Here is a 53,468-nt window from a genome sequence, read left to right on the forward strand (position 1 = left end):
CCACCCCAGCGCCACGCTGGAGCCGGAGCTGCGGCCGCTGCTGGAGTTGCGCCAGGACGGGCCCACCCTGCCCCGCCAGCCCGGCTCGCTGCTGCGCTGGCAGTGAGCTGGGCTGGCGGGGCCGCACCGACCGGCGCTTGGCACTGATCGGCTCTTGCTACTGATCGCCGGTTGGAACCGCCCAATCCGTCCAGGTCGTTGGCCGGCGGACGGGCCGATCCGGCCACAGGCATTCAGGCCAGGATCGTCACCTTGTTGATCTTGGTGCCCTTGCGGATGGCGAGCACCACATCCAGATTCCCTGCCTGGCCAAACACGGTGTGAACCCCGTCGAGGTGCGGCTGGGCATCGTGGCACAGGAAAAACTGGCTGCCGCCGGTGTTCTTGCCGGCGTGGGCCATCGAAAGGGTGCCGGCCTGGTGCTTGCGGCTGTTGATCTCACAGGGGATCTTGTAGCCAGGGCCACCGGTGCCGGGGGCGCCGGCTGCGCCGGGTCTGGTGTTGGGGCAGCCGCCCTGAGCCATGAAACCATCGATGACGCGATGGAAGGCCAGGCCGTCATAGAAACCGGCTTCGGCCAGCTTCACGAAGTTGGCCACCGTTGCGGGGGCATCGGCGTCGAACAGCTCGAGTTCCACGATGCCGGCATCGGTCTCCATCTGGGCTTTGGTCACGGCAGGCTCGGGAAAAACGGACTTTATCCACTCTCAGGTAGAACAGTGCCCCACCCTCCGCTCGGGGATTCCCCCTCACCCCTGACGTCATGAGTGCCACCGCTCCCGCTCCCAACGGCTCCGGTCACGACCTGGGCGGTGCCCGGCTCGGCATCCTCGGCGGCAGTGGCCTCTACGCCATGGAGGGCCTGGAGGATGTGCGGGAACTCTCGCTCGACACCCCATTCGGAGCCCCTTCCGACAGCCTGCGGCTGGGCCGGCTCGGCGGCCTTGAGGTGGTGTTCCTGGCGCGCCACGGTCGCCATCACAGCCTCACCCCCACCGAGGTGCCCTACCGGGCCAACATCTGGGCCCTGCGTTCGCTCGGCGTGCGCTGGATTCTCTCCTGCTCGGCTGTCGGGTCACTGCAGGAGCCGCTGCGCCCGCTCGACATGCTGGTGCCGGATCAGTTCATCGATCGCACCCACCAACGACCGCTGAGCTTCTTCGGCAACGGCGCCGTGGCCCACGTGGGCATCGCCGATCCTTTCTGCCCCAGCCTCAGCCGCCTGCTGGCCGATGTGGCCGACAGCCTCATGCCGGCCGGCCGCCAGTTGCACCGCAGCGGCACCTACCTCTGCATGGAAGGCCCCGCCTTCTCCACCCGCGCTGAATCCAACCTCTACCGCAGCTGGGGCTGCTCGGTGATTGGCATGACGAACCACAGCGAGGCCCGCCTGGCGCGGGAGGCGGAGATCGCCTACGCCACCCTGGCCATGGTCACCGATTACGACTGCTGGCACAGCGACCATGCCTCGGTGAGCGTGGAGCTGGTGATCCAGAACCTGCACGCCAATGCACAGCTAGCGCAGCAGGTGGTGAAGGTGGCGGCCGAGCGCATCGCCGCACAACGGCCCGCCAGCAGCGCCCACAGCGCCCTGCGCAATGCCCTGATGACGCCGAAGGAGCGGGTGCCGGCCGAAACGCGCGAAAAGCTTGACCTGTTCACCGCTCCCTACTGGGGCCCCTTCGTGCCTGACGAAGCTGCCGCCTGATCAGCCTGCCCTCCAAGGGGCGCCCCGGGCACTCAGTGGCTGAGCTGGGCGCCAAGGGCGGCCAGAGCAGGCCGCAGGTGACCGCCGGCCGCATCGAGCGCCGCCGCCGCCGCTGCGGCATCCAGATCGGTGACCGCCATGAGCAGGGCCCGCTTAACGGATCCGCCCGCTGCCTCGAGCAACTGGATGCCGCGCGGTCGCTCCACCCCGGCCAGATCCCGCAGGATGCGCAGGGCCCGGTCTTCCAGCTTGCTGTTGGTGACCGCCACATCCACCATGCGGTTGCCGTGCACCTTGCCCAGCTTCACCATCACGCCGGTGGAGAGGATGTTGAGGGCCATCTTGGTGGCGGTGCCGGCCTTGAGCCGGGTGGAGCCGGTCACCAGTTCAGGGCCGGTGAGCAGGCGGATGTCGATGTCGCAGGGCATCGGCGCCTGGGAGGTGGGCACACAGGCCATGCCGATCGTGAGGGCGCCGAGACGGCGCGCATGCAGGAGAGCGCCATGCACGTAGGGGGTGGTGCCCCCCGCGGCGATTCCCACAAGCGCGTCGTCGCTGCAGAAACCGCGGGCTTCCAGGTCGGTCTGCCCGGCTTCGGCGCGGTCTTCCAGTCCTTCGGAGCTGCGCAGCAGGGCCGGCGCCCCCCCGGCGAGCACCCCTTGCACGAGCTCGGGCGGGCTGCAGAAGGTGGGAGGGCACTCGGCGGCATCCAGCACACCCAGGCGGCCGGAGGTGCCGGCACCGAGGTAGAAGAGCCTGCCACCTGCGCGCAGCCGGGCCACGATCGCGTCAACGGCGGCACTGAGCGCCGGTGCCGCTGCGGCCACCGCCAGCTGGGAGCAGCGCTCCTCTTCGCAGAACAGTTCAACAATGGCGCGGGTTTCCAGCTGATCCAGCGCACTGCTGGCGGGGTTCGGCTGTTCGGTGAGCAGGTGACCGCGGTCACCGGCGGCCACGCCGAAGGCTGAGGACTGGCTCATAGCAAGCCTTCAAGCCGGCGCCGAAAGGCTTCCAGTTCATCGCTGGCCGCTGAGGCCTCGGCTTCGGGCACGCCGTCGTCGGTGGAGACCAGGCCGGCGGTGGTTTCTGCCGCACCGCTTGCTGCAGTGCTGGTCCCGCTGGCCTCCTCGTTCCAGTTGCTCACATCCATGTTGCGTTCCGGGGGCGAGATCCACAGCCGCTCCTCCGGCGACTGGGGCAGGAAGCCCGTGGGCACGAAGCGTGCCTCGTAGCCAGCCTGGGCGCAGAACAGCTCCATCTCCTCCCGCTCCAGCGCCTCTACCGAAGGCAGCGGGAAATCCTGGGCTTCCAGCAAGCCCGCGTAGCGCTCGGCGTCGTCGGGGTCTTCGAACAGCAGCACCACCGTGTGGCCGCCGAGTTCAAGCGAATGGATGCCTTCGTTGTCTGTGCCGGCGTCAAACAGCAACACATGGACCGTCATGGAGCGCTCCAACGCCATGGGGTCAGTGTCTCACCCCGCGCCAGTGGTCAGCTCAGGCACCGGTCAGCCGGCTTCTGCTTCCGCTTCGGCCTGCTCGGCCAGTTGCTCCAATCGCCGGTAGAGCGCTGCCTCGGCGTCATTGAGCTGCTCCGGCACGACGATCCGAATCTCCACCAGCTGGTCGCCACGCTGGCCACGGTGGGCGAGCCCCCTGCCCCGCAGCCGCAGCAGACGTCCGCTGGAGGATCCAGGCGGCACGGTGAGCTGCACATCGCCCTGCAGGGTGGGCACCACGGCGCGGCAGCCGAGCGCGGCGGCGGGAGGGAAGAGATCCAGGGTGTAGAGCACGCGCAGGCCATCGATGCGCAGACCCTCAGGCGTGCATACCCGCAGTTGGATGAAATGGTCGGCCCCTCCGGGCGCCACCCCGGCCAGCCGCAGGCGCCAGCCGTCCCCGGCCAGCGGCGGGGTCCAGAGCTCCACAACGGTGCCGTCGGGCAGGGACAGTTCCAGTCGTTCCCCGGCCAGTGACTGCTCCGGGGTGAGCTCCACGGTGGTTTCCAGATCAGCGCTGGCCTGCACCGGCGGCGGAGACGCTGGCGCCTGGGTCACCCGCCCGCCGCCATGTTCGCGGCTGCGCCCGGCCGGCGCTGAAGCAGGCGCCGCGGTCGGTTCCGGCGGCTCCTCGTCAGCGAGGTCGGTCGGGCCGTCCTCAGGCTCGTCGTCGTCGTCGCTGGCAGCCGTTGTGGTGCGACCGAACAGGGCCTCCAGGTACTCCTCAAATGCTGGGAAGCCACTGGCGAAGCGATCACGGCTGCCGCTCTGCGCCCCGCCGGCTTCCTGCCCCCGTTCCCAGGCCTGGCGACGCTTGGGGTCACTGAGCACCGCGTAGGCCTCATTGACTCGCTTGAAGCGTTCCTCGGCTACGGGATCGTTGCCATTGAGGTCGGGGTGCCAGCGGCGCGCCTGCTGGCGGAACGCCCGCTTGAGGGCAGCGGCGTCCGCACCGGGTTCAAGCCCCAGGGTCGCCCAGTAATCAATGGCCGCCGGGGGGGAGGCGCTGCGGGTCACCGAGGTCAGTCCTCCGACCAGGGGTCGTCGGCGGCCGCTCTGACGCGGCGGGGCGGCGGTGCCGACGGATCCTCATCGCCGGAGGGGCGGTAGCGGTTGTCATCGGCGAAGCTCTGGCGACCGCGACTGGAGAGGTTGCGAGGGCTGGCGTCGTCAGCTGCTTCGCCATCCACGTCTCTGTAGCGGGGCGTGCCGTAGCTGGTGGTGGGATAAGTGGAGGTGCCATAGCTGGGGGGGCTGAAGCTCGGCGGCTTGTAGGTCGGCGAGCCGTAGCTGGGTGGCCCATAGTCAGTTGGGCCATAGGCCGCCGGAGCGTCGTAGGCGCTGCGGTTCAGCGGTGCGGAGTCCCAGGTCTCACGGCGCGGGCGATCGCGGCCGCCCGGGCGGTCCCAGTCGTCATCGTCGTCGGCGAACAGATCATCCTTGAGGGAGCCGAGCGTGTTCTTGAGGCCTTGCAGCGGCCCGGCCTCGCTCTTGCGTTCACTCACCAGCCGCCGGTTGAGCCCATAGAGGGCCTCCTGCAGCTGGCTCACGGCCAGATCCAGTTCCACCGGATCGTCGCCACCCACCAGCATCTGCACATCGCGGAGCGCCATCTCCACCGATCGCTGCTGCCGCTCCGCCCCATAGGGCCCCAGCTCCAGCGCCGCATCGCGCAGCCGGCGCTCGGCCTGGGCCACCAGCGTCTGGGCGCGGTTGCGGCGGTCCACCTCGGCCCGCTTGCGCCGGTCTTCCACCGCCTTGCGTTCCGCCTCCTCCAGCAGGGCGTTGATCTCGTCCTCGCTGAGGTTCGAGCCCCCCTGGATGCTGACGCTCTGCTGCCGGCCGGTGGTGCGGTCGGTGGCCGACACCTGCAGCAGCCCGTTGGCATCGATGTCGAAGGACACCTGCACCTGAGGCACACCACGGGGAGCGGGAGGGATGCCGGAGAGGCGGAAGCGGCCCAGTGATTTGTTGTCGGCCGCCATCTGCCTCTCGCCCTGCACCACGTGCACCTCCACCGCCGACTGGTTGGCCTCCGACGTGCTGAACACGTCGGAGCGGCGCACCGGGATCGCGGTGTTGCGCGGAATCAGCACCTTCATCACACCGCCGATCGTTTCCAGTCCCAGCGAGAGGGGGGTGACGTCATTGAGCATCAGGTCGCGCAGTTCACCGGTGAGGATGCCGGCCTGCACAGCCGCGCCGATGGCGACCACCTCATCGGGATTCACCGACTGGCAGGGCTCGCGCGGGATGAGGGTGCGCACCATGTCCTGCACCATCGGCATGCGGGTGGAGCCGCCCACCAGCACCACATCGTCGATCTCTTCGGCGGCCATGCCCGCATCCCGCAGGGCGCGCTGCACCGGCCGCAGCAGTCGGTCGAGCAGATCGGGGCAAAGCGCTTCGAACTGGCGGCGCTCCAGCACCACCTCGATGTGCAGTGGTCCTTCCGGACCGGTGGCGATGAACGGCAGGGACACCGGGGTGCTCGCCACCCCGGAGAGCTCCTGCTTCGCCTTCTCGGCCGCCTCGGTGAGGCGCTGCAGTGCCTGTCTGTCGCGGCGCAGGTCGATGCCGTTGCTGCTCAGGAAGCCGTCGGCGAGCCAGTCGACGATGCGGCGGTCCCAGTCGTTGCCGCCCAGCTGAGTGTCGCCGCTCGTGGATTTGACGTCGAAGACGCCATTGGCGATGCGCAGCAGTGAGACGTCAAAGGTTCCGCCGCCGAGGTCGAACACCAGCACCCGCTTCACCAGGCTGCGATCGAAGCCATAGGCCAGGGCCGCCGCCGTGGGCTCATTGAGAATGCGCTCCACCGTGAGCCCCGCCAGGCGGCCGGCGTCGCGGGTGGCCTGCCGCTGGGCATCGTTGAAATAAGCAGGAACGGTGATCACCGCCGCTTCCACCGGTTCGCCGAGATAGGTGGCGGCATCGTCCACCAGCTTGCGCAGGATGCAGGCCAGCAGCTCTTCGGGCGCGTATTCCCGCTCGGTGGCAGGGCAGACAGCCCGCACGTTGCCCTGGTCGTTGGCACGCACGGTGTAGGGCACGGCCAGGCTGTCGTCGTCGAGCTCGTCCCAGCTGCGGCCCACGAAACGCTTCAGGTTGGCGAAGGTGTTGCGGGGATTCAGCACCAGCTGGCGCCGGGCCGGTTGGCCCACCAGCAGCTCCTGGTCACGGTTGAAGCCCACCACCGATGGGGTGGTGCGTGTGCCCTCGGCATTGGCGATCACCTGGGGACGGCCGCCCTCCAGAACCGCCACCACCGAGTTGGTGGTGCCCAGATCGATGCCGACGATCCGACCCATTGAGCCTCAAACTGAAGGACCAAACTACCGGCTTCCCTGTCGGGCGGCCGCTGCAACGCCTCCCGCTGGCCAGGTTCAAGAGTGGGTCTCAGCCCAGGACCCCGAACCTCTCCAACCCCGCTGAAGGCCCACGGCCAGGCCCATCTGGGGTTGTCGTTAACGCCCTCTTAGTGGAATTCAAGCAGTGGTCGGCACTAGTTTTTGAGTGGACGCTGAACCATTGAGTTGAACCGACCGTCCTCCCGCGCCCACGATCAATGACATCTGCGCCCCACAAAGATCAATTCACGTTGCGGCGCAGGCCAGCGTCAGATCGCCTGATCGACAGTGGTTTTCGCAACCTCACGATCGTACTTGCCTCCTTTGTTGCGATTACCCTGCTGGCGATTTTCGTCACTGTTTTCCAGGGTGCTAGGGAGGCGATGCATGAGTTTGGCCTCTCTTTCCTGACCACCTCCAGCTGGAACCCCGTTGACAACGAATACGGGGCGTTCACGGCCATTTATGGCACTTTGGTGTCTTCGATCATGGCGCTGGTGATTGCCGTCCCGCTCGGGATCGGTACCGCCATCTTCATCACTGAAAATCTCATTCCCCTGCGCTGGCGCGAGGTGATCGGGGTGATGGTGGAGCTGCTCGCCGCCATTCCCTCGGTGGTGCTGGGCTTGTGGGCCATCTTCGTGATGGAGCCGTTCGTGCGGCCCTTTCTGCAATTCATTTACGACACGCTTGGCTGGCTGCCGATCTTCAACTCTCCGCCCCAGGGGCCGGGCATGGCGCCGGCGATCATCATTCTGGTGGTGATGATTCTGCCGATCATCACGTCCATTTCAAGGGACGCCCTCAACCAGGTTCCCACGGAACTGCGCCAGGGAGCCTATGGGGTGGGCAGCACAAGGTGGGTGGCGATTCTCAACGTCATCCTTCCGGCCGCAGTGTCTTCGATCATGGGCGGGATCATGTTCGCGCTCGGACGGGCCATGGGCGAAACCATGGCCGTCACCATGATCATCGGCAACTCGAACAATTTCAGTTTTTCCTTGCTGGCACCTGGCAACACAATCGCTTCGATGCTGGCCAACCAGTTTGGCGAAGCCGATGGGGTGCAGGTTTCGGCGCTTCTCTACGCCGCTTTGATTCTGATGGTGCTCACCTTGACGGTGAACATCATTGCGCAGTGGATCATCAAGAAACTCAGCCTTAAATACTGAATCCCATGACCACCGCCTTTCCTGCAGCTTCAAAGTCGCTTCGCTTCAACCCCTCCCTGAAGCGCAACCGGCTGGATCAATCTTTGACAGCCCTGGCTGGCTTGTTCAGCACTATTGCGGTGCTGCCCCTGGTGCTCGTTCTCCTCTATGTGTTGCTTCAGGGTGGACGCCTGATCAGCATCAGCCTGTTCACCCAGTTGCCGCCGGCACCGGGTCTGGAAGGAGGCGGCATCGGTAACGCCCTGATCGGCACCGTCACGGTGACGTTCATTGCCTCGCTGATCGCCATCCCGGTGGGTGTGGGTGGAGGGGTGTTCCTGGCCGAATACTCCAAGGGAGGCTGGTTTGCGCAGTTCATTCGCGTCGGCAACGACATTCTTGCCGGTGTTCCTTCGATCATCGCTGGTGTGTTCGTGTATGGCGCGATCGTGGCAACGCGGATCTTCTTCGGTCAGTCGTATTCAGCGGCGGCCGGCGGTATCGCTCTGGCGGTGCTGATGTTGCCGACGGTGATCAAAACCACCGATGAGGGTCTCAAGCTGGTTCCTCGCGAGCTCACATGGGGGGCCATCGGCGTGGGCGCCTCCAAGTTCGTGACCGTCACCCGCATCACGCTGCCCAGTGCCTTCACGCCGATTGCCACCGGGGTGGTTCTGGCAATCGCCAGGGCGGCCGGTGAAACCGCACCGCTGATCTTCACAGCCCTCTTCTCTCCCTTCTGGCCGGAGGGCCTCTTCAACCCGATCGCCACCATGTCGGTGTTGATCTTCAACTTTGCGATCATGCCGTTCGAGGCTCAGAACGAACTGGCCTGGGCCGCTTCGTTCGTGCTTGTGGTGATGATCCTCGCGGCGAATCTCTTTGCCCGCTGGCTGCGCCGCTTCGCCTCCAAGTAAGACGGCAAGGCCCCTTCCCCAACCTCACTTCGCCTTCGATCCCACCTCCACCTGAATCCCATGACCTCGACCCTGCAAGCGACACCGGCCCCCAGCACCTGTCTGGCCCTTGAGGACGTCACGATCAGCTACGGCAGCTTCGAGGCGGTGCGGAACGTTCACATGGAGATTCCCGCTGGCAAGGTCACGGCCTTCATCGGACCCTCGGGTTGCGGCAAGTCCACCGTGTTGCGAGCCCTCAACCGCATGAACGATCTGATCGAGGGCTGTACGTTAAAGGGCCGGGTGGTGTTCGACTCCCAGGACATCTATGCCAAGGAGGTGGATCCGGTGGAAGTGAGGCGGCGCATCGGCATGGTGTTCCAGAAGCCGAACCCCTTCCCCAAATCGATCTACGAAAACATCGCCTTCGGTGCCCGGATTAACGGCTACAAGGGCGACATGGATGAGCTGGTGGAGCGCTCCCTGCGCAAGGCCTTCATCTGGGATGAAACCAAGGACAAGCTCAAGGAGAGCGGCAATGCCCTTTCCGGCGGTCAGCAGCAGCGTCTGTGCATCGCGCGCGCGATTGCGGTGGAGCCTGAGGTGATCCTGATGGACGAACCCTGCTCAGCCCTTGACCCGATCTCCACCTTGAAGATCGAGGAGTTGATGCACGAACTCAAGAAGTCCTTTTCGATCGTGATCGTTACCCACAACATGCAGCAGGCGGTTCGGGTCTCTGATCAGACCGCCTTCTTCAATGCAGAAGCCGTGGAAGGCGGCAGCGGCAAGGTGGGCTATCTGGTGGAGTTCAACGACACCGAGCGCATCTTCAACGCTCCGGTGCAACAGGCCACCCAGGACTATGTGACCGGCCGTTTCGGCTGATCAACACCCGGCTTCACTCCCTTGGTCTGCTGCCTGCACAGGCAGATTCACTCCCTTGGTTCGCGGCCTAGCCGGTCGCGAACTGATCGGTGATTTTCATTTGAAATGAATGGTCTGGTTCAAGCAGCGCCTGATCAGTTGTGCGCCGCTGGGCCTCTCCCCGCAGCAACAAAAAAAGACCGGCGCTAAGGCCGGTCTTGGTGAATCTGGACGGAGAGGGAGGGATTCGAACCCTCGATAGAGTTGCCCCTATACAGCATTTCCAGTGCTGCGCCTTCGACCACTCGGCCACCTCTCCAGCGGCTGTCATGGGGCAGGTGGCAATGTAGCAGCAGGCCGTTTGTGGTTCACGTCAGGCGATGACCAAGCGTTTTCCGATCACGGTGCACTGGCGCCAGCAGAACAGGGTGATCCGGCTGGATGTACCGGAGGGGGAGTACGTGCTGCGCAGCTTTGAGCAGCAGGGCCAGCCGCTCCCGTTCAGCTGCCGCAATGGCTGCTGCACGGCCTGCGCCGTGCGCGTGCTCTCGGGTGAGATCGATCAGCGCGAAGCGCTCGGCCTCTCGCAGGAGCTGCGCAAGCGCGGTTATGGCCTGCTCTGCGTGGCCCGCGCCATCGGCCCCCTCGAGGTGGAAACCCAGGATGAGGATGAGGTCTACGACCTGCAGTTCGGCCGCCACTTCGGACGTGGCCGCATTCGCCCCGGCCTGCCGATCGAAGAGGAGTGAGCCCCCAGCCATGCCCCTTCAGCCATAAACGCCCAGCCATGACTCCCCAGCCATGACCATCAGCCTCCAGCCACCGGCCGCCGGCCATCCCTGTCTTTCCCAGCAGGCTCTGCAGGCCTCTGGCCTCAGCGCTGGGGACCTGGAGCGTCTGGCCGGGGTGGCCCGCCGGGCTGCCGCCGCCGGGGGCGCCGAGCTCACGCGTCATTTCGGCAAGCTGCGTCAGATCCGGGAGAAGGGCCGCGCCGGGGATCTGGTCACTGAGGCCGACCTGGCGGCTGAGCAGGCGGTGCTCGCTGTGCTCGCCGCTGAGAGTGCCGGTGTGGCCGTGCTTGCGGAAGAGAGCGGCCACAGTGCCACCCGCTCCGAACTGGAGTGGTGCGTGGACCCGCTCGATGGCACCACCAACTTCGCCCACTCCTTCCCGCTGTTCGCCACCTCGGTGGGTCTCACCTGGCGGGGCACGCCGCTGCTGGGGGCAATCGAAGTGCCGGCCCTGGCGGAGCACTACTGGGCGGCGCCTGGCCTGGGCGCCTGGTGCAACGACCAGCCGATCCAGGTGAGCGGCTGCACCGAGCTCTCCGCCTCACTGCTGGTCACAGGCTTTGCCTACGACCGCACCACCCAGCCCGACACCAACTACACAGAGTTCTGCTGGTTCACCCACCGCAGCCATGGGGTGCGCCGCGGCGGGGCTGCCGCCGTGGATCTGGCCTTCGTGGCGGCCGGCCGACTTGATGGTTACTGGGAGCGCGGCCTTTCCCCGTGGGATCTGGCCGCCGGCGTGGTGCTGGTGGAGCAGGCGGGAGGCATCGTCAGTGCCTACGACGGCACGCCGTTGGTGCTGGCCGACGGGCGGCTGATCGCCACCACCCCCGGCCTGCATCGCGCCTTGATGGATGGGTTGGCCCAGTGCCGGCCGTTGCCAGGCGCGTTGTTCGGCGCCCCTGAGCTCTGAGCGGGCCCCACGCCGCTCCATAGGATCCAGCCGCTCCCCTTCACTTTCCTCTGATTTCCCATGGCCCTGCAACCCGCCGCCGGCGCCAGGGATCTCAATCCCGTCCAGGTGGGCGGCAACCGCCGCCTGCGCGAGCGTCTGGCGGAGGTTTATCGGCTCTGGGGTTACCAGGAAGTGGCGCCCCCGTCGGTGGAACGGCTCGACACGCTGCAAGCCGGCGGCGGCATCGCCGAGCAGGACGTGGTGCGCCTCGCGGCGGAAGAACCGCTGGGCCTGCGGCCTGAGTTCACGGCCTCAATCGCCCGGGCGGCCTCCACCCGCATGGCTGCGCGCCCACGGCCGCTGCGCCTCTGGGCGGAAGGGCCCACCTTCCGCGCCCTCGTGGGTGATGCGGGCGGGCAACGCATCAGTGAGCAACTGCAGAGCGGTGTGGAGCTGCTCGGGGTGCCCACGGCCTCCGCCGATGTGGAGCTGATCCGCCTGCTGCTGGCCTGCACCGAAACGATCGGGTTGGAGCCCAGCCATGAACCCCAGCTGCTGGTGGGCCACCACGGGCTGCTCAGCACCTTGCTCGAACGCTTGCCTTCCCAGCACCGCACTGCCTGTCGCCGTGCCCTCACGGGCTTCGATCCGCTGGCCCTGGCTGCCATTCCGCTGGAGCCTGCGGAACAGGCGCAGCTGCAGGCCCTGCTGCGCCTGCGCGGCGAACCGGCCTGGGTGCTGAAGGAACTGGAGCGGCACCTGGGGTCCAGCCCCCTGCTGACGGAGCTGGCCACCACGCTGGAGCTGGTGCGCCCAGCGGCCGAGCGCCTTGGGGTGCAACTGCAGCTGGATCCCAGCTTCCAGCCCCACTTCGATCTCTACGACGGCATCGTGCTCAAGCTGGTGTGTCGCGGTGCGGCGGCACCGGTGGATGTGGCCAGCGGCGGCCGCTACGACGCCCTGGTGGGTCGCTTCTGCGCCGATGCGGCCCTGGCCGCCGGTGTGGGTTTCGCCTTTTCGATCGAAGACATCCGCGAGCTGCTCAACGGCACCCCCGGCAACAAGGAAGCGACCAGGCTGGCGGAGCGCCCGCTGCTGGTGGCCTACAGCCACCCCGACGGACTCGCTTCTGCCCTGGAACGGCTCGATCAGCTCCATGCTCAGGGCCGCGCTGCCGAGCTGCTGCCGGAGCCGCTCGGCTCGCACGCTGAGGCGGAGGCGGTCGCCTTCAGCCGCGACAGCCAAGGGCTGGAGTGGCTTGGCTGAGCCGGAGCAGGGCCTGGCGGATTTCTAGGATCGCGCCACGCTTGCGCCCGCCCCGTCATGGCCCACACGATCCTCACCGATGTCTGCGAGGGCGTGGCCGATTGCGTGGATGCCTGTCCCGTGGCCTGCATCAAGCCGGGCTCGGGAGCCAACAGCAAAGGCACCCCCTTTTACTGGATCGAATTCGACACCTGCATCGACTGCGGCATCTGCCTGCAGGTGTGCCCGGTGGAGGGGGCGATCGTGCCGGAGGAGCGGCCGGCCGAGCAGCGTCGCAGCTGAGGTGTCACCCTCCCGCCATCGGCATCCGCTCTGGACGCGGGCCTTCCACGGGTTCAACCTGGTGGTGTTTCTGGTGATGGCTGCCAGCGGTCTGCAGATTTACAACGCCCATCCCGTGTTCGGTGGTCGTGGCGGCGCCACAGTGCCGGAGCTGTTCACCCTGGGCGGTTGGCTGGCCGGCGGCCGCGACTGGCACTTCGGCTTCATGGGCCTCTGCGCCTTGAACCTTGGACTCTGGATCGCCCTGCTGATCCAGCGGCGCCGCGACCGGCTGGCGCAGAGCAGCGATCTGGCCACGCTGAACGCGAGTTCGAATCTGGCCAGGCGACGCCTGGCGGCGCATCGCCTGATCTACACCTTGATGCTTGTTCTGCTGGCCTTTGCGCTGATGACGGGCCTGGCGATGTACAAGCCGGCTCAGTTCTGGTGGCTGTCGGGCCTGTTCAGCTTCGGGGAACTGTTCGGTGCCACCAGCTGGCACACCTTGCGTGTGGCTCACCTGGCCACGATTCCCGCCATCGCCTTCCTCACCCTGGCCCATGCCACCCTCTCCTGGCGGGTCGGAGGATGGCGGCTCTGGCGCTCCATGCTCGCTTGACACCGCAGAGCCCCTGGCTGACCCGCCGGCAATTGCTAGGCCTGGGTTACAGCGGTGGGGCTCCTTTGCTGCTGGGCGGGTGCGCTCTCAATCGCTTCAGCGAGCAGGTGGGAAAGGCTACGCAGCCGTTGAACGAGCGTCTTGAAGCGTTGCTGCAGGGGAAGGGCAAGGTGCCCGAGTTTCGCCGGGATCAGGTGGATCCTGCGGCGCTGCTGGTGAACAGCTTCAACGGTGTGCCGCGGCTGGATCCTGCGCGCTACCGGTTGCGCGTGGATGGGCTGGTGCGCCAGCCGCTGCAGTTGAATCTGGCCGATCTGGCCGCTCTGCCCCAGCACGAGATCACCATCCGCCATGTGTGCGTGGAGGGTTGGGCGGCAATCGTGTGCTGGTCGGGGGTGCGCCTCGCCGATGTGCTGGCACTGGCTGGATTTTCCAGCCTGGGCGGCTACGTGGCGATCGAATCCGCCGATCAGTTCTTCACCACCTGGGACATCGCTTCCGCGCTGCATCCCCAGACCCTGCTGGCCACCGGCATGAACGGTGCGCCGCTGCCGGTGGCCAATGGTGCCCCCCTGCGCCTCGCCTCGCCGATCAAGCTGGGCTACAAGCTCAGTAAATGGGTGACGGGGCTGGAGGTGATCAGCTCACTCGACCCGTTGCGGCGTGGCACCTGGGAAGACAACGGCTACGAGTGGTTTGCCGGGCTTTGAGCGGAATTGAGCAACGAACTCCGCCCTCATGCGCCGAGGTGTGTATTCCCACCAGGGCATTCAGCATGCGCTCAGAGCCATGCCTGAGCTGCTGAGTGGGCTGTTGCTGTTGAGTGCGTGGCCACACGTGTGGTTGGAGCTAAAGACGGCTGATGCACCAACGACTGGCAATGGGCCGGATCCGTCGGCAGCGAAAGAGTCTTCATCAGCTTGCCATCTGTCCGGACCATCCATGCTCCTATCCGCAGGGATGTTGCTCTGCATCCCCCCAGATGGCTCGATGCTCCGCGTAAGGCTCCGCGCTCATCCCATGCCAGGCAAGAAGGAATCAGATCCCTGTTGGCTTGTGGCCGGTGAAAGCAATCTCTGCGCTGAGGACTATCCCCCCCTTGCAAGGTCCATCCGGCTGCCCACTTCATCCGTTCAGATGGCCATCGCTGGCGGCTGACCATCCCTGCTCCAAGGCGTCGCCTGGTGCTGCTGGGCTCCGGATGGCAGCGCAACCGGCACCCCGCCACAGCGTGCCCAAGGGGTAGGCGCAAGCACCCATGCAAGGCGCGGCCAGGACCTGGACCTGCACTGGTGTCTCCCCCTCCATGCGCTTGGCACGCGTCAATGGCGCCCGCGCCGCCCGCGATGCCCTTGCCACCACACCAGGGGTTCGGAGACCCCTCCCTGCCACGGCTTGAGCCCGTCCAGGGGGATCCCTAAGGTCGCGTCAGTGACTCAACTGCCATGACGGTGCTGGAACAGGGCCAGATTCAGATCCACACCGAGAACATCTTTCCGATCATCAAGAAGGCCGTGTATTCCGGCCATGAGGTGTTTCTGCGGGAGCTGGTGAGCAATGGGGTGGATGCCATCAGCAAGCGCCGCATGGCAGCGATGGCTGGAGATTGCAGCGAGGGTGAGGAAGGCCGGATTCAGATCCGCATCGATCGCGAAGCCAAGACCCTCACCATCAGCGACAACGGCATCGGCATGACGGCCGATGAGGTGAAGCGCTACATCAACCAGGTGGCCTTCTCCAGCGCCGAGGAGTTCCTGGAGAAATACAAACGGGAAGACGACGCCATCATCGGCCATTTTGGCCTTGGCTTCTACTCCAGCTTCATGGTGGCGGCAAAGGTTGAGCTGGTGAGCCTGAGCGCACGCCCCGAATCCGAGGCTGTGCGCTGGAGCTGCGACGGCTCCCCCAACTTCAGCCTCGAATCGGGCGACCGCGCCGAGCCTGGCACCGATGTGATCCTGCACCTGCAGGAGGAGGAGATGGAATACATCGAGCCATCCCGCATTCGCTCGCTGATCACCACCTACTGCGATTTCCTGCCGGTGGAAGTGCAGTTGGAAGGCGAAACGGTCAACAAGCGGCAGGCACCGTGGCGCCAGAGCGCCCGCGACCTCACCGAGAACGACTACATCGAGCTCTACCGCTATCTCTACCCCTTCCAGGGTGATCCCCTGCTCTGGGTTCACCTCAACACCGACTACCCCTATAACCTTCAAGGCATCCTCTACTTCCCCAAACTCACAGGCCGGGGCGATTGGGAGAAAGGCGAAATTCGCCTGTACTGCAACCAGGTGTTCGTCAGCGATTCGATCAAGGAGGTGGTGCCCCGCTACCTGCTGCCGCTGCGCGGCGTGATCGACTCTCCCGACATCCCCCTCAACGTCAGCCGCTCCGCTCTGCAGACCGACCGGCGCGTGCGCTCAATCGGTGGCTTCGTGGCCAAGAAGGTGGGTGACCGCCTCAAGCAGCTCCAGAAGGACGAACCGACCCGCTACGCCGAGATCTGGGAGGGTATCGCTCCCTTCATCAAGATCGGCGCCATGGAAGACGACAAGTTCGCCGAGCAGGTGGCCGATCTGGTGCTGTTCGGCACCACGGCCGCTGCCGCCGACCCCGAGCCGATCGCCGTGGGCGGTAAGGCGTTCACCACCCTCGCCGCCTACCGCAGCCGGCTGGCTCCTGAGAACGACAAGCGCATCCTCTATTGCACCGATGAGGCCGGCCAGGCCGGAGCTCTGGCCCTGTGGCAGAGCCAGGGCGCCGAGGTGCTCCTGGCCGATGCCCTGATCGATGCCCAGTTCATCCCCTGGCTGGAGGCACGCCACGAGGAGCTCACCTTCAACCGCGTTGACGCCGAACTCGACGACAGCCTCCAGGAGAAGGAGAGCGAGCTCACCGATTCCCAGGGGAAGGACAGCTCCGAGCAGCTGCGCAGTCTGTTCAAGCAGGCCTTGGCTAACGACAAGGTGACCATCCAGGTGCAGGCCCTCAAGGGGGACAACGCCCCAGCGGCCTTGATCCTGTTGCCGGAGCAGATGCGGCGCATCAATGACATGGGCGCCTTCATGGAGCAACGTCTGCCCGGCCTGCCCGACCACCACGTGCTGCTGATCAACCGCCGCCATGCCCTGGTGGAGGGGCTGCTGAAGCTGTCCGCCGGCGCCGTGATCACCGGTGGCGGCAGCTCCCCCAGCCAGCAGCTCGCCGACGACCTCAGCCGTCACATCTACGAGCTGGCCCGCCTTTCGGTGGGAGGCCTTGAACCCAACGAGCTGGCGGGCTTCCAGCAGCGCAGCTCCAACCTGATGGGTCGCCTCATGGAGCGGGGCCTCTGAGGCCTCGCCTCCCCTTTGCTAGATTCGCCCCTTCGGGCCTGGCCCGTTTGTCATTTTCAGCAGCTGAACGTCATGTCCCGGGTTTGCCAACTCACCGGTAAGCGTGCCAACAACGGCATGGCGGTCAGCCATTCCCACGTGCGCACCAAGAAGCTCCAGCAGGTGAATCTGCAGGAGCGTCGCCTGTGGTGGGCTGAAGGCAACCGATGGGTGAAGCTGCGCGTGGCCACCCGCACCCTTCGCACCATCCAGAAGAAGGGTCTGGGCGCCTACGCCCGCGAACTGGGCATCAACCTGGCCAAAATCTGAGCCGGTACGTTCCGGTTCGGTGAAGCGTCGACGACTCCTGCAGGGTTCCGCCCTGTTTGTATCCGCATGGCTGGCCCGACCGCGTGCGGCCACAGCGATGGGTGGAACCCTTCCGGAGCTCGACCGTCCAGCTCCTTCGTTTCGTTTGCCGGCCTTCACGGCCGATCAGCTGGAACCCACCACCCTCGGGCTTGAAGATTTCCGCGGCCGCTGGCTCGCGCTCTACTTCTATCCCAAGGATTTCACCGGCGGTTGCACGCTGGAAGCGAGAGGCTTTCAGAACGATCTGGCCCGCTTCCACAGCCTTCAGGCTGAGGTGGTGGGCATCAGCGCCGATGCACTCGATGATCACGCCGCCTTCTGCGACAGCGAGGGACTGGCCTTTCCGCTGCTTTCCGACCCCGGCGGCAAGGTGAGCCAGCGTTACGGCTCCTGGCTGCCGCCCTTTTCCCAGCGTCACACGTTCCTGATCGATCCTGAAGGGATACTGCGGACCCGCTGGGTGGCCGTGCGGCCCAGCGGCCACAGCAAGGAAGTGCTTGATGAACTCGAGCGCCTTCGCGGGCTATCCAGCGGTTCGCTTACCACCTGATGGCGGGGGGGACCTGCTGAACTTGCGGCAGCGAGCATGGGGTGAGCGTTCTGCTGCGTGCATCTGGTGAGAGGGACGCAGAGTGCCTCTGCTGCACCCTGCACGTTGTACGTTCCATCCCGCCGTGCCAAGACCTCAACATTCGGTTGACGTGAGGCTCAGGAAACAGCAGCGTTCTGCTGCACCCCGATTCTCTCTCCGTGCCTGAGAGCCTCGCCCTGATCACTGCGATCGTCGTTCCGTTCATCTTCAAGCTGGTGGGCGCTGTTGCCCTCTGGATTGCCGGCGGCTGGCTCATCACCCTGGCCGTGCGCCTTTTACGCAGCTCTCTGCGCCACAGCAGCCTCGACGCGACGGTGGTGTCTTACCTGCTCAACATCCTCGCGGCAGTGCTGCGGGTGATCCTGGTGGTGGCCATCCTTGGCTTCTTCGGCATTGAAACGGCCAGCTTCGCCGCCCTGCTGGCCGGTGCAGGCGTGGCCATCGGCGCGGCCTGGAGCGGCATGCTGGGCAATTTCGCCGCCGGGGTGTTCCTGCAGGTCTTCCGCCCCTTCAGCGTGGGCGATTTCATCACTGCCGCCGGCGTCACCGGCACCGTGGAGGAAATCGGCATGTTCGTGAGCTCGGTGCTCTCTCCCGATAATGTCCGCAATATCATTCCCAACGGCAAGCTCTTCAGCGACAACATCCAGAACTATTCCGTGCATCCGTTCCGGCGGGTGGAACTGGTGGCCCAGCTCGACAACAGCGCCGATGTGGCCCGTGCCGTGGCCCTGCTTAAGGAGGGCATCAAGAGCGTTCCCAACCAGTACGACGGCATGCCGGCAGATGTGGAGGTGCTGGAGTTCACCGAGCGCGGCCCGAAACTTGCCGTTCGCCCTTACACCCATACGGACAACTACTGGCAGGTCTACTTCGACACCAACCGCATGATCGTGGATGTGCTGGGCAGCAATGGCTTCCCGGTGCCCCGCATCCCGCTGGCGATGGCCGCTCCTGCCAGCAACTAGAAGGCTGCGGTCACTGGCCGCTGACCACCGTCCGCGGCCAGGTTCACGGCTTGTCGAAGAAGCCGAGCGTGCTCAGCCAGTAGGCCATCGCCCCCAGCGGGATCAGCACGCTGAGCAGGATCTGCAGTTTCACGCGGTCCATCGGAGAGGGGCAAAGGTCACCGGCTTGCCAGTCAAACCACTCGCCAAGCCGGCCGCGAGCCACAGACGGCAAACAGCTGTGCTTCGAGCCGGATCCTGCCAACAATTCCGTTGCCAGCCGGATGTGGCAGCACTTCTGATGCGTGCCGCGGGGCCGTCGTCCTTCGGTTCTGCGAGCCGAAGCCGGTGGTCAGCCCAGCTGCTGATGCAGCAACGCAGCGTGAACTGCCGTTTGCTGGCGCAACTGCTCAATGGTGGCTCCTGCCGGGGGAATCTCGGCAGCGCTCAGCCAGCTCTGCGCCAGGGGTCCTGTCTGGTGCGCCGCCAGGGCCGTTGCTTCCAGATCGATGCAGGGACAGGCGAGAGCATCAGCGGCCCTCCTCACCTTGGGGTCGTAGCTGAGTGCTGCGCAGGGGGCTCCTGCCAGGGCCGCCAGGATCAGGCCATGCAGCCGCATCGACACCACCAGCGCGGCCCCATGGAACTGCTCGCAGGCCTCCTCTGGAGTCTTCACCTGCAGCTCCCGGCTGCGGGCCTCAAGCCCCTGCGGTAAGAGACCCCTCTCCTTCAACTCCTGCAGCAAGCCCGTGTCCTGCTCCCGGTGGAAGGGCAGCCAGTGCACCGGCCGGTCCAGGCGGCGCGCCACCTGGTCAAGGGCCTGCAGCAGCACGGCCCAGCCGCTGTCATTGAGCAGCCTGGTGGGGCGCCAGCAGAGCACGATCGGTCCGCCCGGCCCCTGCCAGCACTGAGCCGGCAACGACCACACCGGATCACTGCCCACTGGCGCCTGCACGCCCCACTCAGCAGCCAGGGCCGCTGAACCGGCATCCCGCCAGGTGATCCCCTGCACCAGAGGCAGCAGGCGCTGCACCAGCAGGCGGCTGCGGCGGCGGCGCAGTGGGCCCAGCCCCTGTCCCCAAAGCAGCACCGGCAGGCCAGCCAGGCGCGCCCGCAGGATCAGTCCCGTGTAATAGATCAGGCTGCCGAAGCTGGTGACGTCCTGCAGCAGGCTGCCGCCACCCAGCACCAGCGCATCGCAGCCACCCAGGGCCTGCAACACCGACGCCAGGCGCCGACGGTCCACGGTGCGCACCCCGAAGCAGCGCTCCACCTCCTCGCGATCGAATGCGGTCACGAGCGGATCGCATCCCGCTGGCAGCTGCGCCAGCAAGGCAGTGAGCAGGGCGTCGTCGCCGAGGTTGTGCTCGCCGTAGTAGCCGCAGAGCAGGGGACGGTTCGGCATCAGGGGGTCGGCATCAGTCGGGCTGCCAGTGACGTGGCAGGCAGGGGCGCGGCAGGCAGGGGCGAGATCGGAACTGCCAACGCTGGCATGGTCGCAGCGGGCTCCTTCATGATGAGGCCACTCAAGCGGACGCTCCGATGCACGCGCTCTCGCTGCCCACCTGGTGGATCCACATCGCCTCGGTGCTGGAGTGGATGCTCGCCATCGCAGCGATCGTGCGCTGGGGGGAACGGCGCCATGAACCGCAGTGGCGCTGGCTGGCCCTGGCCATGCTGCCTGCGCTTTTGAGCGCCATGGCGGCCTGCACCTGGCACCTGTTCGACAACACCGAAGCTCTGCGTGGCCTGGTGGTGTTTCAGGCCTTCACCACCTTGGTCGGCAACATCGCACTGGCGGTAGCTGGCTGGCAGTTGCTGCCGTCTCCGCGTCAGGCCTGACGGAGATCATGACGCTTCTTGTCATTCCGTTGTCTGTCATCGCTCTGCTCACTGCCCCCCTCCACTCCATCGATCAGCTTGCTGCCCCTTTCCATGCGTTCGTCATGGCCAGCAGCGCTGCAGGCAGCTCCGGTCTGAGCGGGGCCGTTGGCGCTGTTCAGGATGGATGGCGCCACGGCCTCTGGTTGCTGCAACCGCTGGCAGCTGTGGATCCTGCGCCCCTGTTCGTGCTCTCCTTGCTGCCCTACCTGGCCTTCCTGCGCTGGGCCGGGCGCAGCGGCCGTTTCCCGCCGCTGGCCTTGCGAGGCTTTCAGTTCACGCTGGTGTTCGTGGCCGTCACGATCGTGGCCGCCGTGGTGGCAGAACTCCGTTTTGGCCAGCAGCTGGCGGATGTGGACCCCTTGCATGGCGCTGCCGAGGCCTTCCTCACCGTGGCCAATCTGATGGTGTTGCTGGGTTTCAGCACCGCCTCCGCGGACGGCCCACCGCCTCAGGGCCATGAACAAGTTTTACGCCCGGGTGAGGATGGAGTGGTTCACCCGGAAGATGGGGCGTCGGTTTCAGATCCAAGATGATCGCTCCGCTCCTCGCGCTTGCCCCCGCTTCGATTTCCTGGTCACCGAAAGTGGCTCTGGTGATGATTGTCTGCAATGTGATTGCCATCGGCATCGGCAAGGCCACCATCAAGTACCCCTCCGAAGGCGCCCAGCTGCCCAGCCCGCAGTTCTTCGGCGGCCTGAGCCATGCCTCCCTGCTGGCCACCACCAGCCTGGGCCACATCTTCGGCATCGGCGCCATTCAGGGCCTGGCCTCCCGGGGTGTGCTCTGAGTTCAAGGGCCGTGTGGGTGGCGCTTCAGCGCCACCCCAGCAGGTAGGGGAGCATCCGCCCCCCGTAACGCTCGAAGCGGTAGTGGAACAACAGCGCGGAGAGATCGCCGGCGGCAGCGGTCTGCTCGAGGCCGTGCAGCAGAGCTGAAAGTCTGCGGTCTCCCCGCTCGTCCACCAGGCCAAGCCAGGTGCGTTGGGCCAACCTGCCGCTCAGGCTCCAACGCCAGCCCAGCATGCGCTTGAGTTGGCCTGGGTAGCGGTCCAGCGGCCGTTCGTTGCCGGCCAACGCCTCCACCAGCGCCGGTACCAGCAGGCGGCCACTTGCCATGGCGTGGCGAATCCCCTCACCGCCCAGCAGGTTGGCGGTGCTGATGGCATCGCCCAGGCCCAGCAACCTGCCGCGGCGGTGGGGTTCCCGGCGACGTACCGAGCTGCGGATCACACCGCCGTGCCGATCCACCACCTCTGCCTCCTGTAGCAGCCAGCGGCGCTGCAACTGCTGCAGGCAGGTGCCAAGGGCCGGTTGAGTTCCCTGGCGGCGAGGATCTTCCAGGCGGCACACACCCAGTTTCAACAGGCCGGGCTGCATGGGAAACACCCAGCCGTAGCCCTGGGGCATCCACTGGGAGCCGAGGCAGAAGCTGAGCCGGTTGCTCCAGCGGCGCCAGAGCGGCTCCGGCACCTGCAGCAGCCATTCCACCCCCACCCCACGCACCAGCGGATCGCGGCTGGGGGGAGGGTCACCGATCAAGGCTCGCCCCTGGCCACTGGCGTCCACCACCCAGTCGCTCTCCACCTCCACCAGAGCACCTGACGCCCCGACCAACGAGGTGCGCAGGCGATCGCCCACCGCGTCGCAGCGCTTCGCCCGCAGGCCCAACGCAAGGCGAGCTCCCCAGCCACTGGCCTGCAGCCCCAGCCAGTGGCGCAGGGCCCCGAAGTCGAGCACGGCCCCTAGCGGTTGCTCCTGGCTCCAATGGCGCTGGTCGTCGCCGGGGCCGAACAGCTGCCAACCGCTCCAGCGGCTGGCCACCACCTCCGGCGGCAGACCGAAGCGTTCGATCGCCTGCAGCGGTAGCGCGGCGCTGCTGAAGGCACGCGTCCGTAGATCTGGCAGGGCATCCACCACCAGCACATCCACGCCGCTGCGGGCCAGGCCCCGGGCCAACTCTCCGCCCGCCGGTCCGCAGCCCACGACCAGCACCTGGCAGCGCAGCCGTTCGCTTGAGCTCAAGGCGCGATTCAGACCGTGAGTGGCTGGCGCAGCACGCCGAGTTGAAAGCGCTGCAGGATGCGGGTAGCCATCTGCGGCGGGGTGAGCCCCAGCGCCTGCTTGCTCTGGTCGGGGCTGGCGTGATCCACCAGCACATCTGGAATGCCGATGCGCAGCACCGGCACCAGCACGTCGTTGTCGTTGAGGGCTTCCACCACGGCAGCGCCGAAGCCACCGGGCAGAGCGCCTTCTTCCATGGTGACCACGCGGCCGATGCGCTGGGCCAGGGGCACGATCAGGGAGTCGTCGAGAGGGCGCAGGAAGCGGGCATTCACGACGGCCGCCCGCACACCCTGCTCCTGCAGCAGCCCTGCGGTGGCCATGGCCGGGTAGACCATGGCGCCATAAGCCACGATCAGCAGGTCGTCGCCATCGGCGAGCTGTTCGCCACGGCCGATGGCGATCGGCTCCCAGCCTTCCTCCACCAGCGGCACCCCTTCGCCTTCGCCCCGGGGGAATCGGATCGCGGTGGGGCCGGTATGGGCGATCGCCGTGACGAGCATGCGCTGGAGCTCGGCTTCATCTTTGGGCGCCATCACCGTGAAGTTGGGTACGGCGCGCAGGTAGCTGATGTCGTACTGGCCCTGGTGGGTGGGGCCGTCGGCACCGACGATGCCGGCGCGGTCGAGCACGAAGGTGACCGGCAGGTTCTGGATGCCGACATCGTGGATGAGCTGGTCGTAGGCGCGCTGCAGGAAGGTGCTGTAGATCGCCACCACAGGCTTGACGCCGTTGCAGGCCATGCCTGCCGCCATGGTGACGGCGTGCTGCTCGGCGATACCGACGTCGAAGTATTGGTCGGGGAGTGCCTTTTCGAGCAGATCGAGGCCGGTTCCGGTGGCCATGGCGGCCGTGATGCCCACCACGGTGGGGTCGAGCTCGCAGATCTTCACCAGCGTCTGGCCGAACACCTTGCTGTAGCTGGGTGGCTTCGGCTTGCTGGAGGGGTAGGCCTTGCCGGTTTTCAGATCGAAAGCCGACTGGGCGTGATAGGCCACCTGATCGGCCTCGGCGTAGGGGTACCCCTTGCCCTTGGTGGTGACCACATGCACGAGCACCGGGCCTTCGCAGCGGTGTGCCGCCTGGAAGGTGCGCATCATCCCGGCGATGTCGTGGCCGTCGACCGGGCCCATGTAGGTGAAGCCCAGCTCTTCGAACACCGCGCCCACCTTGGGCACCGAGAGCCGCTTCATGCTCTCTTTGAGGGTCTTGAGCTCAGGCGGCAGCTCGCCGTGCATGAAGGGCAGGTGCTTCACCGCCTCTTCAGCGCTGCCGGAGAGAAACTGCAGCGGCGGGCTCAGCCGCATGCGGTTGAGGTATGTGGAGAGCGCACCTACTGGTGGTGAGATCGACATGTCGTTGTCGTTCAGCACCACCAGCAGCCGGGTGTGCGGCAGGTGGCCGGCATGGTTGATCGCCTCCAGCGCCATGCCGCCGGTGAGGGCGCCATCGCCGATCACCGCCACGCACTTGAAATCCTCGCCGCGCCGATCGCGGGCCAGGGCCATGCCCAGGGCTGCCGAAATGCTGGTGGAGGCATGGCCGGCGCCGAAGGCATCGAAACGGCTCTCGCTGCGCTTCAGATAGCCGGCCACGCCACCCTGCTGACGCAGGGTGTTGAAGCGGAGGTAGCGGCCGGTGACCAGCTTGTGGGGATAGGCCTGGTGGCCCACGTCCCACACCACTTTGTCGTGGTCGAGATCCAGGGTTTGGTAGAGGGCGAGGGTGAGTTCGACCACCCCCAGGCCGGGGCCCAGGTGGCCGCCGCTGCTGGAGACCACCTCCAGGTGGCGCTCTCTGATCTGCCTCGCGATGCCTTCCAGCTCGGCGACGCTGAGCCCATGCAACTGATTGGGATGGCTCAGCTCGCTGAGATGCATGCCCCGGCCTGTTCAGTACAGGTCAATCTACGTTCCCCCTCCCGCCGGTTGGCGGCAATGGTCACCAATGGGCAGGGGAAGGCGAGTGCTGAGGGAGTGAGCCGCTTGTGAACGGCCTCCAGATCGAGGTTGAGCGGTCTGCAGCCAGCCACCGGCCGGCCCTTGTCACACTGGGTCAATGAGCGATTACCTCCAGCGGATCCTGCGTGCCCGCGTCTACGACGTGGCGATCGAGTCGCCGCTCGACCCGGCGCCCAATCTCTCGCGCCGCATCGGCAACCACGTGCTGCTCAAACGGGAGGACCTCCAGCCGGTGTTCTCTTTCAAGCTGCGCGGTGCTTACAACCGCATGACCCACCTCACCGCCGAGGAGCTGGAACGGGGGGTGATCGCCGCTAGTGCGGGCAACCACGCGCAGGGTGTGGCGCTGGCGGCGGGTCGCCTCGGCTGCCGGGCCGTGATCGTGATGCCGCTCACCACTCCGGAGATGAAGGTGCGCGCTGTTGCCGCGCTCGGGGCCGCGGTGGTGCTCCACGGCGACACCTATGACGAGGCCTGCCTGGAAGCCCGGCGCCGCGCGCGGGAGGCGGGCCTCACCTTCATCCACCCTTTCGACGACCCTGAGGTGATCGCTGGCCAGGGAACGATCGGCCTGGAGATCCTGCGCCAGTGCTCCTCACCCCCCGATGCGATCTACGTGGCGGTGGGCGGCGGCGGCCTCATCGCCGGCATCGCCGCCTATGTGAAAAGTGTGTGGCCGGAGGTGGAGGTGATCGGTGTGGAGCCGGTGGATGCTGACGCCATGGCCCGCTCCCTGGCGGCCGGCCGACGCATCCGCCTGGAGACGGTGGGCCTGTTCGCCGATGGGGTTGCGGTTCGGGAGGTGGGTGAACACACCTTCGCTCTGGCCCAGCAGCACGTGGATGCCATGGTGACGGTGACGACCGACGAGATCTGCGCAGCGATCAAGGACGTCTTCGAAGACACCCGCTCGATTCTGGAGCCGGCCGGCGCCCTGGCGATCGCCGGCATGAAGGCAGACGTGCAGCGCCGCCAGCTGCAGGGACGCACCTTGGTGGCGGTGGCCTGCGGCGCCAACATGAACTTCGACCGCCTGCGTTTCGTGGCCGAGCGGGCCGAGCTGGGCGAGGCGCGCGAAGCGATGGTGGCCGTGGAGATCCCGGAGCGGGCCGGCAGCCTGCGGCAACTGTGCGAGCTGCTGGGTTCCCGCAGCCTCACGGAATTCAGCTACCGGATGGCAGATCCGAAGCTGGCGCACATCTTCCTGGGGGTTCAGATCAGCGGCGCCGACGACACGGCCGGCCTGATCGCCCAGCTGCAGGCGAGTGGCTTCCCCTGCCTCGATCTCAGCGGCAACGAGCTGGCGAAGCTGCATCTGCGCCACATGGTGGGGGGCCGCCGTCCCCAGGGCTTCAGCGGCGAGGGGCAGGAACTGCGCCAGGAACTGCTCTACCGCTTCGAGTTCCCGGAACGGCCGGGCGCCTTGATGGCGTTTGTCAACGCCTTGCACCCCAACTGGTCGATCAGCATCTTCCACTACCGCAACCAGGGCGCCGACGTGGGGCGGATCGTGGTGGGGGTGCAGGTGGAACCGGAAGACAATGCCGCCTGGCACACCTTTCTCGAAGGGCTGGGCTACCGCTACTGGGACGAGACCGACAACCCCGCCTACCGCCTTTTCCTCGGACCCGTCCTGCCGCCGATCCCTGCCCTGGCCTGAGCCTGAACGGCTGCGGTACGTTCGGCCCAGACTCTGCTGGTCGGCTCCATGTCCAGCGACGACACGACGGGCCTCACCGGAGGCTCCCTGGGTGCGGCGGCCACGGGCGCGGCTTCCCTGTCGCTGGCGGCGCGCATCGAGGCGATCCTCTATCTCAAGGGACGGCCCCTGGATCTGGCCGAGCTGGCCCGGCTTGCCAGCCTGGAGCCTGGCGTGGCGCTGGTCCCCGAAGCGGTTGAGCTGGCCCTGATCACGCTGATGGCCGACTACGCCCATCGGGACACGGCTCTGGAGATTCGCCAGGAGGGGCGCCAGTACAGCCTCCAGCTCCGCGAGAGCCTCAGCGGCCTGGTGCAGAACCTGCTGCCGGTGGAGCTCTCCACCGCCACCCTGCGCACGCTGGCCACCATCGCCCTGAAGAAACGCATCCTTCAGTCAGATCTTGTGGAACTGCGCGGTTCCGGGGCCTACGACCACATCAAGGAATTGCTGGCCCAGAACTTCATCGAACGTCGCCGGCAGAGCGACGGCCGTTCCTATTGGCTCAGCCTCAGTGAGAAGTTCCACCGCACGTTCGCCGTGCGTGGTGAGGCTGAACTCCCTGGCGGCCGCACGCCACCGCGCACCTCCCCATAAAGTCGAAGCACGAGCCGATGGCGCCCATGTCCCTGACGATCCTGAGCCAGTTGTTTGCGGTGCTGGCCCAGACCCTCAGCATCTACAGCCTGGTGCTGCTGGTGCGGGTGCTGCTGAGCTGGTTCCCCAATCTCGACTGGAGCAACCCGGTGCTCTCCACCGTGAGCTCGATCACCGATCCCTATCTCAACGCCTTTCGGGGGCTGATTCCGCCCATTGGCGGCCTTGACCTTTCTGCCCTGATCGCCTTCCTGGCGCTCAGCCTGGGCCAGAGCCTGCTGGGCGCAGCGAGTGGCTCGCTGATGGGCGCCGGCGCCGGCTTCGGTTACTGACTCCACCCGCTGATCACGGCGGCTGAGGCCTGCGCGATCAGCTCAATTCCTGCTCCTGCACCGCCTGCTCCAGTGGCAGCAATTCATCGCCTTCCGCCGCGCGTGTGCGCACGGGGGCGCTGAAGCCATGGGCACGGGCCTTGCGCACCTGCAAGGGTTCTGGCGTGCCAGCGGGAACGGCCAGGCGCAGGGCGAAGTCGGAGCGGCCGGGCGGCACATCACCGATCGAGCCCACCCGGCTGCGGTTCTGCAGCACCGGCTCGCCGCTGGCATCCACGATCACGGCGAACACATCAGTGTCGACAACGGGCTTGCGGCCCGGGTTCTCCACCACGCCCCGCAGGGCATAGCAGCTGGCTTCGGCGGCACGGCGCAGGAGGGGTTGGGCGCCCGCATCAGCGGCCGGGCAGGCCTCCAGGGACACGTCACTCACCACCAGATCGGCGGCCCAGCCCGGCGGCACAGGGCCGAGGAGCACGAAGGCCACCAGCAGGGAAGCCAGCATCACAGGGGGCAGAAGCGGCCCCAGCAGGCGCTGAGGACGGCGAGCCAGGCAGGCTTTCAGGGCGCGGGCAGACCGCCGGCTCAAAGCTTGTTCCGCGTCCTGGATCGGTGCGAAGAATCGCCCCCAGCACATGGCATGAACAAGGCGATCACGCAGGTTCTGCATGGCACTCCAGGAACGCAGGGGGATCGGAAAACAATGGCGAAAGACGGGCTCAGGCGCACCAAGAGCGACAGGGGGCTGGTCATGCCCTGCAGTTGCGAGTGGGCCCGGGTGAGGCCAGGTGGTCGCGGTACGAGCGCGTGCCGGCCCCATCGGATGCTGCCGCTGGGTTCAGCGCTGATCGCCGCTGCCACCGATGACATTGCGGCATTGACGGTCGGCAAGCTTGGCGAGGTTGGCGGCTGCCACGGTGTTGAGATCGAAACCGAGCTCGCTTGACAGCTGAGCCACGTACCAGAGCACGTCTCCCAGCTCCAGCATGATCGCGCTTCGCACGTCCGCGTCGAAGCTCCCGTCCCCGTCGCGCAGCACCTTCTTGACCTTGTCTGCCACTTCGCCGGCCTCTCCGCAGAGCCCCAGGGTGGGGTAGATGGGATTGCTTCCCACCGAGGGGTAGCGGGCGGTGGAGCGCGCTTCCTGCTGGTAGTGGTTGAGCTCCATGGCGACGGGCGCGGCGGGTGCCTGGTGGTTTCGGATGGTAGTTTCCGCTCACCGTCCGGCGCTCCGATGGCTGCTCCCGATCTTTCGCGTCGCACCAAGATCGTGGCGACCATCGGTCCGGCCACCGAAAGCCCCGAGCGCCTGCGTGAACTCATTCACGCCGGTGCCACCACCTTTCGCCTGAATTTCTCGCACGGCGATCATTCCGAGCACGCCCTGCGCATCGCCACCATCCGTCAGGTGGCCCATGAGCTGGGCATCCACGTAGGCATCCTGCTCGACCTTCAGGGGCCGAAGATCCGGCTCGGTCGCTTCGAGCAGGGGCCGATCACCCTCGCCAACGGCGATCCCTTTGCGCTCACCTCCAGGGAGGTGCCCTGCACCCAGTCGGTGGCCACGATCACGTACGACAAGCTGGCCGATGAGGTGCCCGCCGGCAGCCGCATCCTGCTGGATGACGGCCGGGTGGAGATGGTGGTCGACGCGGTGGATCAGACGGGTCGCACACTCCACTGCACGGTGGTGGTGGGCGGCGTGCTCTCCAACAACAAAGGGGTGAACTTCCCCGATGTGCAGCTCTCGATCCGGGCTCTCACCACCAAAGACCGCCAGGACCTCGCCTTCGGTCTGCAACAGGGGGTCGATTGGGTGGCGCTCAGCTTCGTGCGCAACCCCTCCGACATGCAGGAGATCCGCGAGCTGATTGCCACGCTGGGACACAGCACTCCGGTGATCGCCAAGATTGAGAAGTTCGAGGCGATCGATCAGATCGACGCGATCCTGCCCCTCTGCGACGGGGTGATGGTGGCCCGCGGAGACCTGGGCGTGGAGATGCCTGCCGAGGAAGTGCCGCTGCTGCAGAAGGACCTGATCCGCAAGGCCAACATGCTCGGGATCCCGATCATCACGGCCACGCAGATGCTTGACAGCATGGCCAGCTGTCCGCGGCCAACTCGCGCCGAAGTGAGCGACGTGGCGAACGCCATCCTGGATGGCACCGATGCGGTGATGCTGTCCAACGAAACCGCCGTGGGTGACTATCCCGTGGAGGCGGTGGCCACCATGGCCCGCATCGCCTTGAGGATCGAGCGCGACTACCCCACCCGGCACGTCGATTCGCATATGGCGAGCACGATCCCCAATTCCATCAGCCAGGCGGTGAGCACGATTGCGCGCCAGCTCCAGGCGGCGGCGATCCTGCCGCTCACCAAAACCGGTGCCACCGCCCGGAACGTCAGCAAGTTCCGCCCCTCCACCACGATTCTGGCGATCACCAACGATGTGAACGTGGCCCGCCAGCTGCAGCTCGTGTGGGGGGTGAACCCCCTGCTGATCAGCAACCAGGACTCCACCACCAGCACCTTCACCCTGGCGATGGGGGTGGCTCAGGAGCAGGGCCTGCTCAAGGACGGCGACCTGGTGGTGCAGACCGCCGGCACCCTGGCGGGTGTCAGCGGCTCCACCGATCTGGTGAAAGTCGGCATTGTTTCGGCCGTGCTCGGTCGCGGTCTGGGCATCGGCGATGGCTCCGTCAGTGGCCGGGTGCACGTGGCCAACAGCCCTGAAGACGCAGCGCGGCTGGAGGCAGGTGAAATCCTGGTGGTGCGTGAAACCACCGTGGCCTACGTGGAGGCGATCCGCAAATCGCGGGGCGTGATCGCCGAAACGGATGGCAGTGACAGCCATGCCGCCGTTATCGCTCAGCGCCTAGGCGTACCGGTGATCGTGGGCGTGGCCAATGCCACCACCGATCTCCGCCACGGCGAGTTCGTCACGCTCGAGCTGCGCGAGGGCCTCGTGCACCGCGGCGCACGCAACCACACCCAGGGTGGCCGCCAGACCCCAGAGATCTGACACGCCCGGGCGCCGTTCGGGCTGGCCATGATGAGCCCTGAACCCGTTTCAGGCATGGCGTCGAAGCTGCCCATTGGCGAAACCATCCGGATGTCGCTCTCCACGCTGGGGGCCAACCGCATGCGCAGCCTGCTGACCATGCTCGGCATCGTGATCGGCAATGCCTCGGTGATCACCCTGGTGGGGGTGGGCAAGGGGGCCCAGAACCTGGCGGAAGGGCAGCTCAGCACCCTGGGCGCCAACGTGCTTTTTGTGGTGCCCGGCAACAACGACACCCGCCGCCAGGGGCTCCAGAACCCCCGCACTCTTGTGTTGGAAGATGCGGAAGCGATCGCCTCCCAGGTGCCTTCTGTGCGGCGGGTGGCCCCCCAGATCACCATGAATCTGGTGGTGCAGGCAGGCGCGCGCAGCTCCAGCGCGTCGGTGTCGGGCATCACGCCTGAATTCCTGCCAGTGCGCCGCTTCGAGATCGCCCAGGGCCGCTTCTTCAGCGAAGAAGATCTCAGCTCCGCCCGCAACGTGGTGGTGATCGGCCCGGATCTGCGCAACAAGCTGCTGCCTGGCGATTCCCCGATCGGCAAGATCCTGCGCATCCGCGACCAATCCTTTGAGGTGATCGGCGTGACGGCCGCGAAGGGGGCGGTGTTCGGCAACAACCAGGACGAGGCTGCTTACATCCCGCTCACCACCATGGTGAGCAAACTGAGCGGCCGCGATCCAACGTACGGCGTGGTGCTGACGTTCATCAGCGTGGAGGCGCGCGATGAGGCCAGCACCGGCGCCGCCAAGTTCCAGATCACCAACCTGCTGCGCCAGCGGCACCGCATCCTGCGCGAGGACGACTTCGCGGTGCGGTCCCAGCAGGATGCGCTTTCGATCGTGGGCACCATCACCGGCGGACTCACCCTGATGCTTGGCGCGATCGGCGGCGTGTCCCTGCTGGTGGGCGGCATCGGCATCATGAACATCATGTTGGTGTCGGTGAGCGAGCGCACTCAGGAGATCGGGCTACGCAAAGCGGTGGGCGCCCGCAGCGGCGATGTGCTGGCCCAGTTCCTGGTGGAGTCGCTGGTGCTGGCCAGCCTCGGTGGCTTGATCGGCAGCGCGGTGGGGCTGGCCACGGTGGCAGGGGTCGCCCGCTTCACGCCCCTGCCGGCTTCGATCGATGCCGGCAGCGTGCTGTTCACGGTGGGGCTATCCGGCTCGATCGGATTGTTCTTCGGGGTGGTGCCGGCGCGGCGCGCGGCGCGGCTGGATCCGATCGTGGCTTTACGGAGCCTCTGAACCGATCAGGCCCCGCCACACAATCCCGAGAAAAGATTAAGAAAGCCTATTGGTGGTCACTGTGACCAAACGGGAGGTGCCGATGGTGCGTTTATGAGGGTTCTGAGATGAGGCACCAACCGTGGCACTACTCCCCTGCGGGTATCGCAACGCCAGCGACCGCATGGTGATCCTTCGTTGCTGCGGCCCTGAAACCTTCTATCTGGAACGGGTGGCGTTTCCCTTCGAGTTCCTCAGCTTCGAGGCCCCCCCCAGCAGTGAAGTGGAGATCTGGACCCACACCCTTGGCGGCCCCGACCTGATCGAAACGCTGTCGGTGAACGACCTGCTGATGGAAAGCGATCCGGGGGTGGTGCTGGCCGAGGGGCTGCAGCCGGATTCTCAGGAAACCCGCCCCACCATGGCAGGCTGAGGGAAGCGCGGATCTGGAGGGAGCAGTCTCCATCTTGGATCCCGAGCTTTACAGTTGTTAAAACAACCTCTCAGCCATGAACCAGCGCTGGCGTCTGATCGCACTTTGGCTTCTCCCTGTCGGAGTGGCTGTGTTTCTTGGCTGGCAGGTGCTCGGCAGTGGCGGCCCCGCCCGCTTCGCTGATAGCACCGGTGCCGGCATCTCCAGCGCACGTAACACGGCTGTGGCCCGCATGAGCTACGGCCGCTTCCTCGACTACGTGGAGGCGGGACGCGTCACCGCGGTGGACATCTACGACGGCGGCCGCAGTGCCGTGATCGAGGCGGTGGACCCGGACCTCGACAACCGCGTGCAGCGCCTGCGTGTGGATCTGCCCGGCGTGGCCCCTGAGCTGATCAACAATCTCAAGCAGAAGGGCATCAGCTTCGACATCCACCCGCCGCGCAATTCGCCGCCGGCCCTGGGCCTGCTCGGCAACCTGCTGTTCCCGCTGCTGCTGATCGGTTCCCTGATTTTCCTGGCACGCCGCTCCTCGGGCATGCCCGGCGGTCCTGGCCAGGCCATGCAGTTCGGCAAAACCAAAGCCCGCTTCGCCATGGAAGCGGAAACCGGCGTGAAGTTCGCCGATGTGGCCGGCGTGGAAGAAGCGAAGGAAGACCTGCAGGAGGTTGTCACCTTCCTCAAGCAGCCCGAACGCTTCACTTCGGTGGGCGCCAAGATTCCGCGTGGACTTCTGCTGGTGGGCCCCCCTGGCACCGGCAAGACCCTCCTGGCCAAGGCGATCGCCGGTGAGGCCGGTGTGCCTTTCTTCTCCCTCTCCGGCTCCGAGTTCGTGGAGATGTTCGTGGGCGTCGGCGCCAGCCGCGTGCGCGACCTGTTCAAGCGGGCCAAGGAAAACAGCCCCTGCCTCATCTTCATCGATGAAATTGACGCGGTGGGACGCCAGCGCGGCGCCGGCATCGGCGGCGGCAACGATGAGCGCGAGCAGACCCTCAACCAGCTCCTGACGGAGATGGATGGCTTTGAAGGCAACAGCGGCATCATCATCATCGCGGCCACCAACCGCCCCGATGTGCTCGATTCAGCGCTGATGCGTCCGGGCCGGTTCGACCGTCAGGTGAGCGTCGACGCGCCTGACATCAAGGGCCGCCTCTCGATTCTGGAAGTGCACTCCCGCAACAAGAAACTCGCTGAGGATGTGTCGCTTGAGGCGATTGCGCGTCGCACCCCCGGCTTCACAGGGGCCGATCTTGCCAACCTGCTCAACGAGGCGGCCATCCTCACCGCGCGGCGCCGCAAGGAGGCCACCAGCCTGGCTGAGATCGACGACGCTGTGGATCGGGTGATCGCCGGCATGGAAGGCAAGCCGCTCACCGATGGACGCAGCAAGCGCCTGATTGCCTATCACGAAGTGGGCCATGCCCTGGTGGGCACCCTGGTGAAAAACCACGACCCCGTGCAGAAGGTCACACTGATTCCTCGCGGCCAGGCCCAGGGCCTCACCTGGTTTGCCCCCGATGAAGAGCAGATGCTTGTGAGCCGCTCCCAGTTGCAGGCACGGATCATGGGTGCCCTGGGCGGGCGTGCTGCTGAAGCCGTGGTGTTCGGCCATGCCGAAGTCACCACCGGTGCTGGCGGTGACATCCAGATGGTGGCGGGCCTTGCCCGTCAGATGGTCACCCGCTTCGGCATGAGCGATCTTGGCCCCGTTTCGTTGGAGGCAGGCAACCAGGAGGTGTTCCTTGGCCGCGACCTGATGACCCGCAGCGACGTGTCGGAATCGATCGCGCGCCGCATCGATGAGCAGGTGCGCCTGATCGTGGACCGTTGCTACCAGGACACCCTTGAGCTGGTAGGCAATCACCGCGAATGCATGGATCGCCTGGTGGAACTGTTGATCGAAAAGGAAAGCCTCAACGGAGACGAGTTCCGCAGCATCGTGGCTGAATTCAGTGTGATTCCAGAAAAGGAACGCTTCTCCCCCCTGCTGCCAGCCACCACCTGAGCCAGGCCAAGGGCTGATGACCTTGCGACATCAGCCCCTTCCTTTATCTGCTATTAACCCTGATCAGTCTTTTCATCCCGCTTGGTCCGATAAAATTGGCCTCATTGCATCAGAGCGTTGAGCGATATCAAATCCCCGATGGAGTCGTTCAGTCGTTACCACGGTGACGACTGGACCCCTGAGGGCGCAGCTTTTCACCAAAACCTTGAGCAGTTCGCCGACCGTGTGGGACTGATCGTGGGATTGCAGGCCAATGGCAAGATCACCCAAACCGATGCCTACGACCAAATCCGCTCTCTTTGGAAAGAGCTGAAATTCAGCAAGAGCTACTTGCTTAAGTCGGATCAACCGAAAGATTGAGCCTTGGTTTCGACTCCTCGCTTTCAGGAAGCCGGCATGCCCCCTTTCCTGGAGTTCAGCTTCTAAAGCAGCAATTCCAGAAGGTCGGTAAAGTCTGAAGGACTCAACTTCAATAGTCTTCAATAGGCCGACACTCGGAAGACTGTTTGCAGAACGTTGAGTAAATCGATGGTTGATCATCAAGTCATTGATTTCGCGATCATCCAAGTCCTGCGTTATCCATTCTCGGAGAACCAATCCTGAGAATGTCTGTCAATGCACAGCGAGTTCTTGCTTGTTTACGCGGATCGTCATCGATTGAGGGTTGGCTCTATCGTTTGCCTCCTTCCACCCTCTCTCTCGGGGCGCTTTTGAGTCAGTTGGCAGGGTCAGATTGTAGGGTTAAATTGTATGGTCGCTTTTCGAGTTATCCTTCGGGCCTATTTGTTGCAAGTGACAAGCGTTAGCAGTTAGCTGACTCTTAGGTAGGCGTAAAGTCGGCGCTGCGCTTCGGGGCGATGAACTGAGTGCTGATGGCGCTGGCACAGTGCGCGTTGACAAATACGCCTGGAAGCAACAGAAGCTGGTGAGGACTACCGCGCTTCGGCCATTGGCTCCAGGCGTGAAGAGTTGCGGATGCGCCGGCAACCAGGACCTGACGTCTCAATCCACAGGGCGGATCGGGCGGCGTTCGATCACTTTGTCGATCAGGCCGTAGCTCACCGCTTCTGCCGGTGACATAAAGAAGTCACGGTCGGTGTCGACCTGGATGCGATCGAGGGGTTGGCCGGTGCGATCAGCCAGTTCGCGGTTGAGCTTGTCTTTGAGGAAGAGGATTTCGTTGGCCTGAATGCGGATATCGCTGGCCTGGCCGCGGGCGCCACCGAGCGGCTGGTGGATCATGATGCGCGAGTGGTGCAGGCTGCTGCGCTTGCCCTTGGCGCCGGCCGTGAGAAGAAAGGCCCCCATGCTGGCGGCCAGGCCCACGCAGACGGTCTGGACGTCGGGCTTGATGTGCTGCATCGTGTCGAAGATGCCAAGGCCGTCGTAGACGGAGCCACCGGGAGAGTTGATGTAAAGGAAGATGTCCTTTTCAGGGTCTTCTGCTTCCAGAAACAGCAACTGAGCCACCACCCGGTTGGCAGATTCCGCCGTGACCGTTTCACCAAGAAAAATGATGCGCTCGCGCAGCAGCCGGGAATAAATATCGAACGCGCGCTCGCCCCGGCCCGAATCCTCAATCACGATCGGGATCATGGACGAAAAATCAGCAACTCCCCCATCTTACCGAGGCCAGTGCACCCACGGTTCCCCCTCGCTGGGCCTGGGCCAGCTCGCCGGAGCAGGTCCAGCTCAGTGAGCGCTAGCGGTGGCGCCGGCCCATCGGGCGGGAGGGGGCAGCGCTAAGGTCCAGATAACCAGGAGAATCAGTGTGGGCGCCTGCCTCACCGTCGCTGACAGCAAGCGTTCGTTCCATCGTGCGTTTCCCCATGTGATCGCGCCCCTCTACCGGCGCATGGTGGACGAACTGCTGGTGGAGCTGCATCTGCTAAGCCGCCAGAAGGGCTTTCAGATCGATCCGCTGTTCGCGGTCGGCCTGACCCAGGTGTTCGACAGCTTCGCCCGTGGCTATCGGCCTGAAGCGCAGAGGGAACCGCTGTTCCAGGCCCTGTGCGCGGCCTGCGGCTATGAGGCCGATCATTTCCGCCGCCTGCGCAATGAGGCAGTGGCGGCCGTGGGCCAGCACAGCGTCGAAGACGTGCGCCGCTGGATCACCGAGCAGGGCACCGGTGCTCCTGAGCCGATCGCTGGTGTTCTCCAGGCGGTGAAGCGCCCGGACTTCCACTATTCGCGTCTGCTTGCCGTCGGGCTGCTCAGCCTGCTGCAAAAGGCCAAAGGGGCTGACGCTGTGGAGCCCCAAGCCCTGCGCCAGGCCGCCCACGACACCGGCGAAGCGATGGGTCTGCTCAAGGATCGTGTCGACAAGGACCTCAGCCTGTATGTGTCCAACCTCGAGAAGATGGCCCAGGCCGTTGAGCTGATGGAGGAAACGGTGGCGGCTGAGCGGCGGCGGCGTGAGCGCCAGAGCCTTGGCGCTACCTCTGAAGCTCCTGCCGCGGAGCCCGGTGTGGCTGTGGCCTCCGGCTCCGCTGACATCGCCGCAGGTCCTGAAGCGGGCAGCGGCACCGCAGCTCCCAGCGCCTGAAGCTGGCTTGCCCTGGGGCTGACCCTCAGGGCCTTGGCGGTGACTCCACCGGTGCGGCGCCCGGTGCAGCGTCAAGGGTGAGAGAGCCTGCCAACAAGGCCTGGGCCTGACCACTACTGCTTCCTTTCGCGACAGCTGGCCAACGGGCTACGAGCTCTAACTGGTCAGATTGCTGCAGCACCGGAGGCAGAGCCGGGGGCAGCAGTCCCAACGCGGCCAGCGCCTGGGGTCTTGCACGCAGCCGCAGGGTCTGCGGAAGTGTGGCCACTGCAGGAGTGAGCTCGATCTTCGGCAGCGGCGGCGCCGGCACGGGTGGCGGCAACGAGCCCAGAAACAGGGACAGCAGCGGCGGGGCGCCGGCGGTCGGCTGGATCCAGCGCCATCCCCCCACCACGGTGCCGTCCTGGCGCAGCCACACGCCCGTGGGCAAGGGAGGGGCCGGGTTGGCAGCAGCTTCACCAGCACGCTCCGCTGCTGACGGCAGCTGCTCCACCAGCCCCTGTTGCTTGAGCACCTCACGCAACTGGGCCAGCCACTGGATCCACTCCTGCCGTTGCTTGCCCACCTGCAGTTGCAGGTCGAGGGACGCCTGGAAGGCCCCCGCCGGCTGGGGGCTCAGCCGCAACCGGAACGGGCTGCCGCCTAACCGCCGCAGCAGGGTTTCCTGCAGTCCATACCGATCCACCAGCGGCTGGCGGATCAACTGACGGCTGAGCAGGCCTTCGAACAGCAGATCCAGGCGATCCCCCTCCACGTCGAGCAGCAGTGTTGCGGGCAGGGGCTGACGCGACGGCACGGCCGGCAGCTCAGCCAGCTCTGCCGCAGCTGCGGCCTTGCCGGATCCTGTGGCTTCCCCCCGCCAGGTGAGGCCCGTGGCATCTCCCGCCAGCACCAGGCAACCCTGTTGAAAACGGCCCAGCAGCGGCGCCAGGGCTCCGGTCAGCTGGCTGACAGCCGTGCCCGTCCAGGCGACCGTCTGGGCGGAACGCAGCTGGTCCACGCAGCGCTTCTCCATTCCCTTGGGCGGGCGAGCCGTGCGGCTCAGCTGCTGCTGCAGCTGCTGCCGGGAGAGGGGATCCGCGGCAATCACCAGCAGATCGTCAAGGCGAAAGCTGTTGGCGGGAAGTGCACGCTCGGGCAGTCCCTCGAAGCCCCTGCCACTGATCGCCAGCAGGGTGCCCCCATCACCGCTCTCTCCCCACAGCTGCCACCACTGCCCCTGCTGCCGTGCCCACAGCCGCGCGGCCAGTGGCTGCGACAGCCGCTCCTGCCAGAGTGCGGGCACGGGGCGAGCGGGCGCAGCGGCAAAGCTCTGAATCAGGGCAGCGACGGGGACCAGCCGCTCTAGGCCCGCGGCATTGGAGCGGGGGAACCGCTGCAGCTGAAGCGCCGGCAGCAGCAGCAGCACGATCACGCCGCTTGTGACCGGCAGCAGCGAGCGCCAACGAGGCATCCTGGGAGTGGGCAGACCTGGCCGGGGGAGCGGAGGCAGACGCCAGCGAGGGAAGGTGAGGCTCATGCGGGCAATGCCTCAGCCGCGACAGGGCCGTACAGGGTGGTGCGCTGCCGGACCGGGCGGCCCAGACCCAGGGCGGCGCTGCTCAGCTCCTGGGGGCTGCGGCTCGTGCCGCCAGTGGCGCCGGCCATGGTGGTGATGTGTTCTTCCATCAAGGTGCCGCCGATGTCGTTGCAACCCCAACGCAGGGCCTCGGTGGCCCCATCAAGGCCCAGCTTCACCCAGCTGGGCTGATGGTTCACCAACCAGCGCCCCAGCAGCAGGCGGGCCTGGGCGGTGAGTGTGAGCATGGCGGAGCGATCGGGCTGGTCGCGGCCCACCCGGCGCCGCAGGGGCTCAGGCGCGGCGGCGCCGATGAACGGCAGCAGCACAAACTCGGAGAAGCCCGGCACCCCTGCCTGCCAGGCCCGCTGCTGCAGCGCCACCAACGTGAACCAGTGGGCCACACGATCGGCGGCCGCTTCGATGTGACCCGTCATCATCGTGGCGGTGCTGGCCAGACCGTGGCGCTGCACCTGCAGCACCACCGCGCACCAGGCGCGCGCCGACAACTTTTCGGGGCACAGCTGCCGACGCACCCGCTCACTCAGCACCTCGGCGGCGGTGCCGGGCACCGAGCCCAGACCGGCTTCCCGCAAGCGTTGAATCACGGTGTCGAGCGGGCAATCGTCCTGCTCGGCGATGAAGAGCAGCTCCTGAGGCGAGAAGGCATGCAGATGGATCCCCGGGGCGGCTTCCAGCAAGGCTCCAAGCAGCGCCTCGTAGTAGCGCAGGGCGCTGCCCGCCTCGCGGGCCATCGGGTTGAGGCCGCCCTGCAGACACAGCTCAGTGGCGCCCCACGCCTGAGCGGCGCGGGCTTTCTCCTGCAGCAACGCAAAGCCATGCCAGAACGCCCCCTCGGCGCCGGCATCCCGGCGAAAGGCACAGAACCCACAGTGCTTCACGCAGTGGTTCGTGAAGTTGAGATTGCGGTTGATCACGTAGGTGACCGTTTCTCCCGCCAGTTGCCTGCGCAGCGTGTCAGCGCCGTGCTGCAGGGCTGCCGCAGGATGGTCGCCGCCGCAGAGTGCCAGGGCAGCGCCAGGATCGGGGAGCTGCTCCTCGTCAGAGGCCAGGCTGGCGATCAGCTCGTCCGTGGGGACTGAGCTCCATCGATCGGCAGCAGAGTGTGGGGGAGGCGGCACCAGAGCGTCACCCGCTTCGCGCCAGGCCCACGGCGCGATGGGCCTGAGCGGGTCGAGGGTCATCGACGCGGGTTGGCGGCGCGCTGACGGCGGCGGCGATCCCGCCACTCGACGGTGGACAGGTAAACGACGCCTCCACTCACGAACACAAGCAGCACAGAGGCCACGACCGCCAGAGCGTTCGTGAGGGTGAAGGCTGTTTCAGGCATCAGTTGCGCCGAACGGGGCTCAGATCAGAAGTTGATGCTGCCGTCGCCGTTGCGGCCCCACACCACCATGGCGATCGAGAAGCTGAAGAGGGCGGCGAGCGAGGACCAACCCAGGGTGATCAGCATGGCGTGGACACGGCTTTGACTCGGCGCACTTTACCTAAGCTGCTGCCTTGCCGGTATTGGCCGGTCGCGATGGCCATGGTTCGTCTTTTCTTCGCCACGCCAGGGGCAGGGGTGTCTGCCAACCCATGGGCCGGGTCTGCCCCTTGGAACGTTGCTCCTGGCAAAGCCGCCACGGTGCTGGAGCCTGTGCGCCTGCAGCAGCCCTATCCCAACTTCAAGGTGGTGGTGCTCGACGACGACGTGAACACCTATCAGCACGTGGTGGCCTGCCTGCTGACCTACATCCCCGGCATGCAGCCGGACCACGCCTGGGCCCTGGCCAAGCGGATCGACACCGAAGGCTCGGCGGTGGTGTGGTGTGGTCCGCAGGAGCAGGCGGAGCTGTACCACCAGCAACTCGCCGCCGAAGGGCTCACCATGGCGCCCCTGGAGCGGGCATGACCGGCTCAGGCCAGATCACGCGTCAGCGAGGAGAGTTCCAGCAGATTGCGCGTGCGCACAGAGCCGGTGCAGGCATCGAGCACGAAGCTCATCACGCGCCCGGGGCATACGGCCAATCCACGGATTCTGTGCCCCTGGGCCACATCGGCCTTCACCACCTGAACGGCTTCACCCTGGTGCGAACTGAGCTGACGGGCGATGGCGGCGCGTGTCTGATGCACGGAATGCCCTCCGAACTGTCATCGTTTTAACAGTTCCTGCGACCGTTTCTCATGAAGGACACCGTTTGATGGGTCGCGTGGTGATCACCCACAGCACCTACATCGAGGGTCTGATTCCGGTGTTGCGGCGGCTGGCGGCCGGCGATGGCGTCGACACGGTGACCCCGGCGGTGATCACCCGCGTGAAAGGCCGCAGTCCAGTGCTGCGCTTGAAGGTGTCCGCACCGATCCGAGGTGGCTTCAAGCTGCTGGCGCGCAAGGGCACCACCGCCCAGGAGGTGTTCGTGGTGACCACCCTGGAGAAGGAGGCGCTGCAGTCGAGGTTGGATGGCCTCACTGAGGCTTGATGGACAGCAAGAGGTGTGGTGGGGGGGTTGCGCCGGTTTGCTGGACGGATCCAGGCGGCGGCGAGGCAGTGATCCGGCCCGCATGAACGCCGCAGCAACGGCCGGGGAGCTTGAGAGAGAAAAGGGTGAACCGCCGTGCCGTCTTGCCCCAGATTTCGACCTGGAAGAACCAGAGGGGCAGGCAAAGCGGGGCTTCGTTTCCAGCAGCAAGGCCGGCATACGTCACCGTCGCGACAGACCACCCACGTCGAAGAAGGAGTCAGATCAGAAAACTGTGAAAGGCAGTCACCAACACAGCAGTTCGACCACACCCTAAGGCTTTTACTCGGGAGGCAGCGGCCAGATCGCACGCACCTGATCGAGGCGATCCATGGCCTCCTGCAGCCGCTGTTCCGGTTGCTGCTCACTCAGCAGCACGGTGACGTGGCCCAGCTTGCGGCTCGGACTCGACTCCCGTTTTCCGTACCAATGCACGCTGGCGCCGGGCAGGTCGGCCAGGGCTCGGCGCTGCTCCTCGTAGGACGACTCGGCAGTTTCAAAGCCCAGCAGGTTCACCATCAGGGCGCCCGGCACCTTCAGGGCCGTGTCACCGAGGTCGAGACCCTGCACGATGCGCACCTGCTGCTCGAACTGGCTGGTGGCGGTGGCCTCGATCGTGTAGTGGCCGGAATTGTGGGTGCGGGGTGCCAGTTCGTTCACCTGGAGCCCGGCTGAACCGTAGAAGAACTCCACCGACAGAACTCCGGCGTAATCGAGCGCCGTGAGCAGGGAAGCCGCCACGTTCCGGGCGCGCGCCTGCACCGCATGGCTCACAGGGGCGGGGGCGAGCACCCAGTCGCAGACGCGGTTGTGCTGGTGGGTCTGCACCAGCGGGAAGGTGCGTACATTGCCGTCGCGATCCCGGCAGGCCACCAGGGCGAGTTCCTGCTCGAATGTCACGAACTCCTCCAGCAACCACTGCTCAGGCGGCACACGCTCCAGCAGTGCGGCCAGTTCCTCGTCGTCGTGGATGCAGGCGGTGCCGCGGCCGTCGTAGCCGCCGGTGGCGGCCTTGGCCATCAGGGGAAAGCTGAAGCCCTCCGGCAGATGGGGGGCGGCAGGTTCGGGCGGGTTGGCAGGCTGAAGGATGACCGGCTGCCAGCCCCCCGCGGCGGGCCCGCCCTCTGGCTGTGGCAGCGGACCAGGAGCCAGCCCCGCAGGAGGCGCCAGCACCGCTTCGAGCGGAATCCAGCGGGGCGAGGCCAGCTGCAAGCGGCCGAGCAGTTCCCGCTGGCTGCGCTTCGACACCAGCGGCTGCAGCGCCTGCAGCCGCGGCAGGAACACCACACCCTCTGCTTCCAGCGCTGCCAGGGCGTCGAGGTTGAGCCATTCGTTCTCGAAGCTGATCGCCTGGCACAGGGCAGCCAGGGCCCGGGTGCCGGCCAGGTCATCGATGGGCGCGAGAACCACGCTGGTGGCCAGGGCTGCGGCCGGGTCGGTGGCCAGGGGCGTCTGGACGTGAAGCTCGACGCCCAGCCGCCGCGCCGCTTCCGCCAGCATCAGGGCCAGTTGGCCGCCCCCCACCACGCCGATGCTGCCGCTCATGGTTGCTGCCCCTGATGGTGGTCCGCCGGGGCGGCCGAGCAAGCGTGCAGCCTGACATCCACCGCGTCCATCGGGCTCAGGTGAGGCTGCGGTCGCCGGCCAGCAGGTAGCGCAGCAGCGAGAAGACCAGCACGATCAGGAACAGGGCCAGGCCCACGGTGCAGGCATAGCTGATCTCCAGTTCCGAGAAGGCCTGGTCATAGACGTAATAGACGAGGGTGCGGGTGGAATCGGCCGGCCCCCCCTGGGTCATCAGGAACACCTCTTCGAACACCTTGGTGGCCGCGATCGCCGAGATCACCGCCACCAGGGTGATGTAAGGGCGCAGCAGGGGCAGGGTGATATCCAGATGGCTGCGCCAGCCTTCGCTGCCATCCAGTGCCGCCGCTTCGTAGAGCTCCGGCGAGATGCCCTGCAGACCGGCCAGGAAGATCACCATGTAATAACCCAGTCCCTTCCACAGGGTGACGAGCATCACCGCCGGCAAGGCCAGCAACGGGCTGGTGAGAAAACCGATCGGTTCGAACGTGCCGCCCAGCAGCGCTGCCAACCAGCCGTTGATCAGGCCGTTTTCGGCGTACAGCCAGCGAAAGGCGATCGCCGCCACCACGATCGACACCAGCACGGGGGTGTAGAAGGCGGCCCTGAACCAGTGGATGCCGGGCAGGCTGCGGTTCACGAGCACCGCCAGGGCCAGCGAGCCGAACACGATCGGCGGCACCACACCCACCAGATAGAGAAAAGTGGTGCCCAGCACCTGAAAGAACACCGGGTCGGTGAGCAGGCGGCGGATGTTGGCGAGGCCCACGAACCGCAGCGGTTCGCTCATGTCCAGGCCGGTGGCGGTGAAGCTGATCACCAGAGCCATCGCCGCCGGCACAAGCACGGACACCGCCAGCAGCAGCAGCGCCGGCGCCAGGAAGCCCCAGGGGGTGAGGCGACGACCAAGGAGCGAAGGCGTGGGCGAGGGCGTGACCGGGGCTGTGGACATTGCCGTTCCCGTGGGCGTGGCCAGAGCCGGGGCCGCAGCAGGGGCCGGGCGCGGTACGGATGGGCCGTTCATGGCGCCATTGTGGGAGATCAGCGCGCAGGGGCCACCGCCTTGGGACACCCGCAGCCGAGCGTGTCGCCGCAGGGCCCCTTGCAGCCCGGAGCTTCAGCGCAGGGCGTGCTGCGCGAGGTGTTCGGCTACGAGGCCTTCCGCGGCCCGCAGCAGGCGATCGTGGAGCACGTGATCGACGGTGGCTCGGCGCTGGTGCTGATGCCCACCGGCGGCGGGAAATCGCTCTGCTATCAGATCCCGGCACTGTTCCGCCCTGGGTTGGCGGTGGTGATCTCGCCACTCATCGCCTTGATGCAGGACCAGGTGGAAGCCCTGCGGCAATCGGGCGTGCGGGCGGCGGCGCTGCATTCGGCGCTCGCGCCGGAGGAGAGCAGCGCCATCTGGCGCGCTTTCCAGGCCCAGGACCTGGATCTCTTGTATGTGTCGCCGGAGCGGCTGCTGGCCGGCGACCTGCTCGATCGGCTGGCGGAGCGACCGCTGGCGCTGTTCGCCATTGATGAGGCCCATTGCGTGTCGCAGTGGGGGCACGATTTCCGGCCGGACTACCTGCAGCTGGTGGAGCTGGCGACCCGCTTTCCCCAGGTGCCACGGCTGGCGCTCACCGCCACCGCCGACCCGCGCACCCGCGACGAGATCGTGGCGCGGCTGGCGCTGGAGCAGGGCCGTGTCTTCACGGCCAGCTTCGATCGCCCCAACATCCGCTACCTGCTGCGTGACAAGGACGAGGCCAAGGCCCAGCTGCTGGCCTTCCTCGAGGCGCATCGCGGCGATGCTGGCATTGTCTATGCCCGCTCCCGCGCCCGGGTGGACCGCTTCGCCGCGGACCTGCGCGCCGCTGGTCATGACGCCATCGCCTATCACGCGGGAATGGAGGCGCCGCAGCGCAGCGCCGCACTCAGCCGCTTCCGCCGGGACAGCGGGGTGATCGTGGTGGCCACGATCGCCTTCGGCATGGGCATCGACAAGCCGGATGTGCGCTTTGTGGCCCATGTCGATCTGCCCAAGAGCCTGGAGGCCTACTACCAGGAAACCGGCCGGGCTGGCCGGGACGGGCTGCCGGCCACCGCCTGGATGGTGCACGGCGACGGTGATGTGCCGCAGCTGCGGCGCTTCATCGACGACTCCGAGGCCGAGCCGGCCCAGAAACGGATCGAGCACGGAAAACTGGACGCCCTGATCGGCTTCACAGAAGCGCCCGGCTGCCGCCGTCAGGTGCTGCTGGCGCACTTCGGCGAAACGCTGGAGCAGCCCTGCGGCAATTGCGACCGCTGCCTGGAGCCCCAGGAGCGGACCGATGTGACGATCCCGGCCCAGAAAGCCCTCTCGGCGGTATATCGCACCGGGCAGCGGTTCGGCGCCGCCCACGTGGTGGATGTGCTGCTGGGGGCCGACACAGCGCGCCTACGGGCCCTGGGGCACCACGAACTGAGTGTGTACGGCATCGGCAAGGAACTGGACCGGGGCCAGTGGCGCACCCTGCTGCGGCAGCTCACCGCCGCCGGGCTGCTGGAGCCGGTGCCCGATGGACACGGGGGGCTGCGCTGGGGGGCCGAGGCGCAGGTGCGGCCGCTGCTGCGTGGCGAACAGCGGCTGGAGCTGCCGCTGCCACCACCGCGCCAGGAGCGGCGCTCGCGGGCACGCAGCGGCGCGCTGAGCGGGGCCGCAGGCGCTGCCGGGGCTGGGGCCGACGGGCAGGGCGCCGATCTCGAGCTGCTGCAACGGCTCAAGGACTGGCGGCGGGAACAGGCGCGTGAGCAGGCGGTGCCTCCCTATGTGGTGTTCCATGACCGGACGCTGGTGGAGTTGGCCGCGCGGCGGCCGCTCCAGAGCGCGGAACTGGCGGCGATCAGCGGCATCGGCGCTGCCAAGCTGGAGCGCTATGGCAGCGCCTTGCTGAGCCTGCTCAACAGCGACAGCTGAGCCGGCCGCAGGTAGCCGCGCCTTACCTTCAGCACGATCAGACCCCCCTCCGTTCGAAGGGTCTCCGCAATGACCTCCAGCCAGCCCACCAGCTCCCGATCCGACCGCACCCCAGGCCCTGGAGTGGTGGCGGGGTCGCCGTTGCGCACGATCGAGGTGGCGCTGGCCAGCAATCCCTACACGGTGCGGATCGGTGAAGGGGCGCTGGAGGCGCTGGGCGGTCTGCTGGAGGAACGGGGCTGCGCGGCCGGCACCCAGGTGCTGCTGGTCACCAATCCTGAGGTGGATCACCACTACGGCGCCCGGGTACTGGCCAGCCTGCAGCGGCACGGCTTCCACACCACCCGGCTGGTGATCGCCGCGGGGGAAGAGCAGAAGACCCTCGCCACCGTGTCCCAGATCCACGACGCGGCCTACGCGCAGCGACTGGAGCGGCGATCCCTGGTGGTGGCGCTGGGCGGCGGTGTGGTGGGCGACATGGCGGGTTTCGCCGCCGCCACCTGGCTGCGCGGCATCCCCGTGGTGCAGGTGCCCACCACCCTGCTGGCGATGGTGGATGCGGCGATCGGCGGCAAGACTGGCGTGAACCACCCCGGCGGCAAGAACCTGATCGGCGCCTTTCACCAGCCGGAGCTGGTGCTGGTGGATCCCGCCACGCTCACCACGTTGCCGGAGCGGGAGTTCCGCGCCGGCATGGCGGAGGTGATCAAATACGGCGTGATCGGTGACCCGATCCTGTTCGCCGATCTGGAGTCGGCGGCGGATCTTTCCAGCCTCGAGGCGATCGGCCCGGCCCGCCTGCAGCGGCTGCTGCAGCGCTCGGCTGCCGCCAAGGCCCGGGTGGTGGCAGCTGATGAACGGGAGGGCGGCCTGCGGGCGATCCTCAACTACGGCCACACCCTCGGCCACGTGGTGGAAACGCTCTGCGGCTACGGCACCGTGATCCACGGCGAAGCGGTGGCGATGGGGATGGAGGCCGTCGGTCAGCTGGCTTTGGCGATGGGCCTGTGGAAAGCCGCCGACCAGGAACGCCAGCGGGCGGTGATCGCCAAGGCCGGCCTGCCGCTGGTTCTGCCGCCGCTGGACGTGGAGGCGGCGATGCAGACCCTGCAGAGCGACAAGAAGGTGAACCAGGGGCAGCTGCGCTTCGTGCTGCCCACCGGCATCGGCCATGTGGTGATCCGCAACGACGTGGATCCGGCCCTGATCCGCCAGCTGCTGGCCGGCTCGCTCTGAGCGGCGACCGCGACGCCGCAGCCCCCTGGGCTCAGGCGCTAGTTGGTGAGCTGTGCGGTTCGCCGGCCTGCGCCAGCAGCATCCGCACCATCAGTGAGAGCGTCTGGCGGTTGCCGCCCGCGGAACGCCAGGCCTCCAGCCACACCTGCAGCGGTGCGGATTCGTTGCTGCTGCCCGTTCCGTTGCCGCTGGTGCCGGCGCCATTCGCAGCGGCAGGTTCTGCCGACAGGCGCGCCAGGAAGGCGGCGGCATCGTCGAGGCAGGAGGTTCCCTTGCCGAAGCCATCGAGCCGGGGATCAAGGGCCGCCAGCAGGGTTTCCAGCTGCTGGCGGTTCAGCGGCGGCAGCTGGGGCGCACCATCGTGGCCATCATTGAACAAGGGAATGCCGTGAAACGCTGACCAAGCATCGCGGCAAAGCTGTCAAAACGTCACGGTTTCTGGCGAATGAACAGCCCCAGCCCGTTGCGATCGAGGTTTCCGACCCACACGGTCGTGGGCATTCCGCCGGCCCCGGCCTGAAACGTGACCGCCGCAGGGCCAAAGGCGTTTTCGCCGCGGGGTTGGTAGGAGAAGGTGTTGCCGCTCACCGGCGTGAGCGGGAAGCGCTGCGGCTCCGGGCCGATCAGCAGCTCAAGGCCGTCGGCCCCGCGGCGGATGTCGAGCAGCCCGAAGTAGTCGTTCTCGTAGCGGCCCACGTAGCGCTCCAGGGGCAGCGGCGGCACGACGACAGCGGGGGCCACCACGGCGGGGTAGTCCTGCTGGCTCATGCTCTTGAAGATGCCCTGCAGCAAGGGGAGGTAGTCACGGCTGATCTCCCCTTCCACCGCCAGATCCAGAAAGCTGAGCGCCACCGCTTCCGGCAGGCCCACTGGTTGGCCGTTGGTGAGCACCACGATGCCGAGCTTTTCGGCAGGCAGCAGATACACAGCCGTGGCGGCACCAAGGAAGAAGGCACCGGAGTGGGAGAGCTGCACCAGCCCTGCTCCGTGCTTGCCCACATTCCAGCCGAGCCCATAGAGCCCGGCCGCATCGGTGGCTGGATCCGCCGGTGGGGTGCTGATCACCTGCGGGCGATGGGTTTCGGCCAGGGCAGCGGCCTGCAGCACGGGCTTGCCGGCAAAGCGGCCGCCGTTGAGCTGCAAGCGCAACCAGCTGCCCATGTCCCGCGCTGACGCGCTCACCCCGCCAGCGGGAGATTCCGCATCGGCATCGCGATCGAAGCGCGCCACCCAGCCCTGTGCGGTGGGCACGTGCAGGCGGGCACGGTTGGCGTCGGCGATCAACGCGGCATGGCTGGAGGTGGTGCGCGTCATGCCCAGGGGCTTGTAGAGCCGCTCGCGCGAGATCGCCTCCCAGCTGCTGCCACCGGCACGGGCAGCCGCCTCTGCCGCGGCGGTGAAGCCGAAGTTGGTGTAGGCGTAGTGGGCCCGGAAACGGTTGTTGGTGGGCAGGAAACGCAGCCGGGACAGGATCGTGTTGCGATCGAAGCCGAGATCCTCCAGGTCGTCGCCGGCATGATCAGGCAGACCGCTGCGGTGCGAGAGCAGATCGCGCAGGGTCACATCTGGCGCGGTGCCGGCCGGACCGATGCGGGCCTCAGGCAGGGTGCGCAGCACCGGATCGTCCCAGCCCACCACCCCATCTCCCACCAGGGCCGCCACCACGGTGCTGGCCACCGGCTTGGAGAGGGAGGCCAGCTGGAACATCGTGTCGGGATCGACCGTTCCTGCCTGCCCCGCCTTGCGCACGCCGTAGCCACGCAGAAACACCAGTTGATCGTTGTGCACCACCGCGATCGCCATGCCCGGCACGCCGGTGCGGCGCTGCATGGAGGTGGCGAGGCCATCGAGGCGTGCCAGGGCGGCAGCGAGGGATTGTGGGGTGACCCGCTGGGCCGCTGCCGCCGCCCGTGCAGCTGGAGCCGCGGCGAAGCCGGTGGCGAGGCTGGCGGCCAGCAGGCCGGCAACCATCAGCAGGCGGGGGAGGCGGGAAGTGACCGGCACCGGGGCTTTGGCAGTACGGCCGGAAGCTAAGGCCGCTGCACAGATCCGCCCGCCACTGAACGGGGATGGTCATGCCCTGCGCCGGCGCGATGCCAGCAAGCGGGCATACTTGTCAAGGACCAGCATTTCACGGTGGTGGTGCCTTCGGGCAGGGGTCTCGGGTGGTGGTTCACCTGAGACCTTTCCATTGGCAAGGTCTGCGGATGGCCTGTCCTGAGCCAGTGCGGCTGGCGCCGCTGGAGCTGCTGAAGCCGCGAGCGTTCTGCCGCGGTCCAGGGCTGGGTCTGGTCTGGATGGTTCACGCCGAAGCGTCGCAACGGAGGGCCTCCTGTGAATGGACCGAAGACCGGTGCCACAGCAGATCTGAACGATTCACGTCGGCAGAATGTCTGCACATCGTCCAGATACCGCCGAACAGCCGCCCAGTGTTACCCACATCTACCGACGCGACCCTGGCCTTGAGCTCTGCTTAGAAGTCTGCAGAAGAAAAGGATGACGGCGTCTTGCGACTAGTCTGAGCGAATAGCCAAGCGCTGGTCGCGGCAACGCCGATGCATGGGAGCAGGAAAATGAACTCGCCAATGCCAACTTGATTCGAAGACAAGGTGACAACCACAAGGAAGCTGACAGCGGCAAGCAGGCACAGGCAAAGTGAGCTTGCTCTTTGCAGGCTTGGAATACAACCTGTGGCGACAAGGCAAACCCAAAGGGCAGGGGCTACGTAGATACCCCAGGCGAACCAGTCAAGGCTGTTCCAGGCGATCTCAATAAGGGCACCAAGGCCTCTTGCTCGTGCAACCTCACCGATGCAAAGAAAGAAGAGTGCCAGCACAACGTATGGAACGACAACGATGGCCCCAACGGCATGCAGGAGTCGATTCATTCCTTAGCCTCCAGAGAAGCGCACATCCTCTAGCCCATCACACAGTCCTGAGGCAGTCTCCATAAGTGCGCACTGAGAAGATGATCATAGCTTATTGATAGCGACGGAGGCCAATACGATCCATCCACTAGCGCCTTCACCGCGGCATCAAGGGCCTCAGCAGTGGCCCCAAGCTTCAACAGGTGGACGTCCTGCTCAGCCATCCCGATGGTCCCCCCTCGCGTAGCGCCCTCCCGGTCAACGGCACCAAGGACGGCAGAGCCAGTGGCCAGTTGGCAGCCAGCGGCAGGAGCGACGGCATGGCCTGCAGCAAGGCCGGCGGCCCTGAGCTGCAGCACCTGGAGCAACGCCTGGATCGGCTGGAGCAGTTGGTTGCGCTGATCGCCTAGCTGCTGGCGGGTTCTAGCCTCCCGCCAACCTGAAGCTCGAGCCCTTGCTCATGCCCTTAAACCTTGAGAAGCTGGGCCGCTTCCTACTGCGTGGCCTCCGTATTGGCGCCAGCACGATCTCGATCGTGGAGCTGCTGCGCAGTGACTGGACCGGCGGCATCGCCGCCGGCTTGGCCTGGCTGGTGTTTCTGCAGGTGGAGCGGCGGCTTCCGCCGGTACCTCAGGAGCCCAAGACCTGATCCGTAGGCAGCTTGTTCGCTTTGCTGGCACACCCAGGCCTCCAGCGCCAGGCGCAGGTCATCAGGCAGATCACTGCCACGATTCCCCTTGCCGTAGCGACGATCCTCCTGGGCATCCAGGATTTGGGCCTTGCGCAACAAGGCGTTGATCTCCTGCTGGAGCTCCCTATCCGCCCTGAGCATCCACTCATGGCTCACGGCCTTGTGTTTGGAGGCATTGGCCTGAACCTTGGTGCCATCCAGCGCCACATGGCTCAGGCTCACCATCCCGGCTGGTTGTCAGAGCCGCAGGATTTGAACGAACAGACCCTTGAGCGCGTCAAGTGGGCGCGTCAAGGTTCCGGCGTCGGAACTCACTGATGTGGCTGTGGTCTGGCTGCTGGTTGGCCGTCAGCACCCGGAAGGCCAGGTCCTCGTAGCAGGCGTGCTCGATCCTGCGGGAAGAGACGATGCCCACGCAGTACGCATCGAGCAACAGCAGCGTCAACCGCTTCGCGGAAACCTGCCGGCTAAATCCTGGGGTTAAAGCCCTTCTCCCCGCAGGGATCCTTGGGTTGAGCAGGTATCAGGACCTGTGAGAGATCCAGCTCATCCACCAGATCCAGCAGGAATACACCTGATGGTCTTCTAAGAGCCAGTCACTGGGTGATGGCGGCAGCAGGGTGGTCTGCTCAGGCTGCCAGGGGCGGAAGGTCTTGGGCATACCCCATTCTCTCGCCCAGATTGATTGCAGCAACTTAGATCTGGGCGGTTTCAGGGGCTTCTGTGGAGAGGCTGGCCGCGGTCTACGGGCAACTAACTCCTAGCTGCACCCAATCCTTCCTTTATGGGGAAGCGGAGGCGTAATGGCTGGTTTCGGGGAGTGCCCTGCAAGGATCCACTGAAATGAAGCAGATGTGCTGACGATGCGCATCAATTTGCCCATATCAGAATATGGCTGAATAAACTTACCAATCCTGCAGACTTAATGCAGAAGAGCTTAAGAAAGACGAAAGACCATTGGCGAATCAATGCTCGTGTTCATGAGCAGACTTGGAGCACATCCATATCACATGGATGTGCACATCCACAAAGGAGTCAGTCATGGGTATGGGAAAAGACATGAAAGCCACCGCTAAGAACATCGAAGGCAAAGTTCAGGAGGCCACTGGCAACATCACCGGTAACAAGAAGGATCAGCTAGCAGGCAAGGTCAAGCAAGCCCAAGCCAGCGGTGAACATGCCATGGAAGACCTGAAAGACACAGTGCGCGACGCCACCAACTAAATAGAGATTGCTCAGCTGATCAACACACTTTAGGAGCTTCGTCATGCTTAACTACGCCATTACTTTCTTTGTCATTGCGATCGTCGCTGCGGTCCTGGGCTTCAGCGGTATCGCCGGATCAGCTGCGAGCATCGCTCAGATCCTGTTCCTTGTGTTTCTCGTGCTTGCCGTGATCTCTTTCCTCACCGGCCGGCGCGGCGCAATGTGAATAGCAGCGTTAATCATAATGTTCTGCTCAGATCATTGTGATCGGAGTCCAGTAATCAATGGTTACTGACTATTGAACAACTCTGGACATGCAGTATTGGTTGCCACAGCTTTTCTTTTCATTGCACTAAACCTCTTTCCACCCTCGCTATCGTCACCATGAAGCACCACTTTCGTTTTCTGCGCCAGTTGGCCGCCACTTGCCTTGGCCTTGTCTTCAGCCTGCTGGTGTTGATCGCCACGCCGGCTTTGAGCGCTCCCGCCCAGGCCTCAGGAGCCTTCACTCTCAGCGCCTCCCCCTTGCCCCTGGCCTCCACCGCCGGCCGCGTCAAGGCTGGCGCCAAGGACATCGAGGGCAAGACCCAGGAATCGATTGGCAAGGTCACTGGCAACAAGGGAGATCGCCTCGCCGGTAAGGCGAAGCAGGCTGAGGCTAAAGGCCGGAATGCTGTTGAAGACGTCAAGGGCAAGGCCGGAATGGGCTGAGCCAGGATCAGTGGCCCGGCCTGATATCACGCCTGAAAACGCCAGGCCGGGCCGCTTACGTCTAGGAGCCTGTTGGTCTACGCGCAACAGGCTCCTAGCCCTGACGGAGTGATCTGTACTAGCACTGCCGCTCAAAACGGCCCAAGCCCGCCTTCTGGAACTGTTGCCACTGCTCCACAGCCTGCGTCGGCGAAGGCGGGTACGGATCTCCGTCCAGGAGAGGGCGTTACCTCAAGTCCGATGGGCTTCCGTCCATCCCATGGCCAACCGGAGGTGGTCACCAATCCCTGAACAGTCAATCGGGGCGACAGGATTCGAACCTGCGACCTAGTGCTCCCAAAGCTCTTATGTTAGGCCTGCCTCAGTTTTTGCAATCACTTGAGTTCCCTCCTCAAGCCACTGCTGTCACTGCCTTTTGGGCTGCCTGTGGTTGCCAAGTTCTGGCTGGCTATGCCAGACTTTGTGGATGATTCTCTTGCGGATTATCTTGCAAGTGCGTCGTTCTGCCTGATTGTCTGGATCCTGTGCCGAAGTCCCAAGCCGGCAGCCGCATGGCAAGAGATGCAAGAGATCGCGATTGGGTGACAGCCTTGCGCTTGTCGCTGAAATCCGACCTGGGCCCCCGGAGTGGCTGGACCGTTTCGGAGATGCGTGGACGGGTCCTGCTCAATCTTTCGGCTGGGGCCGCTGGTGGAACACGCCAACAGCGGGTTTTGCCCATGGCCTGGGCTGCGACTGAGCGACAGCGGATTCACACGGCTGTTCTCGCCATCCACAAGGCCTTTGGGGAAGGCGTACCGCTGGATTTGGCAATTCAGGCGAGCAACTCAACCCCAGGCGAGGACGTTGCCATTGGTAATGGAGCTTCCCCTTTGGACGTCGACTGGCCCTCACTCATTGAGGGTTTCAGGGAGTACAAGCTGAGTAGTGGAGCTATCAAGCCATCAACCTGGCAGAGCATCTACCGCAGGCGTATGGCAGCCATCCTCGAGGCCGCCGGAGGGAAGCGGCGTCCGGTCTCCCCCAAACAACTCCTGGAAACGATCGTTGGTGCCTGGAAGGATCGACCAGGGACCCGGGGACGACAGCTTCAGGTCCAGCTCACCGCCGCCTTACTCCGATGGGGCGTGGATTCCGAGCGGCTACAGCCCCACTGGGCGCCACCCCTGGATCTTTCTGTCTATGTAGGCAGAAGGCGGGTGAGCAGCAGCATCACCACCCCGATCGAGGTAGAGCACATCCTGCAACTCGTTGCTGCTATCCCCGACGAACGCTGGCGTCTTGCTTTTCAGCTGATGGCTGCCTACGGACTGCGCCCCGAGGAATTGCAGCACCTGGAGCATCGGCAGGGTCAGCTCTGGACTACCTATCAGAAGGTGTCTAGTCGTGGACGGACTCGTCCTCGACTTTTGCGAGTGCTTCCCTGCGATGACTGGGCTGTGTCTTGGCAGCTGGAGAGGGTGTTTCGTCCTCAGTTGATGCCGCCGATGCGACCGGGCCACGGTGCTGAGGACTTCGGGACTTATATGCGTCGTCGCTCTCTCTGGAGGAACTTGCGCCTCCAGTACGAATCCTCGGGTGAGAAGTTGGTGCTCTACTCCTGCCGACACGGCTATGCCCACCGCGCTCATGTTGTGTGCGACCTGCCACCCAAGGTGGTGGCTGCGGCGATGGGGCACACACTGGAAACCCACCTGGCGGCCTACAGCCGATGGTGTGGTGACGACGTGGTGGATGACGCTTTCGCCAAGGCAGAGCAGAGGTTGGGCCGGGGCCTACGCGCTCAGATCTCTGCGATGCAATACCGCACGGCTTGAGAGAA

General features: G+C 65.8%; 61 protein-coding genes, 1 tRNA gene and 1 other RNA gene (1 of these 63 running past the window's edge). 38 read left to right on the top strand and 25 right to left on the bottom strand.

Translation table 11 applies throughout. The features are described 5' to 3' along the window. Positions 1–233 precede the first annotated feature (233 nt). A complete protein-coding gene (locus CJZ80_RS02240) occupies positions 234–674 on the bottom strand; it encodes a peptidylprolyl isomerase (RefSeq protein ID WP_094510477.1) in 441 nt (146 codons plus the stop codon). Positions 675–763: 89 nt separating this feature from the next. On the opposite strand from CJZ80_RS02240, the gene CJZ80_RS02245 reads away from it, so the two are divergent. Beyond that, a complete protein-coding gene (locus CJZ80_RS02245; RefSeq protein ID WP_094510478.1) occupies positions 764–1,708 on the top strand; it encodes an S-methyl-5'-thioadenosine phosphorylase in 945 nt (314 codons plus the stop codon). A gap of 32 nt (positions 1,709–1,740) precedes the next feature. On the opposite strand, the gene murQ is transcribed toward CJZ80_RS02245, so the two are convergent. The 4 genes from murQ to dnaK form a co-directional block, all read right to left on the bottom strand. After that, positions 1,741–2,688 carry an N-acetylmuramic acid 6-phosphate etherase gene (murQ, locus tag CJZ80_RS02250; RefSeq protein WP_094510479.1) on the bottom strand — a complete coding sequence of 316 codons (948 nt, stop codon included), beginning with the start codon at positions 2,686–2,688 and terminating at the stop codon, positions 1,741–1,743. Further along, a complete protein-coding gene (locus CJZ80_RS02255) occupies positions 2,685–3,149 on the bottom strand; it encodes a DUF3110 domain-containing protein (protein WP_094510480.1) in 465 nt (154 codons plus the stop codon). Before CJZ80_RS02255 ends, murQ begins: the two co-directional genes overlap by 4 nt. A 63-nt stretch (positions 3,150–3,212) precedes the next feature. Beyond that, positions 3,213–4,220: a DnaJ domain-containing protein gene (locus CJZ80_RS02260; protein WP_094510481.1), complete on the bottom strand. Its 1,008-nt coding sequence runs from the start codon at positions 4,218–4,220 to the stop codon at positions 3,213–3,215. Between the two features lie 5 nt (positions 4,221–4,225). Further along, positions 4,226–6,511: a molecular chaperone DnaK gene (gene dnaK, locus CJZ80_RS02265; RefSeq protein WP_094510482.1), complete on the bottom strand. Its 2,286-nt coding sequence runs from the start codon at positions 6,509–6,511 to the stop codon at positions 4,226–4,228. Positions 6,512–6,768: 257 nt separating this feature from the next. Between dnaK and pstC the strand changes: the two genes are divergently transcribed. Genes pstC through pstB form a run of 3 tightly spaced genes read left to right on the top strand, consistent with a single transcriptional unit; the run spans position 6,769 to position 9,488 of the window. Further along, a complete protein-coding gene (pstC, locus tag CJZ80_RS02270; RefSeq protein ID WP_094510483.1) occupies positions 6,769–7,722 on the top strand; it encodes a phosphate ABC transporter permease subunit PstC in 954 nt (317 codons plus the stop codon). 5 nt (positions 7,723–7,727) lie between these two features. Further along, positions 7,728–8,618, top strand: a complete 891-nt coding sequence (gene pstA / locus CJZ80_RS02275; protein ID WP_094510484.1) for a phosphate ABC transporter permease PstA — start codon at positions 7,728–7,730, stop codon at positions 8,616–8,618. 60 nt (positions 8,619–8,678) lie between these two features. Further along, positions 8,679–9,488, top strand: coding sequence for a phosphate ABC transporter ATP-binding protein PstB (pstB, locus tag CJZ80_RS02280; RefSeq protein WP_094510485.1), 810 nt, complete (start codon positions 8,679–8,681; stop codon positions 9,486–9,488). A gap of 211 nt (positions 9,489–9,699) precedes the next feature. Here pstB and CJZ80_RS02285 read toward each other — a convergent pair. Next, positions 9,700–9,786 (bottom strand) — tRNA-Ser (locus CJZ80_RS02285). 61 nt (positions 9,787–9,847) lie between these two features. On the opposite strand from CJZ80_RS02285, the gene CJZ80_RS02290 reads away from it, so the two are divergent. The 10 genes from CJZ80_RS02290 (at position 9,848) to CJZ80_RS02335 (ending at position 18,545) form a co-directional block, all read left to right on the top strand. After that, positions 9,848–10,216 carry a 2Fe-2S iron-sulfur cluster-binding protein gene (locus CJZ80_RS02290; protein WP_094510486.1) on the top strand — a complete coding sequence of 123 codons (369 nt, stop codon included), beginning with the start codon at positions 9,848–9,850 and terminating at the stop codon, positions 10,214–10,216. A gap of 52 nt (positions 10,217–10,268) precedes the next feature. Next, positions 10,269–11,171, top strand: coding sequence for an inositol monophosphatase family protein (locus CJZ80_RS02295; protein WP_094510487.1), 903 nt, complete (start codon positions 10,269–10,271; stop codon positions 11,169–11,171). Positions 11,172–11,231: 60 nt separating this feature from the next. Then, a complete protein-coding gene (locus CJZ80_RS02300) occupies positions 11,232–12,419 on the top strand; it encodes an ATP phosphoribosyltransferase regulatory subunit (protein WP_094510488.1) in 1,188 nt (395 codons plus the stop codon). A 57-nt stretch (positions 12,420–12,476) separates the two neighbouring features. Next, on the top strand, positions 12,477–12,701 hold the full coding sequence (locus CJZ80_RS02305; protein ID WP_094510489.1) for a ferredoxin family protein: 225 nt from the start codon (positions 12,477–12,479) through the stop codon (positions 12,699–12,701). Between the two features lies 1 nt (position 12,702). After that, complete coding sequence (locus CJZ80_RS02310; protein ID WP_094510490.1) at positions 12,703–13,299, top strand: cytochrome b/b6 domain-containing protein; 597 nt, start codon at positions 12,703–12,705, stop codon at positions 13,297–13,299. 128 nt (positions 13,300–13,427) lie between these two features. Then, positions 13,428–14,009 (top strand): molybdopterin-dependent oxidoreductase, encoded by a 582-nt coding sequence (locus CJZ80_RS02315; protein ID WP_233132742.1) that lies wholly within the window; start codon positions 13,428–13,430, stop codon positions 14,007–14,009. Between the two features lie 735 nt (positions 14,010–14,744). Next, entirely contained in the window at positions 14,745–16,634 is a 1,890-nt protein-coding gene (gene htpG / locus CJZ80_RS02320; protein ID WP_094510492.1) for a molecular chaperone HtpG, read from the top strand. Positions 16,635–16,706: 72 nt separating this feature from the next. Next, the gene (rpmB, locus tag CJZ80_RS02325) at positions 16,707–16,943 is read left to right on the top strand and encodes a 50S ribosomal protein L28 (RefSeq protein ID WP_094510493.1); all 237 of its coding nucleotides are present in this window, start codon (positions 16,707–16,709) and stop codon (positions 16,941–16,943) included. 19 nt (positions 16,944–16,962) lie between these two features. After that, a complete protein-coding gene (locus CJZ80_RS02330) occupies positions 16,963–17,535 on the top strand; it encodes a peroxiredoxin (protein ID WP_255139704.1) in 573 nt (190 codons plus the stop codon). 200 nt (positions 17,536–17,735) lie between these two features. Further along, positions 17,736–18,545 (top strand): mechanosensitive ion channel family protein, encoded by an 810-nt coding sequence (locus tag CJZ80_RS02335; RefSeq protein WP_094510495.1) that lies wholly within the window; start codon positions 17,736–17,738, stop codon positions 18,543–18,545. Between the two features lie 331 nt (positions 18,546–18,876). Here the strand turns inward: CJZ80_RS02335 and csaB are convergent, their stop codons facing one another. Next, entirely contained in the window at positions 18,877–19,929 is a 1,053-nt protein-coding gene (csaB, locus tag CJZ80_RS02340) for a polysaccharide pyruvyl transferase CsaB (protein ID WP_094510496.1), read from the bottom strand. A gap of 137 nt (positions 19,930–20,066) precedes the next feature. On the opposite strand from csaB, the gene CJZ80_RS02345 reads away from it, so the two are divergent. Genes CJZ80_RS02345 through psaK form a run of 3 tightly spaced genes read left to right on the top strand, consistent with a single transcriptional unit; the run spans position 20,067 to position 21,195 of the window. Continuing rightward, positions 20,067–20,366, top strand: coding sequence for a DUF2499 domain-containing protein (locus CJZ80_RS02345; RefSeq protein WP_094510497.1), 300 nt, complete (start codon positions 20,067–20,069; stop codon positions 20,364–20,366). Between the two features lie 8 nt (positions 20,367–20,374). Further along, a complete protein-coding gene (locus CJZ80_RS02350) occupies positions 20,375–20,941 on the top strand; it encodes a DUF3593 domain-containing protein (RefSeq protein WP_369802977.1) in 567 nt (188 codons plus the stop codon). Continuing rightward, positions 20,938–21,195 carry a photosystem I reaction center subunit PsaK gene (psaK, locus tag CJZ80_RS02355; RefSeq protein ID WP_094510498.1) on the top strand — a complete coding sequence of 86 codons (258 nt, stop codon included), beginning with the start codon at positions 20,938–20,940 and terminating at the stop codon, positions 21,193–21,195. The genes CJZ80_RS02350 and psaK overlap by 4 nt, the downstream gene beginning before the upstream one ends. Before the next feature lie 25 nt (positions 21,196–21,220). On the opposite strand, the gene CJZ80_RS02360 is transcribed toward psaK, so the two are convergent. Both CJZ80_RS02360 and dxs read right to left on the bottom strand, forming a co-directional pair. Further along, on the bottom strand, positions 21,221–22,429 hold the full coding sequence (locus CJZ80_RS02360; protein WP_233132743.1) for an NAD(P)/FAD-dependent oxidoreductase: 1,209 nt from the start codon (positions 22,427–22,429) through the stop codon (positions 21,221–21,223). An 8-nt stretch (positions 22,430–22,437) separates the two neighbouring features. Continuing rightward, positions 22,438–24,348 (bottom strand): 1-deoxy-D-xylulose-5-phosphate synthase, encoded by a 1,911-nt coding sequence (gene dxs / locus CJZ80_RS02365; protein WP_094510499.1) that lies wholly within the window; start codon positions 24,346–24,348, stop codon positions 22,438–22,440. Positions 24,349–24,526: 178 nt separating this feature from the next. On the opposite strand from dxs, the gene ilvA reads away from it, so the two are divergent. The 3 genes from ilvA to CJZ80_RS02380 are packed head-to-tail and all read left to right on the top strand — an operon-like array spanning position 24,527 to position 27,057. Next, positions 24,527–26,089, top strand: a complete 1,563-nt coding sequence (gene ilvA, locus CJZ80_RS02370; protein WP_094510500.1) for a threonine ammonia-lyase, biosynthetic — start codon at positions 24,527–24,529, stop codon at positions 26,087–26,089. Between the two features lie 48 nt (positions 26,090–26,137). After that, positions 26,138–26,725 carry an SMC-Scp complex subunit ScpB gene (gene scpB, locus CJZ80_RS02375; RefSeq protein WP_094510501.1) on the top strand — a complete coding sequence of 196 codons (588 nt, stop codon included), beginning with the start codon at positions 26,138–26,140 and terminating at the stop codon, positions 26,723–26,725. Between the two features lie 26 nt (positions 26,726–26,751). Next, positions 26,752–27,057, top strand: a complete 306-nt coding sequence (locus CJZ80_RS02380; RefSeq protein WP_369802979.1) for a YggT family protein — start codon at positions 26,752–26,754, stop codon at positions 27,055–27,057. Between the two features lie 37 nt (positions 27,058–27,094). Here CJZ80_RS02380 and CJZ80_RS02385 read toward each other — a convergent pair whose 3' ends face one another. Next, a complete protein-coding gene (locus CJZ80_RS02385) occupies positions 27,095–27,562 on the bottom strand; it encodes a hypothetical protein (protein WP_094510755.1) in 468 nt (155 codons plus the stop codon). A 333-nt stretch (positions 27,563–27,895) separates the two neighbouring features. Then, a complete protein-coding gene (locus CJZ80_RS02390) occupies positions 27,896–28,225 on the bottom strand; it encodes a nucleoside triphosphate pyrophosphohydrolase family protein (protein WP_094510502.1) in 330 nt (109 codons plus the stop codon). Between the two features lie 66 nt (positions 28,226–28,291). On the opposite strand from CJZ80_RS02390, the gene pyk reads away from it, so the two are divergent. The 5 genes from pyk to CJZ80_RS02415 all read left to right on the top strand — a co-directional run bounded on the left by pyk (position 28,292) and on the right by CJZ80_RS02415 (position 34,140). Then, positions 28,292–30,079: a pyruvate kinase gene (pyk, locus tag CJZ80_RS02395; RefSeq protein ID WP_094510503.1), complete on the top strand. Its 1,788-nt coding sequence runs from the start codon at positions 28,292–28,294 to the stop codon at positions 30,077–30,079. A gap of 54 nt (positions 30,080–30,133) precedes the next feature. After that, positions 30,134–31,363, top strand: coding sequence for an ABC transporter permease (locus CJZ80_RS02400; protein WP_094510504.1), 1,230 nt, complete (start codon positions 30,134–30,136; stop codon positions 31,361–31,363). Between the two features lie 121 nt (positions 31,364–31,484). After that, positions 31,485–31,775: a DUF1830 domain-containing protein gene (locus tag CJZ80_RS02405; RefSeq protein WP_094510505.1), complete on the top strand. Its 291-nt coding sequence runs from the start codon at positions 31,485–31,487 to the stop codon at positions 31,773–31,775. A gap of 76 nt (positions 31,776–31,851) precedes the next feature. After that, positions 31,852–33,780, top strand: a complete 1,929-nt coding sequence (ftsH, locus tag CJZ80_RS02410) for an ATP-dependent zinc metalloprotease FtsH (RefSeq protein ID WP_094510506.1) — start codon at positions 31,852–31,854, stop codon at positions 33,778–33,780. A gap of 117 nt (positions 33,781–33,897) precedes the next feature. Next, positions 33,898–34,140 carry a hypothetical protein gene (locus tag CJZ80_RS02415; RefSeq protein ID WP_369802980.1) on the top strand — a complete coding sequence of 81 codons (243 nt, stop codon included), beginning with the start codon at positions 33,898–33,900 and terminating at the stop codon, positions 34,138–34,140. Positions 34,141–34,782: 642 nt separating this feature from the next. Here the strand turns inward: CJZ80_RS02415 and clpP are convergent. Further along, entirely contained in the window at positions 34,783–35,376 is a 594-nt protein-coding gene (gene clpP, locus CJZ80_RS02420; protein WP_094510508.1) for an ATP-dependent Clp endopeptidase proteolytic subunit ClpP, read from the bottom strand. Positions 35,377–35,551: 175 nt separating this feature from the next. On the opposite strand from clpP, the gene psb29 reads away from it, so the two are divergent. Next, positions 35,552–36,325: a photosystem II biogenesis protein Psp29 gene (gene psb29 / locus CJZ80_RS02425; protein ID WP_198948205.1), complete on the top strand. Its 774-nt coding sequence runs from the start codon at positions 35,552–35,554 to the stop codon at positions 36,323–36,325. Between the two features lie 25 nt (positions 36,326–36,350). Here psb29 and CJZ80_RS02430 read toward each other — a convergent pair whose 3' ends face one another. From CJZ80_RS02430 to petN, 4 genes are all read right to left on the bottom strand, one after another. After that, positions 36,351–37,778, bottom strand: coding sequence for a hypothetical protein (locus CJZ80_RS02430; protein WP_094510509.1), 1,428 nt, complete (start codon positions 37,776–37,778; stop codon positions 36,351–36,353). 62 nt (positions 37,779–37,840) lie between these two features. Beyond that, positions 37,841–39,088 (bottom strand): CofH family radical SAM protein, encoded by a 1,248-nt coding sequence (locus tag CJZ80_RS02435; protein ID WP_094510510.1) that lies wholly within the window; start codon positions 39,086–39,088, stop codon positions 37,841–37,843. Next, positions 39,085–39,234: a hypothetical protein gene (locus CJZ80_RS15415; protein WP_198948206.1), complete on the bottom strand. Its 150-nt coding sequence runs from the start codon at positions 39,232–39,234 to the stop codon at positions 39,085–39,087. The genes CJZ80_RS02435 and CJZ80_RS15415 overlap by 4 nt, the downstream gene beginning before the upstream one ends. A gap of 24 nt (positions 39,235–39,258) precedes the next feature. After that, positions 39,259–39,360, bottom strand: a complete 102-nt coding sequence (petN, locus tag CJZ80_RS02440) for a cytochrome b6-f complex subunit PetN (RefSeq protein WP_094510511.1) — start codon at positions 39,358–39,360, stop codon at positions 39,259–39,261. A 75-nt stretch (positions 39,361–39,435) separates the two neighbouring features. On the opposite strand from petN, the gene clpS reads away from it, so the two are divergent. Beyond that, positions 39,436–39,801 carry an ATP-dependent Clp protease adapter ClpS gene (gene clpS, locus CJZ80_RS02445; RefSeq protein ID WP_094510757.1) on the top strand — a complete coding sequence of 122 codons (366 nt, stop codon included), beginning with the start codon at positions 39,436–39,438 and terminating at the stop codon, positions 39,799–39,801. 5 nt (positions 39,802–39,806) lie between these two features. On the opposite strand, the gene CJZ80_RS02450 is transcribed toward clpS, so the two are convergent. Then, positions 39,807–40,022, bottom strand: a complete 216-nt coding sequence (locus CJZ80_RS02450) for a hypothetical protein (protein WP_094510512.1) — start codon at positions 40,020–40,022, stop codon at positions 39,807–39,809. Positions 40,023–40,090: 68 nt separating this feature from the next. On the opposite strand from CJZ80_RS02450, the gene CJZ80_RS02455 reads away from it, so the two are divergent. Further along, a complete protein-coding gene (locus CJZ80_RS02455; RefSeq protein WP_094510513.1) occupies positions 40,091–40,369 on the top strand; it encodes a DUF2103 domain-containing protein in 279 nt (92 codons plus the stop codon). A gap of 123 nt (positions 40,370–40,492) precedes the next feature. Here the strand turns inward: CJZ80_RS02455 and ssrS are convergent. The 3 genes from ssrS to CJZ80_RS02470 form a co-directional block, all read right to left on the bottom strand. Further along, positions 40,493–40,675, bottom strand: a non-coding RNA gene (ssrS, locus tag CJZ80_RS02460) — 6S RNA. A gap of 15 nt (positions 40,676–40,690) precedes the next feature. Next, on the bottom strand, positions 40,691–41,953 hold the full coding sequence (locus CJZ80_RS02465; protein WP_094510514.1) for a 5-(carboxyamino)imidazole ribonucleotide synthase: 1,263 nt from the start codon (positions 41,951–41,953) through the stop codon (positions 40,691–40,693). A gap of 76 nt (positions 41,954–42,029) precedes the next feature. After that, positions 42,030–42,944 carry a carbohydrate ABC transporter permease gene (locus CJZ80_RS02470; protein ID WP_094510515.1) on the bottom strand — a complete coding sequence of 305 codons (915 nt, stop codon included), beginning with the start codon at positions 42,942–42,944 and terminating at the stop codon, positions 42,030–42,032. Positions 42,945–43,055: 111 nt separating this feature from the next. Here CJZ80_RS02470 and recQ point away from each other — a divergent pair, with 111 nt between their 5' ends. Both recQ and aroB read left to right on the top strand, forming a co-directional pair. Next, entirely contained in the window at positions 43,056–44,936 is a 1,881-nt protein-coding gene (gene recQ / locus CJZ80_RS02475; RefSeq protein WP_233132744.1) for a DNA helicase RecQ, read from the top strand. A gap of 123 nt (positions 44,937–45,059) precedes the next feature. Next, a complete protein-coding gene (gene aroB / locus CJZ80_RS02480) occupies positions 45,060–46,172 on the top strand; it encodes a 3-dehydroquinate synthase (protein WP_094510759.1) in 1,113 nt (370 codons plus the stop codon). Between the two features lie 31 nt (positions 46,173–46,203). Here the strand turns inward: aroB and CJZ80_RS02485 are convergent, their stop codons facing one another. The 3 genes from CJZ80_RS02485 to CJZ80_RS14825 all read right to left on the bottom strand — a co-directional run bounded on the left by CJZ80_RS02485 (position 46,204) and on the right by CJZ80_RS14825 (position 49,059). Continuing rightward, a complete protein-coding gene (locus CJZ80_RS02485; RefSeq protein WP_094510516.1) occupies positions 46,204–46,551 on the bottom strand; it encodes a hypothetical protein in 348 nt (115 codons plus the stop codon). Positions 46,552–46,601: 50 nt separating this feature from the next. Continuing rightward, positions 46,602–48,176, bottom strand: coding sequence for a serine hydrolase (locus tag CJZ80_RS02490; protein WP_233132745.1), 1,575 nt, complete (start codon positions 48,174–48,176; stop codon positions 46,602–46,604). Between the two features lie 469 nt (positions 48,177–48,645). After that, a complete protein-coding gene (locus tag CJZ80_RS14825) occupies positions 48,646–49,059 on the bottom strand; it encodes a hypothetical protein (RefSeq protein WP_144036875.1) in 414 nt (137 codons plus the stop codon). A 182-nt stretch (positions 49,060–49,241) separates the two neighbouring features. Here CJZ80_RS14825 and CJZ80_RS02495 point away from each other — a divergent pair, with 182 nt between their 5' ends. The 3 genes from CJZ80_RS02495 to CJZ80_RS02505 are packed head-to-tail and all read left to right on the top strand — an operon-like array spanning position 49,242 to position 50,047. Then, a complete protein-coding gene (locus tag CJZ80_RS02495; protein WP_094510517.1) occupies positions 49,242–49,448 on the top strand; it encodes a hypothetical protein in 207 nt (68 codons plus the stop codon). 50 nt (positions 49,449–49,498) lie between these two features. Beyond that, positions 49,499–49,687 carry a hypothetical protein gene (locus CJZ80_RS02500; RefSeq protein ID WP_094510761.1) on the top strand — a complete coding sequence of 63 codons (189 nt, stop codon included), beginning with the start codon at positions 49,499–49,501 and terminating at the stop codon, positions 49,685–49,687. Between the two features lie 12 nt (positions 49,688–49,699). After that, on the top strand, positions 49,700–50,047 hold the full coding sequence (locus CJZ80_RS02505; protein WP_144036876.1) for a hypothetical protein: 348 nt from the start codon (positions 49,700–49,702) through the stop codon (positions 50,045–50,047). On the opposite strand, the gene CJZ80_RS15875 is transcribed toward CJZ80_RS02505, so the two are convergent. Then, positions 50,007–50,144 carry a transposase gene (locus tag CJZ80_RS15875; protein WP_369802987.1) on the bottom strand — a complete coding sequence of 46 codons (138 nt, stop codon included), beginning with the start codon at positions 50,142–50,144 and terminating at the stop codon, positions 50,007–50,009. The two genes, CJZ80_RS02505 and CJZ80_RS15875, sit on opposite strands and share 41 nt — an antisense overlap. 644 nt (positions 50,145–50,788) lie before the next feature. On the opposite strand from CJZ80_RS15875, the gene CJZ80_RS02515 reads away from it, so the two are divergent. The 5 genes from CJZ80_RS02515 to CJZ80_RS15545 all read left to right on the top strand — a co-directional run bounded on the left by CJZ80_RS02515 (position 50,789) and on the right by CJZ80_RS15545 (position 53,463). Next, positions 50,789–50,953 (top strand): CsbD family protein, encoded by a 165-nt coding sequence (locus CJZ80_RS02515; protein ID WP_233132746.1) that lies wholly within the window; start codon positions 50,789–50,791, stop codon positions 50,951–50,953. 43 nt (positions 50,954–50,996) lie between these two features. Next, positions 50,997–51,161, top strand: a complete 165-nt coding sequence (locus CJZ80_RS02520; protein WP_094510520.1) for a DUF1328 domain-containing protein — start codon at positions 50,997–50,999, stop codon at positions 51,159–51,161. 158 nt (positions 51,162–51,319) lie between these two features. Further along, entirely contained in the window at positions 51,320–51,646 is a 327-nt protein-coding gene (locus CJZ80_RS15880; protein ID WP_094510521.1) for a CsbD family protein, read from the top strand. A gap of 378 nt (positions 51,647–52,024) precedes the next feature. Next, positions 52,025–52,231: a hypothetical protein gene (locus tag CJZ80_RS14830; RefSeq protein ID WP_144036877.1), complete on the top strand. Its 207-nt coding sequence runs from the start codon at positions 52,025–52,027 to the stop codon at positions 52,229–52,231. A 134-nt stretch (positions 52,232–52,365) separates the two neighbouring features. Then, positions 52,366–53,463 (top strand): hypothetical protein, encoded by a 1,098-nt coding sequence (locus CJZ80_RS15545; RefSeq protein ID WP_094510522.1) that lies wholly within the window; start codon positions 52,366–52,368, stop codon positions 53,461–53,463. On the opposite strand, the gene CJZ80_RS02535 is transcribed toward CJZ80_RS15545, so the two are convergent. Further along, positions 53,430–53,468 carry the end of a PIN domain-containing protein gene (locus CJZ80_RS02535; protein ID WP_198948208.1) on the bottom strand. Its footprint extends 531 nt past the window's final position, so only the last 39 of its 570 coding nucleotides appear in the window; the start codon falls outside the window, past its right edge — the gene reads right to left on this strand; it ends in the stop codon at positions 53,430–53,432. The genes CJZ80_RS15545 and CJZ80_RS02535 overlap by 34 nt on opposite strands.

This window comes from Synechococcus sp. MW101C3 (assembly GCF_002252635.1).
GTDB lineage: Bacteria > Cyanobacteriota > Cyanobacteriia > PCC-6307 > Cyanobiaceae > MW101C3.

Bases quoted from the DNA above. Each gene is read 5' to 3' on its own strand.
- CJZ80_RS02350 (WP_369802977.1), top strand. From the start codon at position 20,375: ATGACGCTTCTTGTCATTCCGTTGTCTGTCATCGCTCTGCTCACTGCC.
- pyk (WP_094510503.1), top strand. From the start codon at position 28,292: ATGGCTGCTCCCGATCTTTCGCGTCGCACCAAGATCGTGGCGACCATC.
- pstB (WP_094510485.1), top strand. From the start codon at position 8,679: ATGACCTCGACCCTGCAAGCGACACCGGCCCCCAGCACCTGTCTGGCC.
- CJZ80_RS02470 (WP_094510515.1), bottom strand. From the start codon at position 42,944: ATGTCCACAGCCCCGGTCACGCCCTCGCCCACGCCTTCGCTCCTTGGT.
- clpP (WP_094510508.1), bottom strand. From the start codon at position 35,376: ATGATCCCGATCGTGATTGAGGATTCGGGCCGGGGCGAGCGCGCGTTC.
- scpB (WP_094510501.1), top strand. From the start codon at position 26,138: ATGTCCAGCGACGACACGACGGGCCTCACCGGAGGCTCCCTGGGTGCG.
- ftsH (WP_094510506.1), top strand. From the start codon at position 31,852: ATGAACCAGCGCTGGCGTCTGATCGCACTTTGGCTTCTCCCTGTCGGA.
- CJZ80_RS02255 (WP_094510480.1), bottom strand. From the start codon at position 3,149: ATGACGGTCCATGTGTTGCTGTTTGACGCCGGCACAGACAACGAAGGC.
- pstA (WP_094510484.1), top strand. From the start codon at position 7,728: ATGACCACCGCCTTTCCTGCAGCTTCAAAGTCGCTTCGCTTCAACCCC.
- dnaK (WP_094510482.1), bottom strand. From the start codon at position 6,511: ATGGGTCGGATCGTCGGCATCGATCTGGGCACCACCAACTCGGTGGTG.
- CJZ80_RS02400 (WP_094510504.1), top strand. From the start codon at position 30,134: ATGGCGTCGAAGCTGCCCATTGGCGAAACCATCCGGATGTCGCTCTCC.
- CJZ80_RS02520 (WP_094510520.1), top strand. From the start codon at position 50,997: ATGCTTAACTACGCCATTACTTTCTTTGTCATTGCGATCGTCGCTGCG.
- CJZ80_RS02245 (WP_094510478.1), top strand. From the start codon at position 764: ATGAGTGCCACCGCTCCCGCTCCCAACGGCTCCGGTCACGACCTGGGC.
- CJZ80_RS02345 (WP_094510497.1), top strand. From the start codon at position 20,067: ATGCACGCGCTCTCGCTGCCCACCTGGTGGATCCACATCGCCTCGGTG.
- CJZ80_RS02390 (WP_094510502.1), bottom strand. From the start codon at position 28,225: ATGGAGCTCAACCACTACCAGCAGGAAGCGCGCTCCACCGCCCGCTAC.
- CJZ80_RS15545 (WP_094510522.1), top strand. From the start codon at position 52,366: ATGGCCTGGGCTGCGACTGAGCGACAGCGGATTCACACGGCTGTTCTC.
- dxs (WP_094510499.1), bottom strand. From the start codon at position 24,348: ATGCATCTCAGCGAGCTGAGCCATCCCAATCAGTTGCATGGGCTCAGC.
- htpG (WP_094510492.1), top strand. From the start codon at position 14,745: ATGACGGTGCTGGAACAGGGCCAGATTCAGATCCACACCGAGAACATC.
- CJZ80_RS02305 (WP_094510489.1), top strand. From the start codon at position 12,477: ATGGCCCACACGATCCTCACCGATGTCTGCGAGGGCGTGGCCGATTGC.
- CJZ80_RS02295 (WP_094510487.1), top strand. From the start codon at position 10,269: ATGACCATCAGCCTCCAGCCACCGGCCGCCGGCCATCCCTGTCTTTCC.
- CJZ80_RS15415 (WP_198948206.1), bottom strand. From the start codon at position 39,234: ATGCCTGAAACAGCCTTCACCCTCACGAACGCTCTGGCGGTCGTGGCC.
- CJZ80_RS02465 (WP_094510514.1), bottom strand. From the start codon at position 41,953: ATGAGCGGCAGCATCGGCGTGGTGGGGGGCGGCCAACTGGCCCTGATG.
- pstC (WP_094510483.1), top strand. From the start codon at position 6,769: ATGACATCTGCGCCCCACAAAGATCAATTCACGTTGCGGCGCAGGCCA.
- petN (WP_094510511.1), bottom strand. From the start codon at position 39,360: ATGCTGATCACCCTGGGTTGGTCCTCGCTCGCCGCCCTCTTCAGCTTC.
- csaB (WP_094510496.1), bottom strand. From the start codon at position 19,929: ATGCCGAACCGTCCCCTGCTCTGCGGCTACTACGGCGAGCACAACCTC.
- CJZ80_RS15880 (WP_094510521.1), top strand. From the start codon at position 51,320: ATGAAGCACCACTTTCGTTTTCTGCGCCAGTTGGCCGCCACTTGCCTT.
- CJZ80_RS14825 (WP_144036875.1), bottom strand. From the start codon at position 49,059: ATGAATCGACTCCTGCATGCCGTTGGGGCCATCGTTGTCGTTCCATAC.
- CJZ80_RS02300 (WP_094510488.1), top strand. From the start codon at position 11,232: ATGGCCCTGCAACCCGCCGCCGGCGCCAGGGATCTCAATCCCGTCCAG.
- CJZ80_RS02430 (WP_094510509.1), bottom strand. From the start codon at position 37,778: ATGCCTCGTTGGCGCTCGCTGCTGCCGGTCACAAGCGGCGTGATCGTG.
- CJZ80_RS02435 (WP_094510510.1), bottom strand. From the start codon at position 39,088: ATGACCCTCGACCCGCTCAGGCCCATCGCGCCGTGGGCCTGGCGCGAA.
- clpS (WP_094510757.1), top strand. From the start codon at position 39,436: ATGGTTCGTCTTTTCTTCGCCACGCCAGGGGCAGGGGTGTCTGCCAAC.
- CJZ80_RS02380 (WP_369802979.1), top strand. From the start codon at position 26,752: ATGTCCCTGACGATCCTGAGCCAGTTGTTTGCGGTGCTGGCCCAGACC.
- rpmB (WP_094510493.1), top strand. From the start codon at position 16,707: ATGTCCCGGGTTTGCCAACTCACCGGTAAGCGTGCCAACAACGGCATG.
- murQ (WP_094510479.1), bottom strand. From the start codon at position 2,688: ATGAGCCAGTCCTCAGCCTTCGGCGTGGCCGCCGGTGACCGCGGTCAC.
- psaK (WP_094510498.1), top strand. From the start codon at position 20,938: ATGATCGCTCCGCTCCTCGCGCTTGCCCCCGCTTCGATTTCCTGGTCA.
- CJZ80_RS02385 (WP_094510755.1), bottom strand. From the start codon at position 27,562: ATGCTGGCTTCCCTGCTGGTGGCCTTCGTGCTCCTCGGCCCTGTGCCG.
- CJZ80_RS02515 (WP_233132746.1), top strand. From the start codon at position 50,789: ATGAAAGCCACCGCTAAGAACATCGAAGGCAAAGTTCAGGAGGCCACT.
- ilvA (WP_094510500.1), top strand. From the start codon at position 24,527: ATGAGCGATTACCTCCAGCGGATCCTGCGTGCCCGCGTCTACGACGTG.
- CJZ80_RS02290 (WP_094510486.1), top strand. From the start codon at position 9,848: ATGACCAAGCGTTTTCCGATCACGGTGCACTGGCGCCAGCAGAACAGG.
- CJZ80_RS02500 (WP_094510761.1), top strand. From the start codon at position 49,499: ATGCCCTTAAACCTTGAGAAGCTGGGCCGCTTCCTACTGCGTGGCCTC.
- CJZ80_RS02455 (WP_094510513.1), top strand. From the start codon at position 40,091: ATGGGTCGCGTGGTGATCACCCACAGCACCTACATCGAGGGTCTGATT.